The organism is Ornithinimicrobium kibberense, from assembly GCF_006519705.1.
In the GTDB taxonomy this organism is placed as follows: Bacteria; Actinomycetota; Actinomycetes; order Actinomycetales; family Dermatophilaceae; genus Ornithinicoccus; species Ornithinicoccus kibberensis.
In genome coordinates, this window is the sequence record NZ_VFXM01000011.1 from 57,672 (window position 1) to 115,342 (window position 57,671).

Genomic DNA, 57,671 nt, shown 5'->3' on the forward strand with positions numbered 1-57,671 from the left:
AGGAGGAGTACACCCAGCGGCTGATCGCCGCCGCACCGGTGCCCGACCCGATCGAGCAGGCCCGCCGGCGCCGCGAGCGGCACGAGCTGCTGCGCGAGCAGGGGGAGGAGATCGCCGAGCTGCGCCTCGACGACGCCCAGGAGTTCCGGGCGACGATCTCCGACGAGAAGGACCAGTTCTGACCCCGGACAGGAGGACCGTCGCCGTCCCGGCGTCGCCCGCGGGGCGGCCGGGGCGTCGCCTGCGCCGAGGGGTGGCCCGGTGAGGGTTGTCTTCGCCGGAACGCCCGAGGTGGCCGTCCCCACGCTCGAGGCGCTCCTGGGCTCGCCGCACGAGGTGGTCGGGTGCCTGACCCGACCCGACGCCCGGGCCGGGCGCGGGCGTCGGTCGCGGCCCTCCCCGGTGCGGGCCGCCGCGGAGGCCGCCGGGGTCCCGGTCCTCGCCCCGCAGCGGCTGGCCGAGGAGGGGGTGGCCGAGCAGCTGAGGGACTGGGCCCCGGACGTCGGCGTGGTCGTCGCCTACGGGGCGCTCGTGCCGCCGGACCTGCTGGGGCTGCCGGTCCACGGGTGGGTCAACCTGCACTTCTCCCTCCTGCCCCAGTGGCGGGGTGCCGCGCCCGTCCAGCACGCCGTCCTGGCCGGGGACGAGATCACCGGGGCGGTGACCTTCCTCCTCGAGGAGGGGCTGGACACCGGACCGGTGCTGGGTCGCCTGACCGAGCGTATCCGGGCCCGGGACACCAGCGGCGACCTCCTGGCCCGGCTGGCCGGGGCCGGGTCCCACCTGGTCGTCGCGACCCTGGACGGGCTGGAGAGGGCAGAGCTGGTGCCCGAGCCGCAGGCCCCCGACGGGGTGAGCCTGGCGCCCAAGCTCACGCCCGGGGACGCCAGGGTCGACTGGACGGTGCCCGCGTTCGCCGTCGACCGTCGGATCCGCGCCTGCACCCCGGCCCCCGGCGCCTGGACCACCTGGCGCGGCGAGCGGCTGCGGCTGCAGCCGGTCGAGCCGGCGGACGCTCCGGGGGAGGGGGAGCCGCTGGGCCCGGGCGAGCTGCGCGTGGAGCGCCACCAGGTGCTCGTCGGCACCGCCACCGTGGCGGTGCGGCTCGGGGACGTCCAGCCGCAGGGCAGGAGGGCCATGTCCGCCGCCGACTGGGCACGCGGCGTCCGACCGCGGCCGGGGGAGCGTTTCGATGGCTGACCAGCCGCCGGCCGGGCGCCGGGGACCGCGGCGCCGGTCGGCCCAGGCACCGGCGCAGCGGCAGCGTCGCAGCGACCCGGCCAGGGAGTCGGCCTACCTGCTGCTGCGCGCGGTGGCCCTCCAGGACGCCTACGCCAACCTCGAGCTCCCACGGATCCTGCGGGCCGCCGGGCTCCGCGGCCGTGACGCCGCCTTCGCCACGGAGCTGGCCTACGGCGCCCTGCGGATGCAGGGCCTCTACGATGCGGTCGCGGCCCGGGCCGCCGACCGGCCGGCGAGCTCGATCGACCCCCCGGTCCTGGACGTCCTGCGGCTGGGGATCCACCAGCTCCTGGCCATGCGCGTGCCCGACCACGCCGCCGTCAGCGCCACGGTCGCCCTCGCCCGCCAGCACGTCGGCCAGGGGGCGGCCGGGTTCGTCAACGCCGTGCTGCGCCGGGTCGGCGAGCGCGACCGGGACGACTGGGTCGCGCTGCTGACCGCCGACGAGCCCGACGAGGTGGCTCGGCTGGCGGTGGAGCACTCCCACCCGGCGTGGGTCGTCCGCGCCCTGCGCGCCTCCCTGCTCGCCAGCACGGGCAGCGACGAGGAGCTGGCGGCGCTGCTGGCCGCGCAGAACACCCCCGGCCCCCTCTCGCTGGCGGCCCGGCCCGGCCTCGTCGACGACGCCGAGCTGACGGCGGCCGGCGCACGCCCCTCACCCACGGCCCCCACGGCCTGGACCCTCCCCGCAGGAGACCCCGGTGACCTGGCCGCGGTCCGGGAGGGGCGCGCCGCCGTGCAGGACGCAGGCTCCCAGCTCATCCCGCTCGCCCTCGTGGACGCGCCGCTCGAGGGACCCGACGCCCGCTGGCTCGACCTGTGCGCCGGGCCCGGCGGCAAGGCCGGCCTGCTCGCGGCTCTCGCGCTGGAACGGGGCGCCGAGCTGCGGGCCAACGAGGTCAGCCCGCACCGGGCGGAGCTGGTCCGGCAGAGCCTGCGGGCCGCCGTGGACGCGGGTGCCCGCGCGGAGGTGACCGTCGGCGACGGCCGGGACGTCGGGGCGGAGGAGCCGGGGCGCTACGACCGCGTCCTCGTCGACGCCCCGTGCACGGGTCTGGGCGCGCTGCGCCGTCGCCCCGAGGCCCGGTGGCGACGCAGTCCCCGGGACATCCCGGCACTGGCCCCCCTGCAGCGCGCCCCGCTGGACTCCGCGCTGGAGGCCACCCGACCCGGGGGCCTGGTGGCCTACGCCACCTGCTCGCCGCACCTGGCCGAGACGCACCTCGTCGTGCGCGACGTGCTCAAGGGCCGTCCCGACCAGGACACCGAGCTCGTCGACGTCCGGCCGTACCTGCGCGACCGGGCGGGTCTCCCGCTTCCCGCCGTCGGCCGGCCCGACGAGTCGTGGGCCCAGCTGTGGCCGCACCGGCACGGTACGGACGGCATGTTCCTGGCCCTGCTGCGGCGCCGCTGAGCCGGCGTCGCCGGGCACGACGGCCCCGCACCCGTCGGCGGGCGCGCTCGCACTAGGGTGTGCGCCATGCCCGCCCCGCTGCAGATCAGCCCGTCCATCCTGGCCGCCGACTTCGCCAACCTCGAGGACGAGCTGAGGCGCATCGAGACGGCCGACTGGGCCCACGTGGACGTCATGGACAACCACTTCGTGCCCAACCTCACGCTCGGGCTGCCGGTCGTCGAGGCGCTGGCCAGGGTGACCCCGGTCCCGCTCGACTGCCACCTCATGATCGAGGACCCCGACCGCTGGGCGGCCGGCTACGCCGAGGCGGGCGCGGGGTCGGTGACCTTCCACGTCGAGGCGGCGGCCGACCCGGTCGCCACGGCCCGCGCGATCCGCGCCGCCGGCGCCCGGGCGGCGTTCGCCGTCAAGCCCGGGACGCCGTTCGCCCCCTACGAGGAGCTGCTCGACGAGGTGGACATGGTCCTCGTCATGACGGTCGAGCCCGGCTTCGGGGGGCAGGCGTTCATGGACGACCAGCTGCCCAAGGTCCGGGCCGTGCGCGAGGCCGCGGGCCGCCGCGGGGGCCAGATCTGGGTGCAGGTGGACGGCGGCGTCTCGGCCGACACCATCGGCCGGTGTGTCGAGGCGGGGGCCGACGTCCTCGTCGCCGGTTCGGCCGTCTACGGCGCCGACGACGTCCCCGCGCGCATCGGCGAGCTGCGGGCCCTGGCCCGGCGCCACGCCTGCGGCTGAGGATGCCGCCTTGGACGTCTGGAACGACCTCTTCAACGCCCAGCTGAGCATTGCCGGCCACACCATCGCCTGGCGCGAGGTCGTCGGCAACGCCTTCGGCCTGGCCTCCGCCGTCCTCGGGATGCGACGCACGGTGTGGGCCTGGCCGGTCGGCATCGTCGGCAACGTCCTGCTCTTCACCGTCTTCACGGGGGTCTGGTTCGCCAACCCGCAGGAGCACAGCCTCTTCGGCCAGGCCGCCCGGCAGGTCTTCTTCATCCTCACCAGCGTCTACGGCTGGTGGGCCTGGAACCGGTCCCGGCGGGGCCGTGCCCACGGCGCCCCCGCGATCACCCCCCGCTGGGCCACCGCGGCCGAGCGCACCGCATACCTCGTCGGGGCCGCGGTCCTCGTCGTCCTCGCCCAGTGGGTGTTCGCGCAGGTGGGGGCCGGCTGGCCGGCGCCCCGCTGGTACTACTGGACCGACGCCTGGATCTTCGTGGGCTCGATGCTGGCCACCTACGCCATGGCCCGGGGCTGGGTCGACTTCTGGCTGGTCTGGATCGCCGTGGACCTCGTCGGCGTGCCCCTCCTGTGGCATTCGGGCTACTACCCCTCGGCGATCCTCTTCCTGGTCTACGGGGCGTTCGTGCTCTGGGGCTTCGTCGTGTGGCGCAGGGCTGCCAGGGTCGAGGCCCCCACGGGTCTGGGACCCGCGCCCAGCGACGACGGACGTAGTCTGGTGGGATGAGCCCACCGTCCGAGCGGCGCGATCCCTACGCGACCTTCCGCCCCGTCCGCGGGGCGTGGGTGGCCCGGCTGTCCGCGGTGGCCTCCGTCGTCGTCTTCGGCATGGTCGCGATCTTCTCCCCGATGCCGCTGGGCTCCGACCCCGCCCTCATGGTGCTCAACCGGGTGGCGGTCGCGCTCATCGGCGTGGTGATGGCGGCGTTCCTGTGGAGGTATGCCCGGATCCGCGCCGTGCCGGGGCCGCGCGGGCTGCGGGTGGTCAACCTCTTCTCCACCACGGAGGTCGAGTGGGCCCAGGTGCTGCGGGTGGGCTTCTCCGGCGGGGCGTCGTGGGCGGTCCTGGAGCTGACCGACACCGACGAGCTGGCCGTCATGGCCATCCAGCGCGCCGACGGTGAGCACGCCCGACGGGAGGCCTCCCGGCTGGCGGCGCTCGTGGAGCACCACCACCGCACGGGCGGGGGAGGCGACGCGGGCTGACCGGCCCGCACCCGTCAGCGGTCCTCGTCCTCGACGTGGCCGGGGTCGTACTCCTCCCGGGTGGCCGGCACGCGACGGCGGGCCTCGGCAGGCCCCATCCCGGACAGGACCAGCAGGTCCACGACGGTGGAGCGCACCTGCGCCCGCAGGACCTCGGCGGACAGGCCGGCCTGCGGATGGCTCCAGGTCGAACGGCGGGCCAGGGTGATCAGGTCCTCCTGGACCTCGGCGAGCGGGGCCTGGTCGACCAGCTGCTCCTGGACCGTGGCGGCGGCCTGGGCCAGAGCCTCGACCATGTCGGTGTAGGTGGGGGGCACGAACTCGCCGTCCTCCACGGCGGCGACGGACCGGCGGACCAGCACCCGGACGTTGCGCACGGCCAGGCCGAGCGGGCCGATCATCTCCTGGATCTGCCGCACCTGGTCGCGGTGGACCCCGGACAGCAGCGGGGCCAGCCGGGCCGCCGCCAGGGCCTCGGCCGTGGCGTCGCGCAGCGCATCCACCTCCTCGGAGAGCCTCCGTGCCGTCGTCAGGGCCCCCCGGGCGCGGTCGAGGTCCCTGCTGCGCATCGCCTGGGTGGTGTCGGTGAGGACGGCGGCCAGGTGGCCGACGGCGGCCACGGCGCGCTCGCGGGGCCGCTGGGTGGTGGACCGGGTCGGCGCGAGCATGGCGATGACCAGCGCCACCGAGCCTCCGACGAGGGCGTCGACCCACCGGCTCAGCGCGGCCCCCTCGGGCGCCACGAGGGTGGTGACCAGCACCCCCTGGATCCCGGCCTGCATCATGAGCAGCTGCCCCGCACCGAGCAGGACCGCCAGCGACATCGCCGTGCCGGCGACGAGGAGGATCTGCCAGGTGCCCGAGCCGAACCACTGGACGAAGACGTCGGCGGTGAGGATGCCGATGGCCACGCCGACGGTCAGCTCGACGATCCGGCGGATGCGGTCGCCGTAGGTCAGCCCCAGGCAGATCATCGCGGTCACCGGGGCGAAGAACGGCAGGACGTGCCCCACGAGGTGCCGGGCGATCCACCAGGCGAGGGCGGCGCCGACGGCGATCTGGACGATCAGCCACGCCCGGGCCCGCAGCCGCACCCACCGTTCCCGGGCCGACCCGGGGGAGACCTCCAGCCGCAGCCGGTCCCAGGCCCGGGCCGGGACGAGGCTCAGCTGCTCCCGGCGGGTGCTCATGGGTCCAGTCTGTCCCACTCCGGGGCCGACCACCGGGTCCGGCCGACCACGGTGTCGACGAGCCCGTCCCACCGGGGACGGGTCGCCAGCACCGCATCCTCCTGTTCGGCCCAGTGGTCCCAGTGGGGCGCGAAGGTCTCCCCGTCCCGGGCGAGGGCACGGACCCGGCGCACCGTGGCCGGGGCCTCCAGCCACAGCCGCACGTCGAAGCTGCCCGCGCACGGGCTGGCCAGGGTCCCCACGCCCTCGACGACGACGACCGGGCGCGGTGGCACCACGACCGTGGGACCCGGTCGGCCGGCGTCCCAGTCCCAGGACCGGTAGCGACCGGGCCGCCCGGCCAGCAGGGGTGCGACCACCTCCTCGCAGAGCCTGGGCAGGGCCGGGGCCAGCCCCGACCAGCCGGGGTAGAGCGCATCCAGGTGGACCACGTGCGCCGGGTGCCCGGCGGCCGACAGCAGCTCGGCGGCGGCGAGCGCCAGGTCGGTCTTGCCGGCGCCGCTTCGCCCGTCCACGCCGACGAGAACGGGTCGCCCGCCGACCAACGGCCCGACGCGTCCGAGCAGGCCGGGCCACCAGGTGGGCTCGGCGCCGGCCGGCCGGTCGGCCATGCGGGTCAGACGGACCGGCGGTGCCGGTCGAGGGCGGCCAGGTCGGCGTCCTCGCCCGTGGCCTCGACCCGGGCGACGGCGTCCCGGCCGAAGGCGTGCAGGGTCAGCTCCAGCGGGGTGCCCCGGAGGACCACCGTTCCGGCACGACCGGGCGGCCGCCTCAACGACGCCCGCCCGTGCCCCTCGGCGACCACGACCACGCCGACCGGCGCCCGCCCGTAGAGCATCCGGCCGCTGCGCCGCAACGAGGTCCACAGCGCACGCTGCACCTCCTCGGGCAGCCGGGTGGGCTCCCAGTCCGGCTGGGCCCGCACCATGTCCTCCAGGTGCACGGCGAGCTCGGGGACGTTGACCAGGTCGTCCACCGCCCCCACCGAGGTCGGCCACCAGCGGGCCGGTCCGCGACGCACGGCCTCGGCCAGCTGCGGCAGGTCCCGCCGCCCGGCGACGCGGTCCTGGACCTGGTCGGTGTGCCGACGCAGCGGGCCCACGTCGAGGCCGATGCCGGGCAGCACGTCGGGGCGGGACTCCCGCACGACCAGGTGGGCCATAAGGTCGCGGACCCGCCAGGGGTCGCACAGTGTCGGGGCCTGCGGGCCCAGGTCCAGGGCGGTGGAGGCGATGAGGTCGCGCAGCAGCGGTGTGGACGTCATCCCCCCATCCCACCACGACCGGGACGGCGGGCGGTCCCGGACGTGAGAGGATGGCCGGTCGTTCCCTGCTGCCCGCTCCTGACGGAGGTCGACCCACCATGTCCGCGGCCAGTCCACCGGTCCCCCGCCCCGCGCCCAGCCGTGCGGTGCTGCGCCGCGGCCTGAAGGTCGTCTGGTCCGGCATCCGGCAGCAGCCGCGCCCGTTCGCGGTCGCCGTCGTCGGAGCCGTGCTCTGGGCGGGCGCCACCGTCGGCACCGCCGGCGCGATCGGCTGGGTCACGCGGACCGTGATCACCCCTGCGGTGGACTCGGGCAGGGTGACCGCCGTCGGGCTCTGGACGATCTTCGGCGTGCTGGTCGCCGTCCTCCTCGTCAACGTGGTCGGCGTGATCCTGCGGCGGGTGTGGGCCACGGTCGCCGGCTTCAACCTGCAGGCCGCCTACCGGCGCCGGGTGACCCGGCAGTACCTGCGCCTGCCGCTGTCCTGGCACCACGCCCACCCCTCCGGCCAGCTGCTGTCCAACGCGCACGCCGACATCGAGGCCACCTGGCAGGTGTTCAACCCCCTGCCGATGGCCATCGGCGTGCTCTTCATGCTCGTCATCGCCGGGACGATGATGGTCGTCGTCGACCCCCTCCTGGCGTTCGTGGGGCTGCTCGTCTTCCCCGGCCTGTTCGCCGCCAACCTCGTCTTCCAGCGGTTCATGTCCCCCCGGATCACCCGCGCCCAGCAGCTGCGGGCCGAGGTGGCCGAGGTCGCCCACGAGTCGTTCGAGGCCGGCCTGGTCGTGAAGTCCATGGGCCGGGAGGAGGAGGAGACCGCCCGCTTCACCGCCGCCACCCACGAGCTGCGCGACTCCCTCATCGAGGTCGGGCGCACCCGGGGCACCTTCGAACCGGTCATCGAGGCCATCCCCACGCTGGGCACCCTCGCGGTGCTGGGGGTGGGCACCTGGCAGGTCTCGCAGGGCGACCTCGTCGCCGGGGACGTGGTCCAGATGGCCTACCTGTTCTCCATCCTGGCCTTCCCGGTCCGCGCCCTGGGATGGGTGCTCGCCGAGCTGCCTCGCTCGGTGGTCGGCCACGACCGGGTCCAGCACGTCCTGCAGGCCCAGGGGGGTATGGAGTACGGCGACGCCCACCTCACCCGGGAGGGGGGTGCCGTGGAGTCGGAGCTGCGGGGCGTGAGCTACACCCACGCGGGCGAGGAGGAGCCGACGGTCCACGACGTCGACCTCGTCGTGCCCGCCGGCAGCACCACCGCCCTCGTCGGCCCGACCGGGTCCGGCAAGAGCACGCTGACCAACCTCGCCCTGCGGCTCGTCGACGCCGGCGGCGGCACGGTGCGCCTGGCCGGCCGGGACGTCCGCGAGCTGGCCCACGGGGTGCTGCCCTCGGTGGCCACCCTCGTGGCCCAGCAGACGTTCATGTTCGACGACACGGTGCGGGGCAACATCACGCTGGGGGAGGAGTCCGACGACGAGGCCGTGTGGGAGTCGCTGCGGATCGCCCAGGGCGACGGGTTCGTCCGGGCCCTCCCCGAGGGGCTGGACACCGTGGTCGGCGAGCGGGGCGGCACCCTCTCCGGGGGGCAGCGCCAGCGCATCGCGCTGGCCCGGGCGATCTGGCGCCGGCCCCGGTTGCTCGTCCTCGACGACGCGACGAGCGCGGTGGACCCCTCCGTCGAGCAGGCCATCCTGGCCGGGCTGCGCGAGGCGCGGGACGGCATGACGGTGCTGGTCGTGGCCTACCGGATGGCCACGATCACCCTCGCCGACCAGGTCGTCTACCTCGAGCACGGTCGCGTCGTCGACCAGGGCCCCCACGACGAGCTGCTCGAGCGCTGCGACGGCTACGCCGACCTGGTGCACGCCTACGCCCGGGAGGCGGCCGAGCGGGCCGCCGTCGCCGCCGCCGAGGAACCGCAGGAGGAGCACGCGTGAGCACCACCCCGTTCAGCTCCAGCCGGATCGAGGCGCAGAGCGACCTGGGCACCATGGCGACCCTGCGCCGCGGGCTGGAGCTCTCGCCCGAGCTGCGCCGGGGGATCGGCCTGACCGTCGTGCTGGCGGTCGTCGCCACCCTCGGCCGGGTCCTCATCCCGTTCGTCGTCCAGCAGACCACCGACCACGGGATCCTCGCCGACGGAGGCCCGGACACCGCGTTCGTGACCCGGGCGATCCTGCTGGCCGCCGGGGTGGTCGCCGTCACGAGCGTGGCGCAGTACCTCGTCAACGTCCGGCTGTTCACCTCGGCCGAGTCCGGGCTGGCCACCCTGCGCCGCAGGGCCTTCCGGCACATCCACGACCTGTCGGTGCTCACGCAGAGCACCGAACGTCGCGGCTCGCTCGTCTCCCGCGTCACCAGCGATGTCGACACGATCTCGATGTTCGTGCAGTTCGGCGGCCTGATGCTGCTGATCTCCACGGCCCAGATCATGATGGCCACCCTGCTCATGCTGTTCTACAGCCCGCTGCTGGCGCTCGTGGTCTACCTGTGCTTCGTGCCGCTGGCCCTCCTCGTGCGCCGGCTGCAGCCGGTGCTCGGCCGGGCCTACGGTGCGGTCCGCACCCGGGTCGGCGACATGCTCGGCGCGATCAGCGAGTCGATCGTCGGGGCGGTGACCATCCGCGCCTACGGCGTGGAGGAACGCACCGCCGTCCGGATCGACACCGCCATCGAGGAGCACCGGCGCTCGGCCATCCGCGCCCAGGTCCGCTCGGTGATGGCCTTCGTCTCCGGGCAGGCCTTCGCCGGCCTGACCACCGCGGTCGTCCTCGTCGTCGGCACCATGCTGGCGGTCCGCGGCCAGGTCACCCTCGGCGAGCTGCTCGCGTTCCTCTTCCTCGTCAACCTCTTCACCCAGCCGGTCCTCATGGCCACCGAGATCCTCAACGAGCTCCAGAACGCCGTCGCCGGGTGGCGGCGCGTCATCGGGGTCATCGACACCCCCGCCGACGTGTCCGACCCGGGGGAGGACGGCGTGGTTCTGGAGCGCGGACCGATCACCGTCGAGTTCGACGGGGTCTCCTACGCCTACCCCGGCGGGGAGCGCGTGCTGCACGACGTCCACCTGCGGATCGAGCCGCATACCCGGGTCGCCGTCGTGGGGGAGACGGGGTCGGGCAAGACCACCCTGGCCAAGCTGCTCACCCGGCTGATGGACCCCACCGAGGGAGCGGTCCGGCTCGACGGGGTCGACCTGCGCACCGTCTCCTTCGACTCCCTGCGCAGCCGGGTGGTGCTCGTGCCCCAGGAGGGCTTCCTCTTCGACGACGACCTGCTCGGCAACATCAGGTTCGGTCGCCCGGGCGCCGACGACGAGGACGTCGCGCTCGCGGTCACCGAGCTGGGCCTCGACAGCTGGGTGGCGGGCCTGCCCCACGGCCTGGCCACCCGCGTGGGCCAGCGGGGCGAGTCCCTGTCGGCCGGCGAGCGCCAGCTCGTCGCCATCGCCCGCGCCGACCTGGCCGACCCCGACCTCCTGGTCCTCGACGAGGCGACCAGCGCGGTCGACCCCTCCACCGAGGTCCGGGTGCAGCGGGCGCTCGAGGGCCTGACCCGGGGCCGCACCTCGGTGGCGATCGCGCACCGGCTCTCGACCGCCGAGGCGGCCGACCTCGTCGTCGTGGTCGACCAGGGCCGGATCGTCGAGCTCGGCTCCCACCGCGAGCTCGTGGACCGCGGCGGCGTCTACACCCGCATGCACGCCTCATGGGCGGCTCAGCAGGGCGCCGGGCAGGCCTGAGCGGTATGCCGCGTCCCGCCGCCGGCGCCGCCCTGGCCCTCCTGGGGCTGCTGGTGCTGACGACGACGCAGCCGTGGACCACCGGGGTCGTCGAGCCCGCGCCCGGCTCGGTCCGGACCCCCTGGTCGCGCACCGGCGGGGAGCTCGTGCCCTGGGGACCGGCCGCGGCGCTGGCCGCGGCGGCCGCCACGCTCGTCCTCCTCGGACGCGGCGGGGACGGCGTGCCCGGACGGGGCCTCGGCGCGGTCGCCCTCGTGGGCTCCCTGGCCGCGACGGCCGGTGCCGTGCTCGTCGTGTCGGGGCGCACCGCGGTGCCGGGAGACGTGGTGACGGCCGGGCCGGCGGGCTGGGCGTGGGCGGGCCTGGTCGTCGGAGCAGCAGCCGTGCTGGCGGTCCTCTCGGGCCTGCTGGTCCGCGTCGTCGGCCGGGCCGACCCGGCCACGGCATCCGGCCGGAGCCGCGGCCGACGACCGCCGGACCCGCTGCCGCCGGACCCGCTGCCGGCGGAGCGGCGTCGGCGGCAGGAGGCGAGGGTCTGGGCCGAGCTCGACGCGGGTCGCGACCCCACCGACGATCCAGGGGCTGGCACAATGGCCCCGGGCACGACCGACCCACCACCGACCCTCATCCCGACCCCGGAGCAGGAGCACCCCATGGAGCACGAGAACCACTACCACAGCAAGGCCGCCTGGGTCGGGGTGAGCATCATGCTGGTCGCCACCGTCCTGGGCTCCTGGGCCGCCGTCTTCGGCCCGGCGTGGCTGCTGTGGGCCGGGCTCGGACTCTTCGCCGTCGGCGCCCTCGTGTGGTTCGGCATGAGCAAGGCCGGCTACGGTGCGGAGGCCTACGAGGCGCCCCGCCCCCGGCAGTCGACCGGCCACCGCGGCTGAGGCGACCTCCCGGCCCTGGACCGGGCGCCGTGGGCGGGGACGTGCGACCGGCCCCTCCGGGGTCGGAGCACCTCGCGCGGACGACTAGGCTGGGCACGTGCCGACCGTCCTGGACCAGATCCTCGACGGCGTGCGCGAGGACCTCGCCCGCCGTCGCACCGCCACCCCGCTGGACGCCCTCCGGGAGCGGGCCGAGAACGCTGCGCCCGCGCTGGACGCCCGGGCGCGGCTCGCCTCCGGCCAGGGGGTGCACGTCATCGCCGAGGTCAAGCGCAGCAGCCCCAGCAAGGGAGCCCTGGCCGCCATCGCCGACCCGGCCGCCCTGGCCGCGGACTACGCCGCCGGGGGCGCCAGCGTCATCAGCGTGCTCACCGAGGAACGTCGGTTCGGCGGGTCCCTGGCCGACCTGGACGCCGTCCGGGCCAGGGTCGAGGTCCCGGTGCTGCGCAAGGACTTCGTGGTGGACCCCTACCAGGTCTGGGAGGCGCGGGCCCACGGGGCCGACCTCGTGCTGCTCATCGTGGCCGCCCTCGAGCAGGACGTCCTCGTCGGGCTGCTGGAGCGCACCGAGTCCCTCGGCATGCACGCCCTCGTCGAGGTCCACGACGAGGAGGAGGTGCAGCGGGCGGTCGACGCCGGCGCCCGCATCCTCGGCGTGAACAACCGGGACCTGCGGACCCTCGAGGTCGACCGCGGCACCTTCGCCCGGCTCGCGCCGGCGGTCCCGGCGGGTCTGGTGCGCGTGGCCGAGTCCGGCGTCCGCGGGCCGCTCGACGTGATGGACCTCGCCGAGGCGGGCGCCGACGCCGTGCTCGTGGGGGAGGCCCTGGTGACCGGCCGCACGCCCCGCGACGCCGTCGCCGAGCTGGTCGCCGCCGGGTCCCACCCGGCCGTGCACGCCGCCCACGGGGGACGGCGATGAGCGGCCGGCCGGCGGAGTCCCGCGCGGGACGGTTCGGAGCCTTCGGCGGACGCTACGTCCCTGAGGCGCTCGTCGCCGCCCTCGAGGAGCTCGAGGAGGCCTGGCACGAGGCCATGGCCGACCCCGACTTCGTCGCGGAGCTGGACCGGCTGCAGCGCGACTACACCGGGCGGCCCAACCCCCTCACCGAGGTGCCCCGGTTCGCCGAGCACGCCGGCGGCGCCCGCGTCTTCCTCAAGCGGGAGGACCTCAACCACACCGGGTCGCACAAGATCAACAACGTCCTCGGCCAGGCCCTGCTCACCGTGCGCATGGGCAAGACGCGGGTGATCGCCGAGACCGGTGCCGGCCAGCACGGGGTGGCGACCGCGACCGCGGCGGCCCTCCTCGGCCTGGACTGCACCGTCTACATGGGGGAGGTCGACACCCGACGGCAGGCGCTCAACGTCGCCCGGATGCGGCTCCTCGGGGCGGAGGTCGTGCCCGTGGCCACCGGGAGCGCGACGCTCAAGGACGCCATCAACGAGGCCATGCGCGACTGGGTCACCACCGTGGAACGGACCCACTACCTGCTGGGGACGGTCACCGGCCCGCACCCGTTCCCCACGATGGTGCGCGACTTCCACGCCGTCATCGGCCGTGAGGCCCGCGAGCAGCTGCTCGAGCGCACCGGTCGGCTGCCCGACGCCGTCTGCGCCTGCGTCGGCGGGGGGTCCAACGCGATGGGCATCTTCCACCCCTTCCGCGACGACGAGCAGGTCCGGCTGCTGGGCTTCGAGGCCGGTGGCGACGGGGTCGCCAGCGGGCGGCACGCCTCCCGGTTCTCCGGGGGCGAGCCGGGGGTGCTCCACGGAGCCGCCAGCTACGTCCTGCAGGACGAGGACGGGCAGACGCTGCCGACGCACTCGATCTCCGCGGGCCTGGACTACCCCTCCGTCGGCCCGGAGCACGCCTTCCTGCACGACTCCGGCCGGGCGACCTACGCGCCGGTCACCGACACCGAGGCGATGGAGGCCTTCGCCCTGCTGAGCCGCACCGAGGGGATCATCCCGGCCATCGAGAGCGCGCACGCCCTGGCCGGTGCCGTCCGCGTGGGCCGCGAGCTGGCCGAGGCGGCCGGCGGAGCCTTCGCGGCCGACGACCCGGACCGGCCGGTGATCCTGGTCAACCTCTCCGGCCGGGGTGACAAGGACGTCGACACCGCCGCCCGGTGGTTCGGCCTCGTGGACGGCGAGGACCTCGTCGAGGCGGAAGCGCTCAAGGCCGCCGAACCCGTGGCCGAGGCGGAGGGGAGCGGTTGGTGAGCGCGCTGTCCGAGGTCTTCGACCGGTGCCGCGCCGGGGGCCGGGCGGCCCTGGTCGGCTACCTGCCCGCCGGGTTCCCCGACCTGGAGACCTCCCTGGCCGCGGTCCGGGTGCTGGCGGAGGCGGGGGCCGACGTCGTCGAGGTGGGCGTGCCCTACACCGACCCGCTCATGGACGGACCGGTCATCGAGCGGGCCGCCAGCCGGGCGCTGGCCGGCGGGTTCCGCCTGCCCCAGGTCTTCGACCTCGTGCGGGCCATCCGCGAGGCGGGCGCGGTGCCGGTGGTGATGTCCTACTGGAACCCCGTCCTGCACTACGGTCCGGAGCGGTTCGCGGCGGACCTGGCCGCGGCGGGCGGGGCCGGCATGATCACGCCCGACCTCGTGCCGGACGAGGCCGGCGCGTGGCTCGAGGCCGCCCGGGCGCACGACCTGGACCCGGTGTTCCTCGTGGCCCCCAGCTCGACCGACGCCCGGCTGCGGTCCACGACGCAGGCCTGCCGCGGGTTCGTCTACGTCGCCTCGACGATGGGGGTGACCGGCACCCGCGCCACCGTGGGCGGGTCCGCCGCGACCCTCGTCGAGCGGGTCCGCGCCGTCACCGACCTGCCGCTGTGCGTGGGCCTGGGCGTCAGCGACGGCGCCCAGGCCGCAGAGGTGGCCGCCTTCGCCGACGGCGTCATCGTCGGGTCGGCCCTCGTCCGGGCCGTCGACGAGGACCCCACCCTGGAGGGTCTGCGCGCGGTGACGGCCGACCTGGCCGCCGGGGTCCGCCGGTGACCGGCCCCGCGGCGACCGGGACCGGCACCGGTCCCGCCCAGGAGGACGACCGGCCCACGACCGCCCACCGCCCCTGGGCCGGCTACGTGGGGCTGGGCGCGCGGCTCGCGGTGGGTGGGGTCCTGCTCGTCGCCGGGCTGCTGAAGATCACCGACCTCACCGGGTCCGTCCAGAGCGTGATGGCCTACGAGCTCTTCCCCTACCCGGTGGCCCGGCTGATCGGCTCGATGCTGCCGGTCGTCGAGATCGCCGTGGGCCTCCTGCTGGTCGTCGGCCTGCTGACGCGCGGAGCCGCCGCGGTCGGCGGGCTGCTCATGCTCCTCTTCGTCGCCGGCATCGTCTCGGCCTGGTCCCGCGGGCTGGCGATCGACTGCGGCTGCTTCGGGACCGGGGGGCCGGTGGACCCGGAGGACACCGCATACCTGCCCGACATCCTGCGCGACCTCGGGCTCCTGGCGCTCTCCGCCTGGCTCGTGGTCCGTCCGCGCACCCCGCTGGCCCTCGACTCCCTGCTGAAAGGTCGCTGAAGTCCCATGCCCCGCCCCCCTGCCCCCGAGGTCAAGCCCGTCGCCGCCCGGGGCCCGTCCGCCGGGCTCATCGCCGGCGTGGTCGTCCTCGTCGTCGCCCTCCTGGGCGTCCTCGTGTGGGCCGCCACCCGCGGCGGCGACCTCGAGGCCGTCGGCAGCTCCAGCACCCTGCCCGACGGCGGCGGCGTCAGCGTCGGCCCGGGCGTGGACGCCGACGTCACCCAGGTGCGCATCTACGAGGACCCGCAGTGCCCGTGGTGCGCCCGGCTGGAGAACTCGATCGGCGAGGACCTCGCCGAGATGGTCGAGGCCGGCGAGGTCAACGTCACCTTCCAGATCATGTCCTTCCTCGACGGCAACATCGGCAACGACTCCTCCAAGCGGTCCGCCAACGCGATGCTCTGCGCCGACGACGCCGGCGTCTTCCTGCCCTACCACCAGGCCCTGTTCGCCGAGCAGCCGGCCGAGGGGGCCGGGTGGACCGACGAGCAGCTCGTGGGCTACGCCGAGCAGGCGGGCGTCGACGGGGACGCGCTCACCGACTTCCAGGCCTGCGTGGCGGAGCAGCCGCACGCCGACTACGTCCAGGACATGCAGCAGCGGGCCAACGAGGACGGCGTCAACAGCACCCCCACCGTGTTCGTCGACGGCGAGGAGCTGCCCCAGGAGGACCTGAGCAGGCTCATCCAGGAGCCCGGCGTCCTGCGCGAGGTGCTCGAGGCCCAGGGGCGATGACCCTCCTCCCCGTCGGGGCCGCCCCGGCCCTGCTGACCGCCATCCCCAGCCCCGAGCAGTCGGTCTGGTGGCTGGGGCCGTTCCCGCTGCGGGGCTACGCGCTGTCGATCCTCGTCGGCATCTTCGCCGCCATGTGGATCACCTCCCTGCGGATGCGGGCCAGGGGAGGCACCGGCCAGGAGATCTACGACATCGCGGTGCCGACCATCGTGCTCGGCATCGTCGGCGGGCGGATCTACCACGTGGTCTCCAGCCCGTGGCCCTACTTCGGGCCGGAGGGCAACCTGGCCGACGCCGTGAAGATCTGGGAGGGCGGCCTGGGCATCTGGGGCGCGGTGGCCCTCGGCGCCGTCGGCGCCTGGTGGGGTGCGCGGCGGCACGGCTACTCCTTCCTCGACATCGCCGACGCGCTCATGCCCGGCCTCCTCGTGGCGCAGGCGCTGGGCCGGTGGGGCAACTGGTTCAACAACGAGCTCTACGGAGGCCCCTCGGACGCCCCGTGGGCCGTGCAGATCCACGAGATGTCCGGCGGCGAGGCCGTCCGGGACGCCGCCGGGGACGCGGTGGTCCTGGGCACCTTCCAGCCGACCTTCCTCTACGAGGCGCTGTGGTGCCTGCTCGTGGCCGTGGCCATCCTCCTGGTCGACCGCCGGTTCCGGCTGGCCCGCGGCCAGGTGGTCGGGCTCTACCTCATGGGCTACACCCTGGGCCGCTTCTTCATCGAGATCATGCGCACCGACCCCGCGCAGATGGTCCTCGGGCAGCGCATCAACGTCTGGGTCTCCATCGCCGTGTTCCTCCTCGGAGCGGCGATCTGGTGGTGGCGGGGCCGGGTGGGCGACCTGCCCGCCCGGGGTGCCGCGGAACGGCATACCCCCGCAACCGCGGCCTGACGTCCCACGGCACCCCGGCACCGGCACTAGGCTGGTGCCCATGCGCCGCGCCAAGATCGTCTGCACGCTGGGCCCCGCCACCGACTCCTACGAGCAGATCCTCGCGCTCGTGGAGGCCGGGATGGACGTCGCCCGGCTGAACCTGTCCCACGGCTCCTACGAGGAGCACTACGAGCGCTACCTGCGGGTGCGGCGGGCCAGCGACGAGGCCGGGCACGCCGTCGCGGTCCTGGTCGACCTGCAGGGTCCCAAGATCCGCACCGGCACCTTCGCCGCCGGACCGGTGACCCTGGCCCGGGGGGACGCGTTCACCATCACCACCCGCGTGGTGCCCGGGGACCAGGGCAGCGTGGGGACCACCTACGAGGGGCTGCCCGGGGACGTGCACGCCGGGGACGACCTGCTCATCGACGACGGCAAGGTCATGCTGCGTGCCACGGAGGTCTCCGGCACCGACGTGGTCACCGAGGTCGTCGTCGGCGGCGTGGTGTCCAACAACAAGGGGATCAACCTGCCGGGCACGGCGGTCAGCGTGCCGGCCATGTCGGACAAGGACGAGGAGGACCTGCGCTGGGCGGTGCGCTCGGGCGCCGACTTCGTGGCGCTGTCGTTCGTGCGCAGCGCCGAGGACTACGAGGACGTGCGCCGGGTGATGGAGGACGAGGGACGGATCCTGCCCGTCATCGCCAAGATCGAGAAGCCGCAGGCGGTCGACAAGCTGACCGAGATCGTCGACGCCTTCGACGGGGTCATGGTGGCCCGCGGCGACCTCGGGGTGGAGATGCCCCTGGAGCAGGTCCCGCTCGTGCAGAAGGACGCCATCCAGCTGTGCCGGGAGAAGGCCAAGCCGGTCATCGTGGCCACCCAGGTGCTGGAGTCGATGATCGAGAACCCCCGCCCGACCCGGGCCGAGGCCAGCGACTGCGCCAACGCGGTGCTCGACGGGGCCGACGCCATCATGCTGTCGGGGGAGACGTCGGTGGGTGCCTGGCCGGTCCGGGCCGTGGAGACCATGGCCGACATCATCTCGGCCACCGAGCAGCACGGGCTGCACCGCATCTCCCCGATCCTCACCAAGCCGCGGACCCCGGGAGGTGCGGTCACCCGGGCGGCGATCAGCATCGCCGAGTCGCTCGAGGACATCAAGTACCTCGTGACGTTCACCCAGAGCGGCGACACCACGACCCGGATGGCCCGGGTCCGCCCCGAGGTCCCCATGCTGGCCTTCACCACCGAGCAGCACACCCGCTCCCGGCTGGCACTGACCTGGGGCGTGGAGACCTTCCTCGTGCCGTTCGTGTGGCACACCGACCAGATGGTCTCCCAGGTCGAGGAGGTGCTCCTGCGGGAGGAGCGGTGCCAGCAGGGCGACCTCGTGGTCATCGTCGCCGGCTCCCCGCCCGGGGTCTCCGGCACGACGAACGCGCTGCGGCTGCACCGGGTCGGCGACGCCATCTTCGGTCGGGCCCCCGCCTACCAGGACGACCCGCCGCTGGTCTGAGCATCGTCGGCCTCCGTGGACGCACGCACGCAGGGCCCTGGGGCACGGCGGGTATGCTGTGCCCGTCGACGACGCGCCCGCCGGGGTGGTGGAACGGCAGACACGGGGCACTCAAAATGCTCTGCCCGCAAGGGCGTGCGGGTTCAAGTCCCGCTCCCGGCACCAGCAGGATCCCATCCTGGCGCCCTCACGCCGGACCGGTGGTCCAGGATCACGCGGGCCAGATAGGCTGACCCCCGTGACCAAGGACAGCACCCCCTCCGGCGCGGACGCCGCGCACGACGCCCCCGTGACCCCGGCCGACGACGCCCAGACCTCCGCGACGGAGGACACCCCCACCTCTGCCACCCCCGACGAGGCTGGCACGGCTGGCGAGGAGGAGCCCGGCGCCGGTGCGGAGGAGGCCGGCACGACGGGTCTGCGCATCGTGCTGGCCGAGGACGAGGCCCTCATCCGGATGGACCTCGCCGAGATGCTGACCGAGTCCGGCCACCAGATCGTGGGGCAGGCGGCCGACGGCGAGCAGGCCGTCGACATGGTCCGCGAGACCTCCCCGGACCTGGTCGTCATGGACATCAAGATGCCCGGCATGGACGGGATCTCGGCGGCCGAGCAGATCGGCCGCGAGGGCCTGGCGCCGGTGGTCATGCTCACGGCGTTCAGCGACAAGAACCTCGTCGAGCGGGCCCGCGACGCGGGCGTGATGTCCTACGTCGTCAAGCCGTTCAGCGCCGCCGACGTGCTGCCGGCCATCGACATCGCGCGAGCCCGGTGGGCCGAGCGCAAGGCGCTGGAGTCCGAGGTCGCCGACCTGGGCGAGCGGTTCGAGACCCGCAAGCGGGTCGACCGGGCCAAGGGTCTGCTCATGGCCCAGCTCAAGCTCTCCGAGCCGGAGGCCTTCCGGTGGATCCAGAAGGCGGCCATGGACCGGCGCCTCTCGATGCGCGAGGTCGCCGACGCGGTGATCTCGGGGATGCCCGGCTCCTCCTAGACCTCAGCCCAGTCCTGCCACGACCGACACCAGGACCGGGGCCACCAGGAGGGCGGGCAGCAGGTCGCCCACGGGGACCTGCCGGATGTTGAGCAGGCGGAAGGCGATGCCCACGAGCAGCAGCCCGCCGACGGAGGTCAGGGCGGCGATGTGCGCCTCCGGCACGACCGCGCCGAGCGTGACCCCGACGACCGTCAGCCCGCCCTGGACGACGGCCACCGACACCGCCGAGACGAGCACGCCGATCCCGAACGTCGACGCGAAGGCGATCGAGGCGAAGAAGTCGAGTGCCGACTTGAGGACGAGCTGGTCGATGCCGCGGCCCAGGCCGTCCGAGAGCGAGCCGAGGATGGTCAGCGGTCCGACGCAGAAGAGCAGGGAGGCGGTCAGCCAGCCCTCGATGAAGCGTTCCCGCTCGGCGTGGCCCCGCTCGCCGGGCACGGACCGGCGGTGCACCCACCGCTGCACGACCCCGGCGAGGGACTCCAGGCGCTGCTCGATCCGCAGCATCGAACCGACGATCCCGCCGACCAGCAGACTGCCCAGGACCACGAGCACGGGCACACCGTCCCCCACCGCCGCCGCGAGGGCCGGGGCGGTGACGTCCAGCGCCGAGAGCACGGCCACCAGGAGGGTCACCAGCCCCAGGCAGTCGGTGACCACCGAGCGCACCCGGTCGGGGAGCCGGTTGCCGGCCACCATGCCCACGGTCGCTCCCAGCAGCACCGCCACGACGTTGATCACGGTCCCGAGCCCGGGGAAGGCGCCATCCATGCGGGACAGCCTAGGTGCGCCGCCTCAGCCGGCCGGAGGGCGCTCCCGCAGGGCGCAGGTGAGCCGGGCGGTGCACACCCGCCGCCCCTCGTCGTCGGTCACGACGATCTCGTAGGACGCCACCGACCGCCCCAGGGACAGCGGGGTCGCCACCCCCGTGACCCACCCGGAACGGACGGCCCGGTGGTGGGTGGCGTTGAGGTCCACGCCCACCGCGATCCGCCCGGGTGCGGCGTGCGTGGCGGCGGCCAGCGAGCCCACCGTCTCGGCCAGGGCCGCCGACGCACCGCCGTGGAGCAGCCCGTACGGCTGGGTGTTCCCCCGGACCGGCATCCGCGCCACGGTGCGCTCCGCGGACACCTCGACCAGCTCCATCCCCATCCGTTCCACGAGCGTCCCCCCGAGGGTCCCCTCCAGACCGGGCAGGGCGGAGCAGGGGACGGACTGGGTGCTGTCGGTCATGGGACATAGGCTGCCATGCGTGAGTCGACTGCTGCTGCTGGACGGACACTCGCTGGCCTACCGCGCGTTCTACGCGCTGCCGGTGGAGAACTTCTCGACGACGACGGGTCAGAGCACCAACGCCGTCTACGGGTTCACCTCGATGCTCATCAACGTGCTGCGCGACGAGGCCCCCACCCACGTGGCGGTGGCCTTCGACCGGTCCCGGCAGACCTTCCGGACCCAGGAGTATGCCGAGTACAAGGCCGGGCGCGCGTCCACGCCGGGGGAGTTCGTCGGCCAGGTCGACCTCATCAAGCAGGTGCTGGACGCCCTGCGGATCACCCACGTCGAGGTCGACGGCTACGAGGCGGACGACATCATCGCGACCCTCACCGCCCAGGCCCGGGCCGAGGGGCTGGAGGTGGTCATCCTCTCCGGCGACCGGGACGCCTTCCAGCTCGTCGACGAGCGCACCCTCCTGCTCTACCCCGTCCGCGGTGTGTCCGAGACCTGGCGGCTGACGCCGGAGAAGATCGAGGAGAAGTACCTCGTCCGGCCCGAGCGCTACAGCGACCTCGCGGCGATGGTGGGGGAGAGCTCGGACAACCTCCCGGGCGTGCCCGGGGTGGGCCCCAAGACCGCCGCGAAGTGGCTCGCCCAGTTCGGCGACCTGACCGGGATCGTCGGGGCGGCCGACCAGCTCAAGGGCAAGGCGGGCCAGGCGTTGCGCGACCACCTGGACCAGGTGCTGCGCAACCGACGCCTCAACCAGCTGGTCGGGGACGTCCCGCTGCCGGTCGGCGTGGCCGACCTGCAGGCGCGCGGCTGGGACCGCGAGGAGGTCCACCGGGTCTTCGACGGCCTGGAGTTCCGGGTCCTGCGCGAGCGGCTGTTCGCCACCCTGGAGTCCGCCGAGACCGAGGCCGAGGAGGGCATCGAGGTCGCCGGCAGCCTGCTGGGGCCCGGTGAGCTCGCGAGCTGGCTCGGTGAGCACGCCGGGCCGGGGGAGCGCCTCGCCCTGGTCGTGCAGGCCTCCCCGCGGACCGCCGCCGGCGCAGGGGAGGCCACCGGCCTCGGCCTCGCCGGGGCCGAGCACGCGGCATACCTGTCCCTCGACCGGGCCGACGTCGACGACGAGCGCGCCCTGCGCGACTGGCTCGCCGACCCGGCCTGCCCCAAGGTGCTGCACGACGCCAAGGGGCAGACCGCATCCCTGGAGACCGTCGGGCTGCCGGTCGAGGGGGTCGTCAGCGACACCGCGCTGGCCGCCTACCTGGTCCGCCCCGACCAGCGGTCCTACGACCTGGCCGACCTGGCCCTGCGCTACCTGCACCGGGAGCTGCGGCTGGACGAGGGCACGGACGACGGCGGGGACGACGGGCAGCTGGCGCTGGGGTGGGACGACGGGGAGCAGGAGCAGGCCGACGAGGTGGACGCGGCCGCCGGGCGCGCCGCGATGGTGCACGCCCGGGCCGTGCACGACCTGTCCGTCACGCTGGACGAGGAGCTGTCCGACGAGCCGGAGCAGCATCTGCTCCGCGACGTGGAGCTCCCGCTCGTGGGCGTGCTGCGCAGGATGGAGCAGGCCGGCATCGCCGTGGACCTGCCCATGCTCGAGGCGCTCGAGGGCGAGTTCGCCGCCGCGATGGCCCAGGCGCAGCAGGACGCCTGGGACGCCCTCGGCGACGACACCGTCAACCTCGGCTCGCCCAAGCAGCTGCAGGTGGTGCTCTTCGAGACGCTCGGCCTGCCCAAGACCCGACGTACCAAGACCGGCTACACCACCGACGCCGACGCCCTGGCCGGCCTCTACGCCCAGACCGAGCACCCCTTCCTCGAGGCCCTGCTGCGCCACCGGGACAAGGCCCGCCTGCGGGTGACGGCCGAGGGGCTGGTGAAGTCGGTCGCCGACGACGGCCGGATCCACACCACCTACCAGCAGACGATCGCGGCCACCGGCCGGCTGAGCTCGACCGAGCCGAACCTGCAGAACATCCCCATCCGCACCGAGGAGGGGCGGCGGATCCGGGAGATCTTCGTCGTCGGCCGGGACGCCTCGACCGGCACCGGCTACGAGTCGCTCATGTCCGCCGACTACAGCCAGATCGAGATGCGGATCATGGCGCACCTGTCCGGCGACGAGGGCCTCATCGAGGCCTTCCGCACCGGTGAGGACCTGCACCGCTTCGTCGGCTCGCGCGTCTTCGGCGTGCAGCCGGAGGAGGTGACCCTGGAGATGCGGTCCAAGGTCAAGGCGATGAGCTACGGGCTGGCCTACGGGCTGTCGGCCTTCGGGCTGTCCAAGCAGCTGACCATCTCCACCGGTGAGGCCAAGCAGCTCATGGAGGAGTACTTCGAACGGTTCGGCGGCGTGCGCGACTACCTGCGCGACGTGGTGGCCGAGGCGCGTCGCAGCGGGTTCACCGAGACCATCCTGGGCCGCCGTCGTCACCTGCCCGACCTGCTCAGCGACAACCGGCAGCGCCGCGAGATGGCCGAGCGGATGGCCCTCAACGCGCCCATCCAGGGGTCGGCCGCCGACATCATCAAGGTGGCGATGCTGCGGACCGAGCGGGCGCTGCGGGAGCAGGGACTGGCCTCCCGCATGCTGCTCCAGGTGCACGACGAGCTGGTGCTGGAGATCGCACCGGGGGAGCGGGAGCAGGTGGAGACGTTGCTGCGCGCCGAGATGGGCGGTGCGGCGGACCTGTCCGTGCCCCTCGACGTCAGCGTGGGCGTGGGGCGCAGCTGGCACGAGGCAGCCCACTGACACCCTTGCGGCACCAGCGGCGTGACCTGCACGTCCGCGGGTAACGATGTGAGAACGATCGTCCCCACGCACGGGCCGCCCCCTTGTGCTCGCAGATGTCCGCCTCTACGTTCAGGGCACCGGGCGGCGCAGTGGTCGCCCCATCGACACGAGGAGCACCATGAAGCCCACCTCTCTTCGCTCTCGGGCGTCCGTGACCGCCCGTGGAGTCGCCGCCGTCGCCGCCGCCACACTCGTGCTGGCGGCGTGCGGGAACGGGGGCGACGACCCCGACCCGGCCGCCGACGACGACACCGCCTCCGAGGAGACCCAGGACGACGACACGGAGGCCACCGGCGCCGCCGGTGAACGCGACCTGACCCTCGAGGTCGGCACCGTCCTGCCGCAGACCGGGGCGCTGGCCTTCCTGGGCCCGCCCGAGGAGGCCGGTGTCCTCCTCGCCGAGAAGCACATCAACGACGCCGACATGGGCATCACGGTCAACGTGACCCTGGGCGACTCCGGCGACCCGGACAACCGGGCCTACGCCACCACGGTCCCGCAGCTGCTCAACGCCGGCGTCAACGTCATCGTGGGGGCGGCGTCCTCGGGCGTGTCCAAGCTGTTCATCGACGAGGTCGTGGCCGCCGACACCCTGATGATCTCCCCGGCCAACACGGCCCCGGAGTTCACCGACTGGGAGGACAACGACCTCTACTGGCGCACGGCCCCCTCGGACCTGCTCCAGGGCGAGGTGCTCGGCAACCTCATCGCCTCCGACGGCGTGGTCAACCTGGGGATCATCTACCTCAACGACGCCTACGGCACCGGCCTGGAGGCCCAGCTCACCGAGACCTTCGAGGCCGCCAACGGCACGATCGTGGCGAGCGAGTCCTACAACGCCGGCGACACCACCTTCGACGCGCAGATCAGCTCGGTCATGGCCCAGAACCCGGACGCCATCGCGCTGATCACCTTCGAGGAGGCCACGACGATCATCCCGGCGCTGGACGCGGCGGGCTTCGACACCGGCAGCCTCTACTTCGTCGACGGCAACCTGTCCAACTACGGCGACGAGTTCGACGCCGGTCTGCTCGAGGGTTCCAAGGGCACCCAGCCCGGACCGGACCTGGGCGACGACTTCCGCGGCGAGCTCAACGACGTCTGGACCGCTGCCGGCAACGACGAGCTGGAGGACTGGAACTACGCGGCCGAGTCCTACGACGCCGTGATGCTCAGCGCGCTGGCGGCCCTGGCGGCCGACTCGGTCGAGGGCCCCGACATGGCGGCCAAGATGCAGGAGGTCTCCGGTGGCACCGGCGGCGGCGAGAAGGTGAGCGACTTCGCCGAGGCCGCCCAGATCATCGTGGACGGCGGCGTGGTCGACTACGACGGCCCGTCCGGCCCGATCACCTTCGACGAGAACGGTGACCCGACCGAGGCCACCATCGGCATCTTCGAGTACGACGGCAACAACGAGCTGGTCCGGCAGAACTGACGGCACGGCACAAGGAAGGGCCCCCGGGACGCGTCCCGGGGGCCCTTCTCCGCGTTGGGCGTGGGGGGTCAGGAGGGGGAGGCGTCCTGGCCCAGGGTGCCCAGGTAGAGGCCGATCACCCGCTCGTCGTTGAGCAGCTCCCGCCCCGTCCCGGTGTGGGCGTCCTTGCCCTGGTCGAGCACGTAGGCGCGGTCGCAGATCTGCAGGCAGCGGCGGGCGTTCTGCTCGACCATGATGGTTGTCACGCCAGCCTCGTTGATGGAGGAGACCCGGATGAAGGCGTCGTCCTGACGCACGGGGGACAGACCCGCCGACGGCTCGTCCAGCAGCAGCACGTCCGGGCGCATCATCAGCGCCCGGGACATCGCCACCATCTGCCGCTCGCCGCCGCTCAACGAGCCGGCCACCTGGTTGAGGCGGTCCTTGAGCGCAGGGAAGATGTCCAGCACGAAGGCCAGGTTCTCCTTGACGACCGTGGGTCGCTGGTAGGCGCCCATCTCCAGGTTCTCCTGGATGGTGAGGGTGGGGAAGACGTTCTCGGTCTGGGGGACCAGGCCCACGCCCTTGCCCACGAGCTTGTTGGCCTTGAGGTTGGTGATCTCCTCGCCGCGCAGGCTGATGGTGCCGCTGCGCACGTTGACCAGGCCGAAGATCGCCTTCAGCAGGGTCGACTTGCCGGCCCCGTTGGGGCCGATGATGCCGATGAGCTCTCCGTCGTAGGCCTGCAGGTTGGTGTCCGTGAGGATGTCCACGCCCGGCAGGTAGCCGGCGGTGACGTCCCGGACGTCGATCACGAGCTCCCGTCCGGGGGCGGTGGTGGACGTGGCGACGCCGGGGGAGGGGTGCTCGGTGTGCTCGCTCATGGGATGCGGTTGCCCTCCTCGTCGTACCGGCCGGTGATGACACCGATGTCCTGGTCGAGGTGGCTGCCCAGGTAGGCGTCCACCACGGCCTCGTCCTTCATGACCTCCTGCGGCGGACCCTCGGCCACGACCCGGCCCTCGGCCATGACGACCACCCAGTCGGCGATGTGCCGGACCATGTGCATGTCGTGCTCGACGAACAGCACCGTCATCCCCTCGCGCTTGAGGTTGACCACGTGGTCGAGGAGTGACTGGACCAGCGCCGGGTTCACGCCGGCCATCGGCTCGTCCAGCAGCACGAACTCCGGGTCGGTCATCAGGGCCCGGGCCATCTCGAGCAGCTTGCGCTGCCCGCCCGACAGCGCGGCGGCGTAGTCGTCCTTCTTGTCCAGCAGCCTGAACTTCTCGAGCAGGACCAGGGCCCGCTCCTCGATCTGCTTCTCCTGGGCGCGCCAGGTGAACGGCAGGACGGAGAAGAGCAGGCTCTCCCCCTTCTGCTTGCTGGCGCCGAGCTTCATGCTGTCGAGCACGGTGAGCCGGTTGAGGACCTTGGTGAGCTGGAAGGTGCGGACCTGACCGCGCCGCGCGGCCTTCCACGCGGGGATCCCGGCGAGGGAGCGCCCGTTGAACTCCCACTCGCCGGTGTCCGGCCGGTCGAACCCGCTGAGCAGGTTGAACAGGGTGGTCTTGCCCGCCCCGTTGGGTCCGATCAGCGCCGTGATGGCGTGGCGCGGGATCTCCACGTGGTCGACGTCCACCGCGTGCACACCGCCGAAGGACCGCGTGATGTGGTCGGCCACGAGGATGGGATCCTTCTTGGGCACCCCGGGTCGCGCCGGGCCGGTGGCCAGGTCGACGGCCTTCTCGCCGTGCACGGTGGGCGCCAGGTCCTCGGTGGCCACGAGGTGGTCGTCGTCGTGACTGGGCTGGTTACTTGACAAAGGTCATCTCCTTCTTGTTCCCCAGCAGTCCTTGCGGGCGGAACGCGACGAGCAGCATGAGGGCCAGACCCACGAGGACGTAGCGCAGGTAGCCGGCCTGCGTCTCGGTCATCGGCAGCCAGCCCTCGCCGGCCATGGCGGGCAGGACGCCGGACAGGAAGGCCATCAGCGCCCAGTAGATGACCGCGCCCAGGACGGGCCCGAAGATGGTGGCCGCACCGCCCAGCAGCAGCGCCGTCCAGACGAAGAAGGTCAGGCTGGGCAGGTAGTACTGCGGGATCACCGCCGAGGGGAGGGCGATGACGACCCCGCCGAGGGATCCCAGCACCCCGCCCAGGACGAGCGCCTGCATCTTGTAGGCGAAGACGTTCTTGCCGAGCGAGCGGACCGCGTCCTCGTCCTCCCGGATGCCCTTGAGCACGCGCCCCCAGGGGCTGCGCATGATGAGCCAGACCAGCAGGACGGCCACCGCCACCAGGACGAGGCCGAACAGCCGCGCCCACCACTGGTCGGAGGTGTAGGACCAGGGGCCGAGGGTGAACGAACCGGCCGGCAACGGGTTGGCGTCACGGAAGCTGGCGTGGTAGCCGCCCAGGCCGTCGGCCGAGTTGGTCCACTCGTCGAACAGCTGCGTCTGGAAGAGCAGCCGGACGATCTCGGCCGCCGCGATCGTCACGATCGCCAGGTAGTCCGCACGCAGCCGCAGGGTGGGGATCCCCAGCAGCACGGCGAAGACGACCGCGCCGGCGATGCTGACCCCCATCGCCGCCCACCAGGGGAGGCCGAAGCTGAGGATGGAGATCGCGTAGCCGTAGGCGCCGATCGCCATGAAACCGGCCATGCCGAAGTTCAGCAGCCCCGCGTAGCCGAAGTGGATCGCGAGCCCCAGCGCGGCGAGCATGAACCCGATCGTCTCGGTGGAGAGCATGAAGCTCAGCGTGTTGTTGAGGATCTGGCCCCAGTCCATCGCAGTTCTCCCTTGCCGCTATCCGATGCGCGCCGTTCGACCCAGAAGTCCCTGGGGCCGCACGAGCAGGATGATGATGAGGACGCCGAGGGCCCCGACGTACTTGATGTCCGAGGGGATCCACAGGGTGGAGACCTCCACGAGGATCCCGATGATCAGGGCCCCGAGCAACGCCCCGAAGGCGGTGCCCAGACCGCCGAGCACCACCGCGGCGAAGATGAGCAGCAGGATCTGCATCCCCATGTCCCACTTGATGCCCGGGCGGAAGTAGGCCCACAGCACGCCCGAGAGGCCGGCGAGCGCGGCCCCGGCGACCCACACGATCCGGGTGACCCCCTCGACGTCGATGCCGCTGGCGGCGGCCAGCGGCCGGTTGTCCGCGACGGCGCGGGTGGCCTTGCCGGTCCTGGTCCGCAGCAACCAGTAGGCCACCGCGAGCAGGACGACCAGGCTCAAGCCCATGCTCACCATGTCGATGGTCGACAGCCTGATCGGACCCAGGATCTGGTGCTTGGTGCCCCCGGCCCCCGGGAGCTGGCTGGTGCCGCCGCCGATGAAGAACTGGAAGACGTAGCGCAGGGCCAGCGAGAAGCCGATGGTGAGGATCATCATCTGCACCAGCCCGATGCCCCGGCGGCGCAGCGGCCGCCAGATCCCGGCGTCGATCAGCCAGCCGAAGGCCCCGCTGAGCACCACGGCGAGCAGGATGGCCAGCCAGATCGGCCAGCCGAGGTCCACCCCGAAGACCAGCGCCACGATGGCCCCCAGCGTCACCATCTCCGCGTGCGCGAAGTTGGTCAGCCCCGTCGTGCCGAAGATGAGGGACAGGCCGATCGAGGCCAGGGCCAGCATGAGCCCGAAGTTGAGCCCGTTGATGAGCCGCTCGACGAACTGGTCCAGGAAGCTGGTGGTCTCCCGTTCCCCCTCGCCGAGGAAGAAGTTGGCCGGCTGGAAGAACTGCGAGCCGTAGCTGACCGTCAACGGGTTGTCACCGGTGACGGTCACCCCCTCGGGCAACGACTCCTCGTCGACGAGCACCTCGTAGGGGTCGGTCGTGGGAACCCCGATCCGGGCCTGCCCGCGGTCGCTGGTCACGGCCTCCGCCTCGAACCCGCCACCGCTGAGCACGACGCGGGCCCCCTCGACCGGCTCGTTGTTGTAGCGGATGTTGACGGTCACGACGTCGTCGTACTCGTCGATCCCCACCTGCGAGGGGTCCGCCCCCCCCTGTGCCAGCGCGGCGACGGGCGAGAGGGCGACGAGCAGCATCGCGAGCAGCACGCCCAGCAGGTGCCAGGGCCTGCGGGCGCGCGGGCGCTCCGGGGATGAGGTGGTGGGGGGCACTGCTCCTCCAACCTGGGAAGGTCACGGGTCACGGTATGACGTGACGCACCCGCAGCGGGTGCGTCACGTGGGCAGAGCATAGGGGAGCGACGTCGAGCCCGACAGGCTCCGGACGCGGCCGTGTCCGGATCGTGACCTAGGCGGTCTCCTGAGGTCCCCGGGGCCGGCGGCAGACGAGGATCGCCGTCCCCGGCAGCAGCCGGCCCCGGGTGGCGCTCCACCCGCCCCACACGTGGTCGGCGTCCTCGGGCCACTCCGGCTCGAGGAGATCGGTGAGCACCAGGCCGGCACGCACCACGGCGCGGACGAGGTCGCCGAGGGTGCGGTGGTGCTCGCTGTAGGTCGCGGTCCCACCGGCCGTCTCCTCCACGTAGGGACGACGGTCGAAGTAGGAGTGCGTCGCGCGCAGGCCCTCGGGGCCCGGGACGTCGGGAAAGGCCCACCGCACCGGGTGGGGCAGGGAGAAGACGCACCGCCCGCCCGGCCGCAACACCCTGGCCCACTCGCGGAGGGCGGCTCCCGCGTCCGGCACGAAGGGCAGCACGCCGTGGGCCGTGAGCACGACGTCGAAGGAGCCGTCGGCGAAGGGGAGGCTGGTGCCGTCGCACTGGACGAGGGCCGGACGGTGGGAAGCAGGCAGGTCGGCCTGCAGCCTGGCGCCGACCGCGAGCATCGAGCCGGAGAGGTCCGAGGCCACGGCGCGCGCACCGCGGCGGGCGCACCACCGGGCCCCCTGGCCGGCCCCCGCCCCGACCTCGAGCACCCGGGCGCCGGCCAGGTCTCCCAGCAGGCCCAGCTCGGACTCCGTCCAGCCCTCCGGGCACCACGTCAGCTCGTGGTCGCCGAGGAACTCACCGTGCTCGGCGTGGTAGGCCTCCGCCTCCGCGTCCCACCAGGTGCGGCCGGCCCGGACGGCCTCGGGGTGAGTCAGCGGGCGACGCACCACCCGGTCCGGCGTAGGCTCGGTGTCCACCGTCCCAGTGTGCCAGCGGCCGCGCCGCCGTGGCCGCTTTGACCTGCGTCCGTGCCGCGGATAGGCTGGTCCGGCGCGTCGCGTGCGCTTGTGCATGCTCGTCGGCGGCCGACGCGGACCACCGTCCATCTGAATTCCCGTCCACAATCGGAGCCCCTACTACATGACTGCAACCACGGCCGAGAAGGCCATCTCCCAGATCGCTGTCAACGACATCGGGTCTGAGGAGGAGCTGCTCGCAGCGATCGACGCGACCATCAAGAACTTCAACGACGGCGACATCGTCGAGGGAGTCATCGTCAAGGTCGACCGTGACGAGGTCCTGCTCGACATCGGCTACAAGACCGAGGGCGTCATCCCGTCCCGCGAGCTGGCCATCAAGCACGACGTCGACCCGTCCGAGGTCGTCGCCGTCGGCGACGAGGTCGAGGCCCTGGTCCTCCAGAAGGAGGACAAGGAGGGCCGCCTGATCCTGTCGAAGAAGCGCGCCCAGTACGAGCGCGCGTGGGGCTCGATCGAGAAGGTCAAGGAGGAGGACGGCGTCGTCACCGGCACCGTCATCGAGGTCGTCAAGGGCGGCCTGATCCTCGACATCGGTCTGCGCGGCTTCCTGCCGGCCTCGCTCGTGGAGATGCGTCGCGTCCGCGACCTGCAGCCCTACGTCGGCAAGCAGATCGAGGCCAAGATCATCGAGCTGGACAAGAACCGCAACAACGTGGTGCTGTCCCGGCGGGCGTGGCTGGAGCAGACGCAGTCGGAGGTGCGCACCACCTTCCTCAAGGAGCTGCAGAAGGGCCAGGTCCGCTCCGGGGTCGTCAGCAGCATCGTCAACTTCGGTGCCTTCGTGGACCTGGGCGGCGGCGTCGACGGGCTCGTCCACGTCTCCGAGCTGTCCTGGAAGCACATCGACCACCCGGGCGAGGTCGTGGAGGTCGGTGACGAGGTCACCGTGGAGGTCCTCGACGTCGACATGGACCGCGAGCGGGTCTCCCTGTCGCTCAAGGCCACCCTCGAGGACCCGTGGCAGACCTTCGCCCGCACGCACGCCATCGGGCAGGTCGTGCCGGGCAAGGTCACCAAGCTCGTCCCCTTCGGCGCCTTCGTGCGCGTCGAGGACGGCATCGAGGGCCTGGTGCACATCTCCGAGCTGGCCGAGCGTCACGTGGAGCTGCCGGAGCAGATCGTCAGCGTCGGCGCCGAGGTCTTCGTCAAGGTCATCGACATCGACCTGGAGCGTCGTCGCATCTCGCTGTCGCTGAAGCAGGCCAACGACGCGCTGACCACCGAGTTCGACCCGACGCTCTACGGCATGGCCGCCGAGTACGACGAGCAGGGGAACTACAAGTACCCCGAGGGCTTCGACCCCGAGACCAACGAGTGGCTCGAGGGCTTCGAGGCCCAGCGGGAGAAGTGGGAGAAGGAGTACGCCGACGCCCACGCCCGCTGGGAGGCCCACAAGGCCCAGGTCGAGGCGGCCGCCGAGGCTGCCGCCTCCGACGACCGGGTGGAGTCGGCCCCGGCGAGCAGCAGCTCGTCCTACTCCTCCACGCCGGCAGCCGCTGAGGAGGCGACGGGCACCCTCGCCTCGGACGAGGCGCTGGCGGCCCTTCGCGAGAAGCTCACCGGCAACTGAACGACCGGACCGGGTCGGCCGTCGCCGTCCCGGTCCCGGGGGAGCCCGACCCGTGCTGGGTCGGGCTCCTCCTGCGTCCGCACCCGATCCGATCCGAGGAGAGCAGATGAGCACCACCACCCGGCCCGACGGGCCGGCGGGACCGCCGCCCCCGACGGTGACCCCTGGACTGGCCCCCCGCGTCTTCTGGCCGGCCGCCGTCCTGATCACCGCCTTCGTGCTGGCGGCCGCGATCTTCCCCGAACCGATGAACCGGGGGCTGGCCACGGTCAACGAGGTCGTCGTCAACACGATCGGCTGGTACTACGTCCTGCTGACCTTCGCCTTCGTCGTCTTCACGGTCTGGCTGGCCATCAGCCGCTACGGCGAGATCCGCCTCGGCCAGGACGACGAGGAGCCCGAGTTCAGCTACCTGTCCTGGTTCGCGATGCTGTTCAGCGCGGGCATGGGCATCGGCCTGATGTTCTGGGGGGTGGCCGAGCCGCTGTTCCACTTCGCCGGGCCGCCGCCCGGATCGGCGGAGGACACCCCGGCGGGGCTGGCGAACGCCGCCATGGGCCGGACCTTCCTCCACTGGGGGCTGCACGCCTGGGCGATCTACATCATCGTCGGCCTCGGCGTGGCCTACGCCGTCCACCGCAAGAAGCTGCCGGTCTCCATCCGCTGGGCCCTGCGCCCTCTGCTGGGCCGTCGGGTCGAGGGCTGGCTGGGTGACGTCATCGACGTCGTCGCGGTCGTGGGCACCCTGTTCGGCGTGGCGACCTCGCTGGGCTTCGGCGTGAGCCAGGTGGCCGCGGGGCTGGACTTCGTCGGGCTGACCGACGGTGTGGGGGCCTGGGGCCAGGTCGCCCTCATCGCGGGCATCACGCTCATCGCGACCGCGTCGGTGATGACCGGCATCGGCAAGGGCATCAAGTGGCTGAGCAACATCAACCTGGCCCTCGCCGGCCTGCTGCTGCTGTTCGTCCTCGTGGCCGGTCCCACCCTCTTCCTCCTGCGGGACATGGTGCAGGCCGTCGGCTTCTACCTGCAGAACTTCTTCTCCCTGAGCTTCGCCACGCTGCCCTACCAGGAGGAGGGCCCCGCCTGGCTGGGCGGCTGGACGACCTACTACTGGGGCTGGTGGATCAGCTGGTCCCCGTTCGTGGGGATCTTCATCGCCCGCATCTCCAAGGGGCGGACCGTCCGGGAGTTCATCACCGGCGTCCTCCTCGTGCCGACCCTGCTCACCATGGCCTGGTTCACCGTCATGGGCGGGACCGCCCTCCACCGGGAGATCTTCGGGGACGGCGGCCTGGTGGGCGACGACGGGTCCGTCGCGACCAACGAGGCCCTCTTCCAGATGCTCGACGGACTGCCGGGCGGCCCCTTCCTGTCCGGCCTGGCGATCATCATGATCGTCATCTTCTTCGTGACCAGCTCCGACTCGGGCTCCTACGTGGTCGACATGATCGCCAACGGCGGCAACCCGGACCCGCCGGTGTGGAGCCGGGTCATGTGGGCCGTGCTCGAGGGGGCGATCGCGGCGGTCCTCATCGTCGCCGGCGCGGCAGCAGGCGTCGAGGGCGGCGGGCTGCAGTCCCTGCAGACGATGGCCATCATCACCGCGGCCCCGTTCACCCTCGTGATGATCGGCATCATGATCTCGCTGGTGAAGGCGTTCATCGCGGAGGAGAAGTGGCGCGACGAGGTCGAGCGGCGCATCCTGGCCCGGGAGCTGGCCCTGGAGGCGCAGGAGATGCAGATCGACCCGCAGGTCGACCTCGGAGGCGGGCGGGCCTGAGGCGACCGTCCTCGTCCGGGTCCGACGGGAACAGGAACGTCGGACCCGGACGTTAGCCTCGGTGACATGCGCCCCACCACCGACCTGCAGCGCACGGTCGCCCCGTTCCGGGTCGAGTCCGAGTTCAGCCCCGCCGGGGACCAGCCTGCTGCCATCGCCGAGCTTTCCCGACGGATCGACGCCGGCGAGCAGGACCTGGTGCTGCTGGGTGCCACCGGCACGGGCAAGTCGGCCACCACGGCCTGGCTCATCGAGCAGGTGCAGCGCCCGACGCTCGTCATGGCGCCCAACAAGACGCTGGCCGCCCAGCTGGCCAACGAGTTCCGCGAGCTGCTGCCGCACAACGCGGTGGAGTACTTCGTCTCGTACTACGACTACTACCAGCCCGAGGCCTACGTCCCCCAGACGGACACCTACATCGAGAAGGACTCCTCGATCAACGACGAGGTCGAGCGTCTCCGGCACTCGGCGACCAACTCGTTGCTGACGCGGCGGGACGTCGTCGTCGTGGCCTCGGTGTCCTGCATCTACGGGCTGGGCACGCCGCAGGAGTACGTCGACCGGATGGAGCGCCTGCGGGTGGGCGACACCGTCGACCGGGACGACCTGCTGCGACGGTTCGTCACGATGCAGTACACCCGCAACGACACGGCCTTCACCCGCGGGACCTTCCGGGTGCGCGGGGACACCGTGGAGATCATCCCCCAGTACGAGGAGCTGGCCGTCCGGATCGAGTTCTTCGGGGACGAGATCGACCGGCTGTACACCCTCCACCCGCTGACCGGTGAGGTCGTGCGCGAGGAGGAGGAGATGTACGTCTTCCCGGCCTCCCACTACGTCGCCGGTCCGGAACGGATGGAACGGGCCATCTCCTCCATCGAGGCCGAGCTGGCCGAGCAGCTGGCCCGGTTCGAGCGGGAGGGCAAGCTGCTCGAGGCCCAGCGGCTGCGGATGCGCACCACCTACGACATCGAGATGATGCGTCAGGTCGGCAGCTGCTCGGGGATCGAGAACTACTCCCGGCACATCGACGGGCGGGGCCCCGGCTCGGCGCCGAACTGCCTCCTGGACTACTTCCCCGAGGACTTCCTCCTCGTCGTCGACGAGTCGCACGTGACCGTGCCGCAGATCGGGGCGATGTACGAGGGGGACATGTCCCGCAAGCGCACCCTCGTGGACCATGGTTTCCGGCTGCCGAGCGCGATGGACAACCGTCCCCTGAAGTGGGAGGAGTTCCTCGAGCGCATCGGCCAGACCGTCTACCTGTCGGCCACGCCCGGCGACTACGAGATGGCCAAGGCCGACGGCGTCGTCGAGCAGATCATCCGTCCGACCGGTCTCGTCGACCCGCAGGTCGTCCTCAAGCCGACCAAGGGGCAGATCGACGACCTGCTGCACGAGGTCGGCGAACGGACCGCCCGCAACGAGCGGGTCCTGGTCACCACGCTCACCAAGAAGATGGCCGAGGACCTCACCGACTACCTGCTCGACAAGGGTGTCCGCGTGCGCTACCTGCACTCGGAGGTCGACACCCTGCGGCGGGTCGAGCTGCTGCGCGAGCTGCGGCTGGGGGAGTACGACGTGCTCGTCGGCATCAACCTGCTGCGCGAGGGGCTGGACCTGCCCGAAGTCTCCCTCGTCAGCATCCTCGACGCGGACAAGGAGGGGTTCCTCCGCTCGGCCCGGTCCCTGATCCAGACCATCGGGCGCGCGGCGCGCAACGTCTCGGGCGAGGTGCACATGTACGCCGACAGCATCACCCCCTCGATGGCCGAGGCCATCGAGGAGACCAACCGTCGCCGCGACAAGCAGCTGGCCTACAACGCGGCCCACGGCGTCGACCCGCAGCCCCTGCGCAAGCGGATCGCCGACATCACGGACATGCTGGAGCGGGAGGACGCCGACACCGAGACGTTGATGGGCAGCGGCCGGCGCCAGTCCCGGGGGACGGGCCGCGGGCGGGCGGCCGCGGCCGCGGTCGGCAGCTCGGTCATCGAGCGGCGCTCCACCGAGTCGCTGCCCGCGGTCGAGCTGGCCCAGCTCATCCACGAGCTGAGCGAGCAGATGCACCAGGCCGCGACCGACCTGCACTTCGAGCTGGCCGCGCGCCTGCGTGACGAGATCGGGGACCTGAAGAAGGAGCTCCGGCAGATGCGCGACGCCCAGTGAGGCCTGTGACAGAATGTGCGCGTCCATCGGTGGGGAGTGTCCCGGCGACGTCCTCGTCCGGACGGTGCCCCCGGCCTGACCGGAAGGTAGCTGCATGACCGTCCCCACGTGGGTGTGGATCGTCACCCTCGTCATCATCGCCGTGATCTTCGCCTTCGACCTGCTGGTCCTGGGACGGCGTCCGCACGAGCCCTCGCGCCGCGAGGTCTCGGTCGCCCTGTCGATCTACGTGAGCATGGCCGTCCTGTTCGGCCTCGGCGTGCTGTTCCTCGAGGGCGGCCAGCTGGCGGGGGAGTTCTTCGCGGGATGGCTCACGGAGTACTCCCTGTCGATCGACAACCTGTTCATCTTCCTCATCATCATGGCCAAGTTCGGCGTGCCGAGGAAGTACCAGCAGTACGCCCTCATGGTCGGCATCGTCATGGCCCTGGTGATGCGGGCCATCTTCATCCTCGTGGGCGCCGCCGCGATCGAGCGCTGGTCGTGGGTGTTCTACATCTTCGGCGCCTTCCTCATCTACACCGCCATCAAGCTGGCCCGGGAGAACCTCGGCCACCAGGGCCACGGCGAGGAGGAGTACGAGGAGAACGCCCTGCTCAAGGCGATCGAGCGGCGTTTCCCGGTCACCAAGTCCTGGGACGGCGGCACCAAGCTCCGCGTCATGGAGAGCGGCAAGCGGGTGCTGACCCCGATGGCGATCGTCATCATCGCGCTGGGCACCACCGACCTGCTCTTCGCCCTCGACTCGATCCCGGCGATCTTCGGGCTCACGCAGGAGCCCTACCTGGTCCTCATGGCCAACGTCTTCGCCCTCATGGGCCTGCGCCAGCTCTACTTCCTGCTGGGCGACCTGCTGAAGCGGCTGGTTTACCTGGGCCTGGGCCTGGCCGTGCTGCTGGCGTTCATCGGCGTCAAGCTGGTCCTGCACGCCCTCCACGAGAACTCGTTGTTCTTCGTCAACGACGGCGAGCCGATCCACAGCGTCCCGGAGATCCCGATCTGGCTGTCCCTGACCATGATCGTGGGCATCCTGGGCGTCACCGCGGTGGCCTCCCTGCTCAAGACGCGCAGGGACCGCCGCGACGGCCAGGACACCGCGGGCGACGACGAGCTCGACCTCGAGGAGGTCTCGCTCTTCGGCGAGCCGCACGAGCAGCCTCGCTCGGACACCCCCGACCTGCCGGGTCCGACGGACCGGCGGGACGGGGAGGACTGACCCGGCCCTCACGCGGCCGCTGGCCCCGGCCCGGCCCTACGCGCCGCTGGCCGCGGCCGGATCGCGGCGCGGCACGCCGCCTCCGCCACGGCCGAGCACGAGGATGCTCGCCAGCACCACCAGCGACATCCCGACCAGCTGCGGCGCAGAGAGCACCTGCCCCAGCACGAGCAGCCCGGCCAGCGCCGCGGCGGCGGGCTCCAGGCTGAGCAGGACCCCGAAGGTCCCCGACCGCAGGTGCCGCAGCGCCATGAGCTCCAGGCTGTAGGGGATCGCCGAGGACAGCAGGGCGATGCCCAGACCCCGCAGGAGCGCCTCGCCGGACCACAGCTCGGCACCGGCGGTCGCCAGCCCCAGGGGAAGGGTCACGACGGCGCCGATCGCCATGGCCAGCGCGATCCCGTCCAGACCGGCGAACCGTGCGCCGGTGCGCCGGCTCAGGACGATGTAGGCGGCCCAGCAGACCCCGGCCGTCGCGGCCAGCCCGATCCCGACCAGGTCCAGCTGGGCCCACGGCGTGGTCACCGCCTCGGAGATGAGGACCACCCCGGCCAGGGCTGCGGCGACCGCGGCCAGGTCACGGGGCCGGCGGGACAGCACGGCCGCCAGGGTCAGGGGACCGAGGAACTCGATCGTCACGGCGACCCCGATCGGCAGGCGCGCCAGCGACCCGTAGAAGGCCAGGTTCATGGCGGTCAGGGCGAGCGCGAACGCACCGACCACGGCCCAGTCCGCGCGGGTGCGGCCCCGCACCCGTGGTCGGACGACGGCGAGCAGGAGGAGGGCCGCCAGCACCAGGCGCAGGGCCACCGAGCCCGGCACCCCCACGAGGGGCAGGAGGGTCGCCGCGAGGGCCCCGCCGAACTGGACCGACACCACGGCCAGCAGGACGAGGCCCACCGGGTGGATCCCCCTGCGGGGGGCCGTTCCGGTCGGGGTCACCACCCGCGGTCCTGCCACTCCGGCAGGTGTGGCCGCTCCACCCCCAGCACCGTGTTGTCGCCGTGGCCCGGCAGGACGAGGGTGTCGTCGCCGTAGACGTCGAACACCCGGGTCCGGAGGTCGTCGATCAGCAGGCCGAAGTCCTCCGGCGACCAGGTCTTCCCCGGGCCGCCGGGGAACAGGCTGTCCCCGGTGAGCAGCACCACCGGGCGGCCGGGCACGGACAGCTCGAGGGCCACCGACCCGGGCGTGTGCCCCCGCAGCCCGACGACCCGGAGCACGAGCCGGCCCACCTGCACCGTGTCCCCGTGGCCCAGCCGGACGTCCACGGGGACGGGGAGCTCGTCGGCGTCGTCGTGACCGGCCAGCGTGGTGGCCCCGGTCCGCCGGACCACCTCGGCCAGGGCCCGGTGGTGGTCCCAGTGGCGGTGCGTGGTGAGCACCTGGCCCAGCCGGTCCCCGCCGCCGGACCCCGTGTCCTCCGCGAGGAGGGCCCAGATGCGCTCGGCGTCGTCGGCGGCGTCGACCAGCAGCCGGTCCCCGGTGGCTGTGCAGGTCAGCAGGTACACGTTGTTGTCCATCTCGGACACGCTGCACTTGCGGACGGTCGCGGGCCCCAGGTCGAGGACCCAGCTGGGTCCTCCTGCCTCCACGTGCCCGCGGGCCTCGGCGGACGTGCTCATCTGCTCCTCCTCCTCGTCGGCGCGGCTCGGCGGGCCTCGGCGACCCGGGCGGGAGTCTACGGTCCGTGGACCCCGGCAGCCAGGTCCGTTCAGACGACGAGCGGCCGGTCGGTGGGGCGGATGGGGGCGGGCAGCCCGGTGCTGCCGGTGAGGTGGCGGTCGACCGCCGCGGCGGCGGCCCGGCCCTCGGCGATGGCCCAGACGATGAGGGACTGGCCCCGGCCGCAGTCGCCGGCGGCGAACACCCCGGGCAGCCCCGTCTCGAACCGGTCGTCCCGGGCGTAGGTGTTCTGCGGGGTCCGGGCGAGCGCGTCGGCGGGGGCGGCCGTCTCGTCCGGCCCGACGAACCCCATGGCCAGGAGCACGAGCTGGGCGGGCAGGTCCCGCTCGGTGCCCGGCACCGGGCGGGGCCGGCCCTCCACCATCTCGACGTCGACCAGCCGCAGGCCGCGCACCCGGCCGTCCTCGTCGCCGAGCACCTCGAGGGTCGAGACCCCGAAGGCCCGGTCCCCACCCTCCTCGTGGGCCTCGCTAACCTTGAACAGCATGGGGTAGGTCGGCCACGGCTGGTGCGCGGGTCGCTCCTGCGGCGGGGTGGGCATGATCTCCAGCTGGGTCACCGACCGGGCCCCGTGCCGGTGGGCCGTGCCGAGGCAGTCGGCCCCGGTGTCGCCGCCGCCGATGATGACCACGTCCTTGCCGGCGGCGTCGATGCCCCGGTCCGCGCCGAGGGCCTCCCTGTTGGCCGGCACGAGGTACTCCATGGCCACGTGGACCCCGTCGAGGTCCGCGCCCGGCACCTCGAGCCGGCGGGGCACCGTCGACCCGGTGGCCAGGACCACCGCGTCGAACCGCTCGCGCAGCTCGTCCAGGCTCACGTCGTCGGGCCCGTCGCCGCCGACGGTGACCCCGGTGACGAAGCGCACGCCCTCGCCGCGCAGCTGCACCAACCGCCGTTCCAGGACCGACTTCTCCATCTTGAACTCCGGGATGCCGTAGCGCAGCAGCCCCCCGACGGCGTCGGACCGCTCGTAGACCACCACGGTGTGCCCGGCCCGCCCCAGCTGCTGGGCCGCGGCGAGGCCGGCCGGCCCGGACCCGACGACGGCCACCGTGCGGCCGCTGAGCCACTCGGGCTCCTGGGGTCGGACCCGCCCGTTGGAGAAGGCCCGGTCGATGATCGAGACCTCGATCTGCTTGATCGTCACCGGTGGCTGGTTGATCCCCAGCACGCAGGCCGTCTCGCAGGGCGCCGGGCAGAGGCGCCCGGTAAACTCCGGGAAGTTGTTCGTCGCGTGCAGACGCTCGATCGCGTCGGCGAAGTTCCCGCGCCGGGTGTGGTCGTTCCACTCCGGGATGAGGTTGCCCAGCGGGCAGCCGGCGTGGCAGAACGGGATGCCGCAGTCCATGCACCGGGACGCCTGCCGCTGCAGCACCCCGGTCTCCTGCTGGCCGTGGACCTCCTTCCAGTCCTGGATGCGGACCGGGACGGGACGGCTGGGCCGGTTCTCCCGCTCGCGGTGGGTCAGGAAGCCGTGCGGGTCAGCCATGCGAGTCCTCCAGGATGAGCTGCCAGGCGTGGGGGCCGTCGGGGTCGTCGCCGCGGGCCTCGACCTCGCGGCGGATGTTGAGCACGCTGGCGTACTGACGGGGGGTGACGACGGTGATCCGCGAGGCCCAGCCGTCGTCGGCGAGCAGCGCCGCGGCGACGGGGCTGCCGGTGAGGTCGAGGTGCTCCTCGACGAGGGCGCGCACCTCGGCGAGGTGGTCCGTGTCCGGCAACGGGGTCAGGTGCAGGTCGCCCTGCGCCATCGCCAGCGGGTTCATCCGCGCCGGGTCCAGGTCCAGCACGTATGCCGTGCCGCCGGACATGCCCGCACCCACGTTCCGGCCGGTGGGGCCCAGGACGAGGGCACGGCCGCCGGTCATGTACTCCAGGGCGTGGTCGCCCACGCCCTCCACGACCGCCGTCGCGCCGGAGTTGCGCACGCAGAAGCGTTCGCCCACGACACCGCGGACGTTGACCTGCCCGGACGTGGCCCCGTAGCAGAGCACGTTGCCGGCCACGACCTGACCGGCGGTGCCGGGGACGACGTCGGCCGGAGAGGGTGTCCCTTCGGGCGGGCGGACCACGATGCGTCCGCCGGAGAGTCCCTTGCCGACGAAGTCGTTGCTGTCCCCCTCCAGCCGCAGCGTGACGCCGCGGGGGAGGAAGGCTCCCAGCGACTGGCCGGCGGAGCCTGTCAGGCTCAGCTCGATGGTGCCGTCCGGCAGCCCGTCGGGACCGGCGGTCCTGGTGACGTGGTGGCCCAGGAGGGTGCCGACCGTCCGGTTGACGTTGGTCACCGGGAAGGAGGCCCGCACCGGGGTGCCGTCCGCGAGGGCCGGAGCCGCGGCCTCGACGAAGCGGTTGTCCAGCGCGGCGGCCAGGCCGTGGTCCTGGGTCGTCGTGCACCGGCGGGCCGCCCCCTCCGGGAGCTCGACGCTGTGCAGGACCGGTCCGAGGTCCAGCCCGGACGCCTTCCAGTGCTCCACTGCGGCCGACGTGTCGAGCAGGTCGCTGCGTCCGACCACCTCGTCCAGGCTGCGGTAGCCCAGGGAGGCGAGCAGCTCGCGCACCTGCTCGGCGACGAACTCGAAGAAGGTGACCACGTGCTCGGCCCGGCCCGTGTAGCGGGCCCGCAGCTCGGGGTTCTGCGTCGCGATGCCGACCGGGCAGGTGTCCAGGTGGCAGACCCGCATCATCACGCACCCGGAGACCACGAGCGGCGCGGTGGCGAAACCGAACTCCTCGGCGCCGAGCAGGGCCGCCACGAGCACGTCCCGGCCGGTCTTGAGCTGCCCGTCGCACTGCACGACGATCCGGTCGCGCAGCCCGTTGAGGAGCAGGGTCTGCTGGGTCTCGGCCAGGCCCAGCTCCCACGGGGTCCCCGCGTGCTTGAGCGAGGTGAGCGGGCTGGCGCCGGTGCCGCCGTCGTGGCCGGAGATGAGCACGACGTCGGCCTTGGCCTTGGCCACCCCCGCGGCCACGGTGCCGACGCCGACCTGGCTGACCAGCTTGACGTGGATGCGCGCCTGCGGGTTGGCGTTCTTGAGGTCGTGGATCAGCTGCTTGAGGTCCTCGATGGAGTAGATGTCGTGGTGCGGCGGCGGGGAGATCAGCCCCACCCCGGGGGTGGAGTGGCGGGTCCGCGCCACCCAGGGGTAGACCTTGCCCGGGGGCAGCTGGCCGCCCTCGCCCGGCTTGGCGCCCTGGGCCATCTTGATCTGGATGTCGTCGGCGTGGACGAGGTAGGCGGAGGTGACGCCGAAGCGACCGGAGGCGACCTGCTTGACGGCCGAGCGCCGCTCCGGGTCGAGCAGGCGGTCCACGTCCTCGCCGCCCTCGCCGGTGTTGGACTTCCCGCCCAGCCGGTTCATCGCGACCGCCAGGGTCTCGTGCGCCTCCTGGGAGATCGACCCGTAGCTCATCGCCCCGGTAGCGAACCGCCGCACGATCGAGCCGACCGGCTCGACCTCCTCCAGCGGCACCGGCTCCCGGTCCGGGACCAGCCGGAACAGTCCGCGCAGGGTCATCAGCTGCTCGGACTGGTCGTCGACGAGGTCGGAGTACCGGCGGAAGATGTCGTAGCGGCCCTCCCGGGTCGCGTGCTGCAGCCGGAAGACCGACTCGGGGTTGAACAGGTGCGGCGGGCCCTCGCGACGCCACTGGTACTCACCGCCCACCTCCAGCGCCCGGTGCGGGCTGATGCCCGAGAGGGGGTATGCCGTCGCGTGCCGGCGCTGCACCTCCTCGGCGATCACGTCGAGCCCGACGCCGTCGATCTGGCTGGTGGTGCCGGTGAACCAGCGGCCGACGAGCTCGCGGGAGAGCCCCACCGCCTCGAAGGTCTGGGCGCCGCGGTAGGAGGCGATCGTCGAGATGCCCATCTTGGACATCACCTTCAGCACGCCCTTGCCGAGGGCCTTGATGAGCTGCCGGATGGCGACCTCCGGGTCGAGCCCGTCCAGCTGCTCGCCGGCGGCGCACAGCTGCTCCACCGACTCCATGGCCAGGTAGGGGTTGACGGCCGCGGCGCCGTAGGCGACGAGCAGCGCCACGTGGTGCACCTCGCGGACGTCCCCCGCCTCGACGACCAGCCCGACCCGGGTGCGGGTGTTCTGCCGGACCAGATGGTGGTGGACGGCGCTGGTCAGCAGCAGCGAGGGGATCGGTGCGTGCTCGCGGTCGCTGTGCCGGTCCGAGAGGACCACGAAGAAGGCGCCGGCCGCGACGGCCTCGTCGACCTCCCGGCAGATCCCCTCCAGCCGCCGTTCCAGGGCCGCGGCGCCGTCGTCGACCCGGTAGAGGCCGCGGACGACGACCGCGCCCAGCTCGGGGTGGTCCTCCAGGTCGATGCGACGCAGCTTGGCCAGCTGGTCGTTGTCGATGACCGGGAAGTCGAGGACCACCTGGCGTGCGTGCTCGGGCGTCTCCTCGAGCAGGTTGGGCTCCGGTCCGGTGGAGCTGGCCAGCGAGGTGACGATCTCCTCCCGGATGGCGTCCAGCGGTGGGTTGGTGACCTGCGCGAACGCCTCGACGAAGTAGTCGAAGAGCAGGCGCGGCCGGTCGGACAGCACGGCGATGGGGGTGTCGGTGCCCATCGCACCCAGTGGCTCACCTCCCGTCTGGGCCATCGGCGCCAGGATGACGCGCAGCTCCTCCTCGGTGTAGCCGAAGATCTGCTGACGGCGCGTCACCGAGGCGCCCGTGTGCCGCACGTGCACCTGCTCGGGCAGCCCGTCGAGCCGGACGAGGTTCTCCTCCAGCCAGCGCCCGTAGGGCTGCCGCGCCGCGAGCTCCCTCTTGACCTCGCGGTCGTCCAGGACCCGGCCCTGGGCCAGGTCGACGAGGAACATCCGGCCCGGCGCGACCCGGCCCCGGGCCACGACCCGCTCCGGGGGGACGGGCAGCAGGCCGGTCTCCGAGCCGAGCACGACCAGCCCGTCGTCGGTGACCCACCAGCGTGAGGGTCGTAGGCCGTTGCGGTCGAGGACGGCCCCCACGAGCGTCCCGTCGGTGAAGACGAGGTTGGCCGGGCCGTCCCAGGGCTCCATGAGCATGGAGTGGTACTCGTAGAACGCGCGCACGTCCGGGTCCATCGTGGCGTCGTTCTCCCACGCCTCGGGGACCATCATGAGGACCGCGTGCGGCAACGACCGCCCGCCCAGGTGCAGCAGCTCGAGCACCTCGTCGAAGGTCGCCGAGTCGCTGGCGCCGGGCGTGCACACGGGCATCGCCTGCGCCAGGTCGCCGGGGAACAGGTCGCTGGCCAGGGCGGACTGGCGTGCGTTCATCCAGTTGCGGTTGCCCTTGACGGTGTTGATCTCCCCGTTGTGCGCGACGACCCGGTAGGGGTGCGCCAGCGGCCACGAGGGGAAGGTGTTGGTGGAGAAGCGGGAGTGGACCACCGCGAGCGCGCTGGCGAACCGGTCGTCGGTCAGGTCGGGGAAGTAGCGCGGGAGCTGGTCGGTGGTCAGCATCCCCTTGTAGGTCATCGTCCGGGAGGACAGCGACACCGGGTAGGCGGTGGTGGTCCGCTCGATGCGCTTGCGCAGCAGCCAGGCCCGGCGTTCCAGGGGGAGCCCCGACTCCCGGACGCCCGCCGCGTCGGGCGGTGCGGCGACGACGAGCTGACGCATCACCGGCATGACCGCCCGGGCCGTCGGCCCGACGATCTCGGGCACGACCGGGACGTCCCGCCAGGCCAGCACCTCCAGGCCGGCGTCCTCCACGAGGCGCTCCACCTGCTCCTGGACCTGCCCGTCGCTGCCGTCCGCGGGCAGGAAGAGGATGCCGGCGGCATACTCCCCCCGGGACGGGAGCTCGACGTCCAGGACCGCCCGGAGGAAGGCGTCGGGCACCTGGACGAGGATGCCCGCACCGTCGCCGGTGTCCGGCTCGGCGCCCACGGCCCCGCGGTGGTCCAGGTTGTGCAGGGCCGTCAGCCCGTGCGCCACCACGTCGTGCCGGGGTTCGTCGTCGAGGGCGGCGACGAAGGCCACGCCGCAGGCGTCGTGCTCGAAGGCGGGGTCGTACAGCCCCTGCGCGGGGGGGCCCTGGTGGGGACGCGGGACGGGCACGGGGACGGTCATGGGTCGGCCCTCTCGTCGGGCGCCGGGCGGCGCGGGGTGGAACGCCCGGGGCGACACCGGCCCGCGCGAGGAGTGGGGGAAGCATACCTATGCACTGGGCTGCATCACTACCCTTCGGGCTCGGGTGTGTCGGTGCGGAGACCTACAGTGGTGGGGTGCCGTCCTCCGTACCATCCCCGCCCGCCCCGTCCAGCACCGCCCCGTCCGACGGGCCACCCGGAGCGCCCGCTGCGCCGTTCACCCGTGCGCGGCACGACCGCATCCAGGTGCAGGGGGCGCGTGAGCACAACCTCAAGGACGTCTCCCTGGAGATCCCGCGCGACGCCCTCGTGGTGTTCACCGGCCTGTCCGGATCCGGGAAGTCGAGCCTGGCCTTCGACACGATCTTCGCGGAGGGCCAGCGGCGCTACGTCGAGTCGCTGTCCGCCTACGCCCGGATGTTCCTGGGGCAGATGGACAAGCCCGACGTCGACTTCATCGAGGGTCTCTCGCCGGCGGTCTCGATCGACCAGAAGGCGACCAACCGCAACCCACGGTCCACGGTCGGCACGATCACCGAGGTGCACGACTACCTGCGTCTCCTCTACGCCCGCGTCGGCCGGCCGCACTGCCCCGTGTGCGGCGAGCCGGTCGAGCGGCAGACCACCCAGCAGATCGTCGACCGGCTCGCCGAGCTGCCGGACGGCACCCGGTTCCAGCTGCTCGCCCCGGTCGTCCGGGGCCGCAAGGGCGAGTTCGTCGACCTGTTCGCCGAGCTGCAGGGCTCCGGCTTCGCGCGCGCCCGCGTCGACGGGGAGGTCGTGCAGCTGACCGACCCGCCGGCCCTGGAGAAGCAGCGCAAGCACACGATCGAGGTCGTCGTCGACCGGCTCGTGGCCAAGCACGAGGAGGGCGGCGCGCCGACCGCCTCGTTCGCCCGCCGGCTCACCGACTCCGTCGAGACGGCCCTGCGCCTGGCCGACGGGATCGTGCTCGTCGAGATGGTCGACGTGCCGGCCCCCGGGGAGGAGCCCCGGCCGGGACGTCCCGCGCCGATCGACGCCCAGGGCCAGCCGCTGCCGCGCGAACGCCGCTACTCCGAGCGGATGGCCTGCCCCAACGACCACCCGCTGAGCATCGACGAGCTGGAGCCGCGCAGCTTCAGCTTCAACAGCCCCTTCGGCGCCTGCGCCGAGTGCACCGGCATCGGCTCCGAGCTCGAGGTGGACCCCGAGCTGGTGATCCGGGGGGAGGAGACCTCGATCGCGGACGGGGCGATCATCCCCTGGTCCACGACCGCGGGGCTCAACGACTACTACGCCCGGGTCCTCGGCGGCCTGGCCGAGGACCTCAAGTTCAGCCTGGACGTCCCCTGGCGACAGCTCCCCGGACGGGCCCGGGACGCGATCCTGCACGGGCACAAGCACAAGGTGCACGTGCGCTACCGCAACCGGTTCGGCCGGGAGCGCAGCTACTCGACCGGCTTCGAGGGCGTGGTGCCCTACGTCAAGCGCAAGCACGCCGAGACCGAGTCGGACAGCAGCCGGGAGCGCTACGAGGCCTACATGCGCCAGGTGCCCTGCCCCGCCTGCAAGGGGGCGCGGCTCAAGCCGGAGATCCTGGCCGTCCTCGTCGGCGGGAAAAGCATCGCCGAGGTCTCCCGGATGCCGATTGAGGAGTGCGCCGACTTCCTCGCCCAGGTCGAGTACACCCCGCGGGAGCAGTCGATCGCCGCGCAGGTCAACCGGGAGATCGCCGCCCGCCTGGGCTTCCTGCTCGACGTCGGGCTCGACTACCTCTCGCTCGACCGACCGGCCGGCACCCTGTCCGGGGGCGAGGCCCAGCGGATCCGGCTGGCCACCCAGATCGGCTCGGGCCTCGTCGGGGTGCTCTACGTCCTCGACGAGCCCAGCATCGGCCTGCACCAGCGCGACAACCACCGGCTGATCGAGACGCTCACCCGGCTGCGGGACCTGGGCAACACCCTCATCGTCGTGGAGCACGACGAGGACACGATCGCCCACGCCGACTGGGTGGTCGACATCGGTCCGGGCGCGGGGGAGCACGGGGGCGAGGTCGTGCACAGCGGCCCGGTCGCCGCCCTGCGCGACCATCCGACCTCGCTCACCGGGCAGTACCTCTCCGGCCGGCGCGTCATCCCCGTCCCCACCCAGCGGCGGCCCCAGGACGGCCGCGTGGTGACCGTGCGCGGGGCGCGCGAGCACAACCTGCACGACGTCGACGTGAACTTCCCCCTGGGCAACCTCGTGGCCGTCACCGGGGTGTCCGGGTCGGGCAAGTCCACCCTGGTCAACGACATCCTCTACCACGTCATGGCCAACCAGCTCAACGGTGCGCGGCACGTGCCAGGGCGGCACCGGCGCGTCGAGGGCCTCGACCAGCTCGACAAGGTCGTCCACGTCGACCAGGGCCCCATCGGACGCACCCCCCGCTCCAACCCGGCCACCTACACGGGGGTCTTCGACCACGTCCGGCGGCTCTTCGCCGAGACCGCCGAGGCCAAGGTGCGGGGCTACCTGCCGGGCCGGTTCTCGTTCAACGTCAAGGGCGGCCGGTGCGAGGCCTGCTCCGGGGACGGCACCCTGAAGATCGAGATGAACTTCCTGCCGGACGTCTACGTGCCGTGCGAGGTCTGCCACGGTCGCCGCTACAACCGCGAGACCCTCGAGGTGCACTTCAAGGGCCGCACCATCGCCGACGTGCTCGAGATGCCGATCGAGGAGGCGGCGGAGTTCTTCGCCGCCGTGCCGGCCATCAGCCGGCACCTGACCACGCTGACCCAGGTCGGGCTGGGCTACGTCCGGCTCGGCCAGCCGGCCACCACGCTCTCGGGCGGCGAGGCCCAGCGGGTCAAGCTGGCCGCCGAGCTGCAGAAGCGGTCGACCGGCCGGACGATCTACGTGCTCGACGAGCCGACGACCGGGCTGCACTTCGAGGACATCCGCCGGCTGCTGGGCGTGCTGCAGGGCCTGGTGGACAAGGGCAACACGGTGCTCGTCATCGAGCACAACCTGGACGTGATCAAGAGCGCCGACTGGATCGTCGACATGGGTCCGGAGGGCGGCAACGGCGGGGGTACCGTCGTGGTGGAGGGCACGCCCGAGACGGTCGCGGCCCACCCCGGCAGCCACACCGGCCGGTTCCTGCGCGACCTGCTGACGACCGCCCGCCGGTCCACCGCCTGAGGAGGAAGAACCCCATGACCTGCTCGTCCGGAGCCGTCCGCCCGCCCTGCGCCGCACCGGGCCGACGGACCGTCCTGCGGGCCGGCGGAGCCTCCGCCCTGCTGCTCGGGGCCGCCCCGCTGCTCACCGGCTGCTCGGGCGAGGACAAGGCCTCCCCGGCGGTCACCGAGGCCGACGGGACCGTGCGGGTGCCGGCGGCCGACACCCCGGTGGGCGGCTCGACCTACTACCCCGACCCGAAGGTGATCGTCAGCCGGACGGCGGAGGGGGGCTACGTGGCCTTCGACGCCGTCTGCCCGCACCAGGGCTGCGCGACCTCGGAGCGGCGCGACGACCAGCTCGTCTGCCCGTGCCACGACAGCAGGTTCGACCCCGCCACGGGGGCGGTGCTGTCCGGTCCGGCGACGACCGGCCTGCGCACGCTGACCGTCGAGGTCGACGGGGAGGAACTGCTCGTCCGTGGCTGATCCCGCGACCTACCGACCGCGGCCGGGGGAGATCCCCACCGAGCCCGGCGTCTACCGCTTCCGGGACGCCCACGGCCGGGTGATCTACGTCGGCAAGGCCCGCTCCCTGCGTTCCCGGCTGTCCTCCTACTTCCAGGACGTGCGGGCCCTGCACCCGCGGACGCGGCAGATGGTGACCACCGGTGCCAGCGTGGAGTGGACCGTCGTCCGCAACGAGGTCGAGGCCCTCCAGCTCGAGTACTCCTGGATCAAGGAGTACGACCCGCGCTTCAACGTCAAGTACCGCGACGACAAGTCCTACCCGTACCTGGCCGTGACCATGGGGGAGGAGTTCCCCCGGGCCCAGGTGATGCGCGGTCGCAAGCGCAGGGGGACCCGCTACTTCGGGCCCTACACCCACGCGTGGGCGATCAGGGAGACGCTGGACACCCTGCTGCGCGTCTTCCCGGTCCGCACCTGCTCGGCCGGCGTGTTCCGGCGGGCGGAGCAGTCGGGGCGGCCCTGCCTGCTGGGCTACATCGACAAGTGCTCCGCCCCGTGCGTGGGGCGGGTCAGCCCCGACGAGCACCGGCAGATCGCGGAGGACTTCTGCGACTTCATGGCCGGTGACAGCGCCCGGTTCGTGCGCCGGCTCGAGGACCGGATGCGGGCCGCCTCCCAGGAGCTCGACTTCGAGACGGCGGCCCGGCTGCGGGACGACGTCGGGGCGCTGCGGCGGGCGCTGGAGGGCTCGGCCGTGGTCCTGCCCGACGCCACCGACGCCGACGTCTTCGGGCTGTCCGACGACGAGCTCGAGGTGGCGGTGCAGGTCTTCCACGTCCGCGGGGGGCGCATCCGGGGCCAGCGGGGATGGGTGAGCGAGAAGGGTGCCGAGGACATGGGCTCGATCGTCGAGCACCTGCTCCAGCAGGTCTACGGACCCGAGCAGGGCGAGGACGTCCCCCGCGAGGTGCTCGTGCCGGTGCTGCCCACCGATCCGGAGGACATGGAGGCGTGGCTGACGGACCGCCGGGGGGCGCGGGTCCGGGTGCGGGTGCCCCAGCGGGGTGACAAGCGGACCCTCATGCAGACCGTGGCCCGCAACGCCGACCAGGCCCTGGCCCGGCACAAGGTGGCCCGGTCCGGCGACCTGACGCTGCGGTCCCAGGCCCTGCAGGAGCTGCAGGAGGCCCTGGAGCTGCCCGAGGCGCCGTTGCGCATCGAGTCCTTCGACATCAGCCACGTCCAGGGCAGCGACGTGGTGGGGTCGATGGTCGTCTTCGAGGACGGGCTGGCCCGCAAGTCCGAGTACCGCCGGTTCGTCGTGCGGGAGGGCACCGGTGACGACACGGCCGCCATGCACGAGGTGCTCGGCCGGCGGTTCCGCCACCTGGCGGCCGGACCCGCCGTCCCGGCCGAGGGGGACCCGACGGCCGACGAGGGGAGCCGCTCGACCTTCCGGTACCCGCCCAACCTCGTCGTCGTCGACGGGGGCCGCCCGCAGGTCGAGGCCGCCCGGGCGGCGCTCGCCGCCGTCGGCGTGGACGACCTGCCCGTCATCGGCCTGGCCAAGCGGCTCGAGGAGGTGTGGCTCCCCGGCGAGGACCACCCCGTCGTCCTGCCCCGCACCAGCGAGGGGCTCTACCTGCTGCAGCGGGTCCGCGACGAGGCGCACCGGTTCGCCAACACCTTCCACCGGCAGCGCCGCTCCCGGAGCATGACGAGCAGCCAGCTGGACGGGATCCCGGGTCTGGGCAAGGCACGGCAGCAGGCGCTGCTGGCCCGGTTCGGCTCCGTCAAGGCCCTGCGGCGGGCCGAGGAGGAGGACCTGCTCCAGGTCCCCGGGATCGGTCCGGCCGTGGCCCGGGCGGTGCTGGAGCGGCTGCGGGACGGCGAGCCGGGCCTGGCGGTTAACCTGAGCACAGGCGAGGTGCTCGACTGACCTGCCGGAGGCACACGACACGACGGACGAGGGCGCAGTGAATCCTGACCAGCGCACCGGGGCCGACCCGGGCACGGACCCCGCCACCGACGCCGCGGCCCCGGCGGGGGGCGAGACGCCCGGGGACGGTCCGGGGCCGGACCCGGACGGGCGCACCGGGCACCGGCACGACGTGGTCGTCGTCACCGGCATGTCGGGTGCCGGCCGGTCCACGGCGGCCGACGTGCTGGAGGACCGGGGCTGGTACGTCGTGGACAACCTGCCTCCCTCGATGATCCAGCACCTCATGCGGACGACCGCCGACGACCCCCAACGCCAGAAGGTGGCCGCCGTCGTGGACGTCCGGAGCCGGGACTTCACCACCGAGCTGTCCCGGGCGCTGCGCGAGCTCGCCGAGGACGGCTGGCGCCCCCGGGTGGTCTTCGTCGACGCCTCCGACGAGGCCCTCGTGCGTCGTTTCGACGCCGTCCGACGCCCCCACCCCCTGCAGGGCGAGGGCCTCCTGCTGGACGGGATCCGGCGGGAGCGCCGCATGCTGGCGGACCTGCGCTCCAACGCCGACGTCGTCGTCGACACGACCAGCTACAACGTCCACCAGCTCACCGCCAAGATCGACTCCCTCGTCAACGCCGACCAGCAGCTGCGGCTGCGGCTGGCCGTCATGTCCTTCGGGTTCAAGTACGGCATCCCCCTGGACGCCGACGTCGTCCTCGACCTGCGCTTCCTGCCCAACCCCTACTGGGACCCCCAGCTGCGGCCCTACACCGGCAAGGACGCCCCCGTGCGGTCCTACGTCCTGGGCCAGGAGCTGGCCGGCCGCTACCTGGACCACGCCGAGCAGCTGCTGCGCACCTCCGTCGAGGGCTACCTGGCCGAAGGCCGGCGCTACGTCACCGTCGCGGTGGGCTGCACCGGCGGCAAGCACCGGTCGGTGGCCGTCTCCGAGGACCTCGCCCTGCGTCTGGGAGACCTGGAGGACCGCGGGGTGCAGCTGACCACCTTCCACCGTGACCTGGGGCGGGAGTGAGGAGCCCGCGGGTCGTGGCCCTCGGCGGCGGGCACGGGCTGTCCGCCTCGCTGCAGGCGCTGCGGCACACCACCGAGGCCATCACGGCCGTGGTCACCGTCGCCGACGACGGGGGCTCGAGCGGACGTCTGCGGCAGCAGTTCGACATCCTGCCCCCGGGCGACCTGCGGATGGCGCTCGCGGCGTTGTGCGAGGACACCCAGTGGGGGCACCAGTGGTCGGCCGTGCTGCAGCACCGGTTCGGCGGGTACGGCGAGCTGGCCGGCCACCCCCTGGGCAACCTGCTCATCACCGCGCTGTGGGACCTGGTGCCGGGGGAGGAGGTCCGCGGCCTCGACCTCGTCGGACGGCTGCTCAACACCCGCGGGCGGGTGCTGCCCATGTCCCTGCAGCCGTTGGACATCGAGGCGACCATGGGGGTGCCGGACGACCTCGGCCAGGAGGTGCTCGTCACCGTGCGCGGGCAGTCGCGCATCGCCAAGCACCCGGGGCGCGTGGACACGATCCGGCTGGTCCCGGAGGAGCCGGCGGCCTGCCCCGAGGCGCTGGAGTCGATCAAGCTGGCCGACGTCGTGGTGCTGGGGCCGGGCTCCTGGTTCACCTCGGTCATGCCGCACCTGCTCGTGCCCGACCTGCTGCAGGCGCTGCACAGCACCCCGGCCACACGGGTGCTGACCCTCAACGTGAGTCTCACCGACGACGAGGCCGCCGGCTACACCGTGGCCGGCCACGTCGAGGCCATCCTCCAGCACGCGCCCGGCCTCACCTTCGACCACGTCATCGCCGACCCCCAGGTCGTGTCCACGGACGCCGAGCGGGCGGCCCTGGAGGATGCGGTGGCCCGGCTCGGGGCGCACCTCGTGGTGACCACCGTCGGCAAGATGCGCGCCCCCGGGGTGCACGACACCCTCCGGCTGGCCGCCGCGTACCGCGACGTGATGGCGAGCCTGCCATGACCCCCGCCGACGGGGTACCCTGCCGCACGCAGGTGGGGATCCTGCGCGCACGGTGCCAGGACCTACCAGGAGGATGAGGACTGTGGCGATGACCGCCAAGGTCAAGGACGAGCTGGCCAGGCTGCCCGTCACCCGGACGTGCTGCCGCAAGGCGGAGGTGTCCACGATGCTGCGGTTCGCCGGGGGGCTGCACATCGTCGGGGGACGGATCGTCATCGAGGCCGAGCTCGACACCGCCCAGAGCGCCCGTCGGCTGCGCGCGTCCATGGCCGAGGTCTACGGCAGCAGCAGCGAGCTTGTCGTCATGAGCCCCGGCGGGTTGCGCAAGCACACCCGGTATGTGGTGCGCGCCACCTCCGAGGGCGAGGTGCTGGCCCGCCAGACCGGGCTGATCGACCACCGGGGCCGTCCCGTGCGCGGTCTGCCGCCCCGGGTCGTGGGGGCCTCGGTGTGCGACGCGGAGGCGGCCTGGCGAGGTGCCTTCCTGGCCCACGGGTCGATCACCGAGCCGGGGCGGTCCACCGCCCTGGAGGTGACCTGCCCGGGCCCCGAGGCCGCCCTGGCGCTGGTCGGCGCCGCGCGCCGGCTCGGCATCCAGGCCAAGGCGCGGGAGGTGCGGGGGGTGGACCGGGTCGTCATCCGCGACGGCGACGCCATCGGGGCGATGCTGACCCGGCTGGGGGCCCACGACGCGGTCCTGGCCTGGGAGGAACGGCGCATGCGCCGGGAGGTGCGGGCGACCGCCAACCGGCTGGCGAACTTCGACGACGCCAACCTGCGCCGCTCGGCGCGGGCGGCGGTGGCCGCGGGGGCACGCGTGGAGCGCGCCCTGGAGATCCTGGGTGAGCAGGTCCCGGAGCACCTGCGGGTCGCCGGGGAGCTGCGGCTGCAGCACAAGCAGGCCAGCCTCGAGGAGCTCGGCCAGCTGGCCGACCCGCCGATGACCAAGGATGCCGTCGCCGGCCGGATCCGCCGGCTGCTGGCGATGGCCGACAAGCAGGCCGAGGAGCTGGGCATCGAGGGCACCGAGGCCAACCTCACCGCCGACATGCTGGACGACTGACCGACCCCCCGGGACCTGCGCCGGCCCGCCTCCCTGCGTTGGGCAGCCCTCTCGCGGGACGATAGGTTGGGACCAGGACGACGGCGTCCTTCGTCGCGGCGCGCGTCCGCGCGCCGCGCCCACCCACGAGGGAAGGTTCACTCATGACCGTTCGCGTAGGCATCAACGGCTTCGGACGCATCGGCCGCAACTTCATGCGCGCCGTGCTCGCCTCCGGCGCCGACATCGAGATCGTCGGGGTCAACGACCTCACCGACAACGCCACCCTGGCGCACCTGCTGAAGTACGACTCGATCCTCGGCCGGCTGGACGGCGAGGTCACCTCCACCGAGACCGAGATCAGCGTCGACGGCAAGGCCGTCAAGGCGTTCGCCGAGAAGGACCCCTCGGCCCTGCCCTGGGGCGACCTCGGCGCCGACATCGTCATCGAGTCCACCGGGATCTTCACCGACGCCACCAAGGCCCAGGCCCACCTGGACGCCGGGGCCAAGAAGGTCATCATCTCCGCGCCCGCCAAGAACGAGGACATCACCCTCGTGATGGGCGTCAACGACAAGGACTACGACCCCGCGGCGCACCACATCATCTCCAACGCCTCCTGCACGACCAACTGCCTCGCACCGATGGCCAAGGTCCTCAACGACGAGTTCGGCATCGTCAAGGGACTGATGACCACCATCCACGCCTACACCGCCGACCAGAACCTGCAGGACGGGCCCCACAAGGACCTGCGCCGTGCCCGTGCCGCCGCGCTGAACATCGTGCCCACCAAGACCGGTGCCGCCCAGGCGGTCGCGCTCGTGCTGCCCGAGCTGAAGGGCAAGTTCGACGGCTACGCCCTGCGGGTGCCCACCCCCACCGGCTCGGCCACCGACCTGACCTTCCAGGCCGGCCGCGAGGTCACCGTGGAGGAGGTCAACGCGGCGATGCAGAAGGCCGCCGAGGGCGAGCTCAAGGGCATCCTGGAGTACACCGAGGACCCGATCGTGTCCAAGGACATCGAGACCCACCCCGCCTCGTGCATCTTCGACTCCGGTCTCACCAAGGTCATCGGCGACCAGGTCAAGGTCGTCGGCTGGTACGACAACGAGTGGGGCTACTCCAACCGCCTCGTGGACCTCACCGTCCTGGTCGGCGAGAAGCTCTGAGCGGCATGCGCTCGATCGCAGAGCTGACCGAGCAGCTGGGCGGCCTGGCCGGCCGCACCGTCCTGGTCCGCAGCGACCTCAACGTCCCCCTGGACGGCGGGCGGATCACCGACGACGGCCGGGTGCGCGCCTCGGTGCCCACCATCGAGGAGCTGGCCTCGGCCGGCGCCCGGGTCGTGGTCACCGCCCACCTGGGTCGGCCCAAGGGAGCACCGGAGGCCCGGTTCTCGCTGCGGCCCGTGGCCGACCGGCTCGGCGAGCTCCTCGGACGTCCGGTGACCTTCGTCGAGGAGACGGTGGGGCCCACGGCCCGCGCGGCGGTCGAGGCCATGTCCGACGGCGACGTGGTCGTCCTCGAGAACCTCCGGTTCAACCCCGGGGAGACGGCCAAGGCGGACGAGGACCGGGCGCAGTTCGCCCAGGAGCTCGCCGCCCTGGCCGACGCCTTCGTCTCCGACGGGTTCGGGGTGGTGCACCGGGCCCAGGCATCCGTCTACGACGTCGCCCGCCTCCTGCCCCACGCGGCGGGCGGCCTGGTCCGTTCCGAGGTCGAGGTCATGCGCACGCTGCGGGAGGACCCCCAGCGTCCCTACGCCGTGATCCTCGGCGGGGCCAAGGTCAGCGACAAGCTCGGCGTCATCGAGTCCCTCATCACGGTGGCCGACCGGCTCCTGATCGGTGGGGGCATGGTGTTCACCTTCCTCAAGGCCCAGGGCCACGAGGTCGGGACCAGCCTCCTGGAGGAGGACCAGGTCGACACCGTCAGGGGCTACCTGGAGACGGCCGCCCGGCAGGGGGTGGAGATCGTGCTGCCGACGGACGTCGTCGTCGCCGACTCCTTCTCGGCCGACGCGGCGCACGAGGTCGTGGCGGCCGACGCCATCCCCGCGGACCGGATGGGCCTGGACATCGGGCCCCGCTCCGAGGAGCTCTTCGCCGAGAAGCTCGCCGACGCCCGCACCATCTTCTGGAACGGCCCGATGGGCGCCTTCGAGATGGAGCCGTTCGCCTCCGGCACCAGGGCCGTGGCCCAGGTGCTCGTCGAACGGACCCGCGAGGGTGCCATGACGGTCGTCGGCGGCGGCGACAGCGCCGCCGCGGTGCGTGACTTCGGGCACGCCGACTCCGACTTCGGGCACATCTCCACCGGTGGTGGGGCCAGCCTGGAGTACCTCGAGGGCAGGCAGCTGCCCGGACTCACCGTGCTGGAGGACTGATGGCTGGATCGACGGGCACACCCCGCACGCCCCTGATGGCGGGCAACTGGAAGATGAACCTGGACCACCTCCAGGCCACCCACCTGGTGCAGAAGCTGGACTGGACGCTGCGCGACGCCAAGCACGACTTCTCGGCCGTCGAGGTCGTCGTGCTGCCGCCCTTCACCGACCTGCGCTCGGTGCAGACGCTGGTGCAGGGCGACAAGCTGGCCCTCGGCTACGGCGGGCAGGACCTGTCCCAGCACGACGAGGGGGCCTACACCGGTGAGATCTCCGGGGCCTTCCTGGCCAAGCTGGGCTGCACCTACGTCGTCGTCGGGCACAGCGAACGGCGGGAGCACCACGCCGAGACCGACGAGCTCGTGGGGGCGAAGGTGCGCGCCGCGCTGCGGCACGGGCTGACCCCCGTCCTGTGCGTCGGCGAGCCGCTGGAGGTCCGGCAGGCCGAGGGGCACGTGGCCCACGTGGTCACCCAGCTGCGTGCCGCCCTGGAGGGCCTGGACGGCGAGCAGGTCGCTCGGGTCGTGGTGGCCTACGAACCGGTGTGGGCCATCGGCACCGGCGAGGTGGCCACCCCCGCCGACGCCCAGGAGGTCTGCGCCGCCGTCCGGGCCACCGTGGGCGAGCTGGCGGGCGCGGACGTGGCTGCCGGCCTCCGGGTGCTCTACGGCGGCTCGGTCAAGCCGGGCAACGTCGCGGAGATCATGGCCCAGGAGGACGTCGACGGTGCCCTCGTCGGCGGCGCCTCCCTGTCGGTCGAGGACTTCGCGGCGATCTGCCGCTACCGCGACCACGTCGGCACCGCCTGACCGCTGCGGCGCCCGGCGGCTTCGTCCGGCGGGCCCCCGCTGGGTTAGGCTGTCGGACGCCCGGGACCCGTGGTCCCGGGCGTCCGTCCCCTTCCGTCCCAACGTCTGTCGAGGTGTGCACCGCGTGGAGTACGTGCGCTGGTTCCTGAACGGGCTGCTGGTCGTCACCAGCGCCTTCCTGGTCCTGCTCATCCTCATGCACAAGGGGCGCGGCGGCGGGATGTCCGACATGTTCGGCGGCGGGATGAGCAGCAGCCTCGGCGGGTCGTCGGTCGCCGAGCGCAACCTCAACCGCATCACGATCGCGGTCGCCGTCGTGTGGACGGCCGTCGTCGTGGCCATCGGCCTGCTCATCAGCTACGGCTGAGCCGCCACCCTGGTGTCGCACCGGCACCGCAGGTTACTCTCTACCCCCGGGCCGCACGCGTCCCACTCGGGTGTTCCGGCCGCTCGCCCCGAGCCGCCGGCCCGGTCCGGCACGGCACGGCACGGCACGAGGAGAGGCACCCGATGGTCGGCAACAACGCGATCCGTGGCAGCAGGGTCGGTTCCGGTCCGATGGGGGAGAGCGAGCGCGGCGACGCCGCCCCCCGGACCGTCGTCAGCTACTGGTGCGCGCGGGGTCATGAGACCCGGCCCAGCTTCGCGCGGGACGGTGAGGTCGACGTCCCGGAGACGTGGGACTGCCCCCGCTGCGGGCTGCCCGCCGGCACCGATCGGGAGAACCCGCCCCAGGCCCCACGCAACGAGCCCTACAAGACCCACCTGGCCTACGTCAAGGAACGGCGCAGCGACCAGGACGGCGCCACGCTGCTGGAGGAGGCCCTCCGGGCCATGCGCGAGCGGGGGGTCGGCGGGGGCTCCTGAGGTCGGCCGCGGGCCCGACGTCGGCCGCGGGCCGGTGGGGGCCCCTCAGCCCCGGGCGGGCGGGTCGTCGACCCGGGCGGCCGCGGCCTCGTCGAGCCACCAGACGGTCTCCTGGCGGCCGTGCACGCACGAGGCGGGCAGGTCGCGGTCGTCGGTCGCCGCCACGGACGCGGCGACCGCCTCCGCCTTGTCCTCGCCGGCCACGACCAGCCAGACGGCCTGGGCGGCGTTGATCACCGGCAGGGTCAGGCTCACCCGGAGCGGCGGCGGCTTGGGGGAGTCGTGCACCGCGGTGGTGGCGGGGACGAGCAGGTCCAGCTCGCTGCGCCCCGGGAAGAGCGAGGCCACGTGGGCGTCGGGTCCGACCCCCAGGAGCAGCACGTCCAGCGAGGGGGCCGGGTCCGGTGCCTGCGCCCACCGGGCCAGCTCTGCGGCATACCGGGCGACCGCGGTCTCCAGCCGGGCCGGGTCGCTGCCGCCGGGCACCCGGTGGGTGTGCTTGACGAGCACGGGAAGGTCCCCCAGGCCGGCCTCGTCGGCCTGGGCGTCG

General features: G+C 72.9%; 49 protein-coding genes and 1 tRNA gene (2 of these 50 cut by a window edge). 35 read left to right on the forward strand and 15 right to left on the reverse strand.

Translation table 11 applies throughout. The features are described from left to right. The 6 genes from FJR00_RS10640 to FJR00_RS10665 form a co-directional block, all read left to right on the forward strand. A protein-coding gene (locus tag FJR00_RS10640; RefSeq protein WP_141338714.1) for an ABC transporter ATP-binding protein crosses the window boundary here: on the forward strand, positions 1–182 show its final stretch. 1,621 nt of this gene lie to the left of the window's left edge; only the last 182 of its 1,803 coding nucleotides appear in the window; the start codon falls outside the window, past its left edge; the stop codon is at positions 180–182. Positions 183–261: 79 nt separating this feature from the next. Next, a complete protein-coding gene (gene fmt / locus FJR00_RS10645; protein WP_141338715.1) occupies positions 262–1,200 on the forward strand; it encodes a methionyl-tRNA formyltransferase in 939 nt (312 codons plus the stop codon). Continuing rightward, a complete protein-coding gene (locus FJR00_RS10650) occupies positions 1,193–2,656 on the forward strand; it encodes an RsmB/NOP family class I SAM-dependent RNA methyltransferase (RefSeq protein ID WP_141338716.1) in 1,464 nt (487 codons plus the stop codon). Before fmt ends, FJR00_RS10650 begins: the two co-directional genes overlap by 8 nt. A gap of 66 nt (positions 2,657–2,722) precedes the next feature. Beyond that, positions 2,723–3,394 carry a ribulose-phosphate 3-epimerase gene (gene rpe / locus FJR00_RS10655; RefSeq protein ID WP_141338717.1) on the forward strand — a complete coding sequence of 224 codons (672 nt, stop codon included), beginning with the start codon at positions 2,723–2,725 and terminating at the stop codon, positions 3,392–3,394. Positions 3,395–3,404: 10 nt separating this feature from the next. Next, positions 3,405–4,124 (forward strand): nicotinamide riboside transporter PnuC, encoded by a 720-nt coding sequence (gene pnuC, locus FJR00_RS10660; protein ID WP_141338718.1) that lies wholly within the window; start codon positions 3,405–3,407, stop codon positions 4,122–4,124. Further along, the gene (locus FJR00_RS10665) at positions 4,121–4,603 is read left to right on the forward strand and encodes a PH domain-containing protein (RefSeq protein ID WP_141338719.1); all 483 of its coding nucleotides are present in this window, start codon (positions 4,121–4,123) and stop codon (positions 4,601–4,603) included. Before pnuC ends, FJR00_RS10665 begins: the two co-directional genes overlap by 4 nt. 14 nt (positions 4,604–4,617) lie before the next feature. On the opposite strand, the gene FJR00_RS10670 is transcribed toward FJR00_RS10665, so the two are convergent. Genes FJR00_RS10670 through FJR00_RS10680 form a run of 3 tightly spaced genes read right to left on the reverse strand, consistent with a single transcriptional unit; the run spans position 4,618 to position 7,057 of the window. After that, the gene (locus FJR00_RS10670) at positions 4,618–5,793 is read right to left on the reverse strand and encodes an FUSC family protein (protein ID WP_141338720.1); all 1,176 of its coding nucleotides are present in this window, start codon (positions 5,791–5,793) and stop codon (positions 4,618–4,620) included. Next, a complete protein-coding gene (locus tag FJR00_RS10675; RefSeq protein ID WP_141338721.1) occupies positions 5,790–6,404 on the reverse strand; it encodes a nucleoside/nucleotide kinase family protein in 615 nt (204 codons plus the stop codon). The genes FJR00_RS10670 and FJR00_RS10675 overlap by 4 nt, the downstream gene beginning before the upstream one ends. 5 nt (positions 6,405–6,409) lie before the next feature. Beyond that, entirely contained in the window at positions 6,410–7,057 is a 648-nt protein-coding gene (locus tag FJR00_RS10680) for a TIGR03085 family metal-binding protein (RefSeq protein ID WP_141338722.1), read from the reverse strand. 98 nt (positions 7,058–7,155) lie between these two features. Here FJR00_RS10680 and FJR00_RS10685 point away from each other — a divergent pair, with 98 nt between their 5' ends. The 12 genes from FJR00_RS10685 (at position 7,156) to FJR00_RS10740 (ending at position 19,347) form a co-directional block, all read left to right on the forward strand. After that, positions 7,156–9,000, forward strand: a complete 1,845-nt coding sequence (locus FJR00_RS10685) for an ABC transporter ATP-binding protein (RefSeq protein ID WP_181409595.1) — start codon at positions 7,156–7,158, stop codon at positions 8,998–9,000. Between the two features lie 53 nt (positions 9,001–9,053). Then, on the forward strand, positions 9,054–10,805 hold the full coding sequence (locus tag FJR00_RS10690) for an ABC transporter ATP-binding protein (protein ID WP_141338809.1): 1,752 nt from the start codon (positions 9,054–9,056) through the stop codon (positions 10,803–10,805). A gap of 5 nt (positions 10,806–10,810) precedes the next feature. Continuing rightward, positions 10,811–11,695: an HGxxPAAW family protein gene (locus tag FJR00_RS16330; RefSeq protein WP_181409596.1), complete on the forward strand. Its 885-nt coding sequence runs from the start codon at positions 10,811–10,813 to the stop codon at positions 11,693–11,695. Positions 11,696–11,792: 97 nt separating this feature from the next. After that, positions 11,793–12,617 (forward strand): indole-3-glycerol phosphate synthase TrpC, encoded by an 825-nt coding sequence (gene trpC / locus FJR00_RS10700; RefSeq protein WP_141338724.1) that lies wholly within the window; start codon positions 11,793–11,795, stop codon positions 12,615–12,617. Further along, positions 12,614–13,921 (forward strand): tryptophan synthase subunit beta, encoded by a 1,308-nt coding sequence (gene trpB / locus FJR00_RS10705; protein ID WP_141338725.1) that lies wholly within the window; start codon positions 12,614–12,616, stop codon positions 13,919–13,921. Before trpC ends, trpB begins: the two co-directional genes overlap by 4 nt. Then, positions 13,918–14,700, forward strand: coding sequence for a tryptophan synthase subunit alpha (trpA, locus tag FJR00_RS10710; RefSeq protein WP_141338726.1), 783 nt, complete (start codon positions 13,918–13,920; stop codon positions 14,698–14,700). Before trpB ends, trpA begins: the two co-directional genes overlap by 4 nt. Further along, positions 14,697–15,227 carry a MauE/DoxX family redox-associated membrane protein gene (locus tag FJR00_RS10715; RefSeq protein ID WP_141338727.1) on the forward strand — a complete coding sequence of 177 codons (531 nt, stop codon included), beginning with the start codon at positions 14,697–14,699 and terminating at the stop codon, positions 15,225–15,227. Before trpA ends, FJR00_RS10715 begins: the two co-directional genes overlap by 4 nt. 6 nt (positions 15,228–15,233) lie before the next feature. Next, entirely contained in the window at positions 15,234–15,962 is a 729-nt protein-coding gene (locus FJR00_RS10720) for a DsbA family protein (protein ID WP_141338728.1), read from the forward strand. Continuing rightward, positions 15,959–16,855, forward strand: a complete 897-nt coding sequence (lgt, locus tag FJR00_RS10725; protein WP_141338729.1) for a prolipoprotein diacylglyceryl transferase — start codon at positions 15,959–15,961, stop codon at positions 16,853–16,855. The genes FJR00_RS10720 and lgt overlap by 4 nt, the downstream gene beginning before the upstream one ends. Before the next feature lie 40 nt (positions 16,856–16,895). Further along, positions 16,896–18,356: a pyruvate kinase gene (pyk, locus tag FJR00_RS10730; RefSeq protein ID WP_141338730.1), complete on the forward strand. Its 1,461-nt coding sequence runs from the start codon at positions 16,896–16,898 to the stop codon at positions 18,354–18,356. A gap of 79 nt (positions 18,357–18,435) precedes the next feature. Further along, positions 18,436–18,521, forward strand: a tRNA-Leu gene (locus FJR00_RS10735). Positions 18,522–18,594: 73 nt separating this feature from the next. Continuing rightward, positions 18,595–19,347, forward strand: a complete 753-nt coding sequence (locus FJR00_RS10740) for an ANTAR domain-containing response regulator (RefSeq protein ID WP_377465384.1) — start codon at positions 18,595–18,597, stop codon at positions 19,345–19,347. 3 nt (positions 19,348–19,350) lie between these two features. Here the strand turns inward: FJR00_RS10740 and FJR00_RS10745 are convergent, their stop codons facing one another. Together FJR00_RS10745 and FJR00_RS10750 are read right to left on the reverse strand one after the other, a co-directional pair. Then, positions 19,351–20,121 carry a DUF554 domain-containing protein gene (locus FJR00_RS10745; protein WP_141338731.1) on the reverse strand — a complete coding sequence of 257 codons (771 nt, stop codon included), beginning with the start codon at positions 20,119–20,121 and terminating at the stop codon, positions 19,351–19,353. A 24-nt stretch (positions 20,122–20,145) separates the two neighbouring features. Then, the gene (locus FJR00_RS10750; protein WP_141338732.1) at positions 20,146–20,583 is read right to left on the reverse strand and encodes a hotdog fold thioesterase; all 438 of its coding nucleotides are present in this window, start codon (positions 20,581–20,583) and stop codon (positions 20,146–20,148) included. A gap of 19 nt (positions 20,584–20,602) precedes the next feature. On the opposite strand from FJR00_RS10750, the gene polA reads away from it, so the two are divergent. Together polA and FJR00_RS10760 are read left to right on the forward strand one after the other, a co-directional pair. Next, positions 20,603–23,335, forward strand: coding sequence for a DNA polymerase I (gene polA, locus FJR00_RS10755; RefSeq protein ID WP_141338733.1), 2,733 nt, complete (start codon positions 20,603–20,605; stop codon positions 23,333–23,335). A 193-nt stretch (positions 23,336–23,528) separates the two neighbouring features. Beyond that, a complete protein-coding gene (locus FJR00_RS10760) occupies positions 23,529–24,812 on the forward strand; it encodes an ABC transporter substrate-binding protein (RefSeq protein WP_238330436.1) in 1,284 nt (427 codons plus the stop codon). 68 nt (positions 24,813–24,880) lie between these two features. Here the strand turns inward: FJR00_RS10760 and FJR00_RS10765 are convergent, their stop codons facing one another. The 5 genes from FJR00_RS10765 to FJR00_RS10785 all read right to left on the reverse strand — a co-directional run bounded on the left by FJR00_RS10765 (position 24,881) and on the right by FJR00_RS10785 (position 29,900). Beyond that, positions 24,881–25,675, reverse strand: a complete 795-nt coding sequence (locus FJR00_RS10765) for an ABC transporter ATP-binding protein (protein WP_141338735.1) — start codon at positions 25,673–25,675, stop codon at positions 24,881–24,883. Further along, a complete protein-coding gene (locus FJR00_RS10770) occupies positions 25,672–26,562 on the reverse strand; it encodes an ABC transporter ATP-binding protein (protein WP_141338811.1) in 891 nt (296 codons plus the stop codon). The genes FJR00_RS10765 and FJR00_RS10770 overlap by 4 nt, the downstream gene beginning before the upstream one ends. 43 nt (positions 26,563–26,605) lie before the next feature. Continuing rightward, the gene (locus tag FJR00_RS10775) at positions 26,606–27,583 is read right to left on the reverse strand and encodes a branched-chain amino acid ABC transporter permease (RefSeq protein ID WP_141338736.1); all 978 of its coding nucleotides are present in this window, start codon (positions 27,581–27,583) and stop codon (positions 26,606–26,608) included. A gap of 18 nt (positions 27,584–27,601) precedes the next feature. After that, positions 27,602–28,927, reverse strand: a complete 1,326-nt coding sequence (locus tag FJR00_RS10780; protein ID WP_238330437.1) for a branched-chain amino acid ABC transporter permease — start codon at positions 28,925–28,927, stop codon at positions 27,602–27,604. Between the two features lie 136 nt (positions 28,928–29,063). After that, entirely contained in the window at positions 29,064–29,900 is an 837-nt protein-coding gene (locus FJR00_RS10785; protein ID WP_238330438.1) for a class I SAM-dependent methyltransferase, read from the reverse strand. 163 nt (positions 29,901–30,063) lie between these two features. Between FJR00_RS10785 and rpsA the strand changes: the two genes are divergently transcribed. From rpsA to FJR00_RS10805, 4 genes are all read left to right on the forward strand, one after another. Further along, entirely contained in the window at positions 30,064–31,533 is a 1,470-nt protein-coding gene (gene rpsA, locus FJR00_RS10790; protein WP_141338737.1) for a 30S ribosomal protein S1, read from the forward strand. A 106-nt stretch (positions 31,534–31,639) separates the two neighbouring features. Further along, entirely contained in the window at positions 31,640–33,316 is a 1,677-nt protein-coding gene (locus FJR00_RS10795) for a BCCT family transporter (RefSeq protein ID WP_141338738.1), read from the forward strand. Between the two features lie 66 nt (positions 33,317–33,382). Further along, the gene (uvrB, locus tag FJR00_RS10800) at positions 33,383–35,485 is read left to right on the forward strand and encodes an excinuclease ABC subunit UvrB (protein ID WP_141338739.1); all 2,103 of its coding nucleotides are present in this window, start codon (positions 33,383–33,385) and stop codon (positions 35,483–35,485) included. Positions 35,486–35,579: 94 nt separating this feature from the next. Further along, positions 35,580–36,701: a TerC family protein gene (locus tag FJR00_RS10805; protein ID WP_141338740.1), complete on the forward strand. Its 1,122-nt coding sequence runs from the start codon at positions 35,580–35,582 to the stop codon at positions 36,699–36,701. Positions 36,702–36,737: 36 nt separating this feature from the next. Here FJR00_RS10805 and FJR00_RS10810 read toward each other — a convergent pair whose 3' ends face one another. The 4 genes from FJR00_RS10810 to gltB form a co-directional block, all read right to left on the reverse strand. Further along, positions 36,738–37,646, reverse strand: coding sequence for an EamA family transporter (locus tag FJR00_RS10810; RefSeq protein ID WP_377465391.1), 909 nt, complete (start codon positions 37,644–37,646; stop codon positions 36,738–36,740). Beyond that, positions 37,640–38,326, reverse strand: coding sequence for an MBL fold metallo-hydrolase (locus FJR00_RS10815; RefSeq protein WP_141338742.1), 687 nt, complete (start codon positions 38,324–38,326; stop codon positions 37,640–37,642). Before FJR00_RS10815 ends, FJR00_RS10810 begins: the two co-directional genes overlap by 7 nt. An 89-nt stretch (positions 38,327–38,415) precedes the next feature. Further along, positions 38,416–39,876 (reverse strand): glutamate synthase subunit beta, encoded by a 1,461-nt coding sequence (locus FJR00_RS10820; RefSeq protein WP_141338743.1) that lies wholly within the window; start codon positions 39,874–39,876, stop codon positions 38,416–38,418. After that, complete coding sequence (gltB, locus tag FJR00_RS10825) at positions 39,869–44,461, reverse strand: glutamate synthase large subunit (RefSeq protein ID WP_181409597.1); 4,593 nt, start codon at positions 44,459–44,461, stop codon at positions 39,869–39,871. Before gltB ends, FJR00_RS10820 begins: the two co-directional genes overlap by 8 nt. Before the next feature lie 155 nt (positions 44,462–44,616). On the opposite strand from gltB, the gene uvrA reads away from it, so the two are divergent. The 11 genes from uvrA to FJR00_RS10880 all read left to right on the forward strand — a co-directional run bounded on the left by uvrA (position 44,617) and on the right by FJR00_RS10880 (position 57,121). After that, positions 44,617–47,646: an excinuclease ABC subunit UvrA gene (uvrA, locus tag FJR00_RS10830; RefSeq protein WP_377465394.1), complete on the forward strand. Its 3,030-nt coding sequence runs from the start codon at positions 44,617–44,619 to the stop codon at positions 47,644–47,646. A 14-nt stretch (positions 47,647–47,660) separates the two neighbouring features. Continuing rightward, a complete protein-coding gene (locus tag FJR00_RS10835) occupies positions 47,661–48,113 on the forward strand; it encodes a Rieske (2Fe-2S) protein (RefSeq protein ID WP_141338745.1) in 453 nt (150 codons plus the stop codon). After that, on the forward strand, positions 48,106–50,034 hold the full coding sequence (gene uvrC, locus FJR00_RS10840; protein WP_141338746.1) for an excinuclease ABC subunit UvrC: 1,929 nt from the start codon (positions 48,106–48,108) through the stop codon (positions 50,032–50,034). Before FJR00_RS10835 ends, uvrC begins: the two co-directional genes overlap by 8 nt. 37 nt (positions 50,035–50,071) lie before the next feature. Further along, complete coding sequence (gene rapZ, locus FJR00_RS10845) at positions 50,072–51,061, forward strand: RNase adapter RapZ (RefSeq protein ID WP_075959017.1); 990 nt, start codon at positions 50,072–50,074, stop codon at positions 51,059–51,061. Beyond that, positions 51,058–52,017, forward strand: coding sequence for a gluconeogenesis factor YvcK family protein (locus tag FJR00_RS10850; protein WP_075959018.1), 960 nt, complete (start codon positions 51,058–51,060; stop codon positions 52,015–52,017). The genes rapZ and FJR00_RS10850 overlap by 4 nt, the downstream gene beginning before the upstream one ends. Before the next feature lie 82 nt (positions 52,018–52,099). Then, entirely contained in the window at positions 52,100–53,080 is a 981-nt protein-coding gene (gene whiA, locus FJR00_RS10855; protein WP_141338747.1) for a DNA-binding protein WhiA, read from the forward strand. A gap of 143 nt (positions 53,081–53,223) precedes the next feature. Next, positions 53,224–54,228, forward strand: a complete 1,005-nt coding sequence (gene gap, locus FJR00_RS10860; RefSeq protein WP_141338748.1) for a type I glyceraldehyde-3-phosphate dehydrogenase — start codon at positions 53,224–53,226, stop codon at positions 54,226–54,228. Between the two features lie 5 nt (positions 54,229–54,233). Beyond that, positions 54,234–55,445: a phosphoglycerate kinase gene (locus FJR00_RS10865; protein WP_141338749.1), complete on the forward strand. Its 1,212-nt coding sequence runs from the start codon at positions 54,234–54,236 to the stop codon at positions 55,443–55,445. Further along, positions 55,445–56,254, forward strand: a complete 810-nt coding sequence (tpiA, locus tag FJR00_RS10870; RefSeq protein ID WP_141338750.1) for a triose-phosphate isomerase — start codon at positions 55,445–55,447, stop codon at positions 56,252–56,254. The genes FJR00_RS10865 and tpiA overlap by 1 nt, the downstream gene beginning before the upstream one ends. A gap of 124 nt (positions 56,255–56,378) precedes the next feature. Next, complete coding sequence (secG, locus tag FJR00_RS10875; protein WP_075959022.1) at positions 56,379–56,621, forward strand: preprotein translocase subunit SecG; 243 nt, start codon at positions 56,379–56,381, stop codon at positions 56,619–56,621. A 143-nt stretch (positions 56,622–56,764) separates the two neighbouring features. Further along, positions 56,765–57,121 (forward strand): RNA polymerase-binding protein RbpA, encoded by a 357-nt coding sequence (locus tag FJR00_RS10880; protein WP_141338751.1) that lies wholly within the window; start codon positions 56,765–56,767, stop codon positions 57,119–57,121. Between the two features lie 45 nt (positions 57,122–57,166). On the opposite strand, the gene pgl is transcribed toward FJR00_RS10880, so the two are convergent. Next, on the reverse strand, positions 57,167–57,671 hold the final stretch of the coding sequence (gene pgl, locus FJR00_RS10885; protein ID WP_141338752.1) for a 6-phosphogluconolactonase. 1,355 nt of this gene lie beyond the right edge of the window; only the last 505 of its 1,860 coding nucleotides appear in the window; its start codon lies off the right edge, out of view; its stop codon occupies positions 57,167–57,169.

Excerpts from the sequence above, each read along its gene's own strand:
- FJR00_RS10650 (WP_141338716.1), top strand. The coding sequence starts at position 1,193 with ATGGCTGACCAGCCGCCGGCCGGGCGCCGGGGACCGCGGCGCCGGTCG.
- rpe (WP_141338717.1), top strand. The coding sequence starts at position 2,723 with ATGCCCGCCCCGCTGCAGATCAGCCCGTCCATCCTGGCCGCCGACTTC.
- FJR00_RS10665 (WP_141338719.1), top strand. The coding sequence starts at position 4,121 with ATGAGCCCACCGTCCGAGCGGCGCGATCCCTACGCGACCTTCCGCCCC.
- FJR00_RS10670 (WP_141338720.1), bottom strand. The coding sequence starts at position 5,793 with ATGAGCACCCGCCGGGAGCAGCTGAGCCTCGTCCCGGCCCGGGCCTGG.
- FJR00_RS10675 (WP_141338721.1), bottom strand. The coding sequence starts at position 6,404 with ATGGCCGACCGGCCGGCCGGCGCCGAGCCCACCTGGTGGCCCGGCCTG.
- FJR00_RS10680 (WP_141338722.1), bottom strand. The coding sequence starts at position 7,057 with ATGACGTCCACACCGCTGCTGCGCGACCTCATCGCCTCCACCGCCCTG.
- FJR00_RS10685 (WP_181409595.1), top strand. The coding sequence starts at position 7,156 with ATGTCCGCGGCCAGTCCACCGGTCCCCCGCCCCGCGCCCAGCCGTGCG.
- FJR00_RS10690 (WP_141338809.1), top strand. The coding sequence starts at position 9,054 with ATGGCGACCCTGCGCCGCGGGCTGGAGCTCTCGCCCGAGCTGCGCCGG.
- FJR00_RS16330 (WP_181409596.1), top strand. The coding sequence starts at position 10,811 with ATGCCGCGTCCCGCCGCCGGCGCCGCCCTGGCCCTCCTGGGGCTGCTG.
- trpB (WP_141338725.1), top strand. The coding sequence starts at position 12,614 with ATGAGCGGCCGGCCGGCGGAGTCCCGCGCGGGACGGTTCGGAGCCTTC.
- FJR00_RS10720 (WP_141338728.1), top strand. The coding sequence starts at position 15,234 with ATGCCCCGCCCCCCTGCCCCCGAGGTCAAGCCCGTCGCCGCCCGGGGC.
- lgt (WP_141338729.1), top strand. The coding sequence starts at position 15,959 with ATGACCCTCCTCCCCGTCGGGGCCGCCCCGGCCCTGCTGACCGCCATC.
- pyk (WP_141338730.1), top strand. The coding sequence starts at position 16,896 with ATGCGCCGCGCCAAGATCGTCTGCACGCTGGGCCCCGCCACCGACTCC.
- FJR00_RS10745 (WP_141338731.1), bottom strand. The coding sequence starts at position 20,121 with ATGGATGGCGCCTTCCCCGGGCTCGGGACCGTGATCAACGTCGTGGCG.
- FJR00_RS10750 (WP_141338732.1), bottom strand. The coding sequence starts at position 20,583 with ATGACCGACAGCACCCAGTCCGTCCCCTGCTCCGCCCTGCCCGGTCTG.
- FJR00_RS10765 (WP_141338735.1), bottom strand. The coding sequence starts at position 25,675 with ATGAGCGAGCACACCGAGCACCCCTCCCCCGGCGTCGCCACGTCCACC.
- FJR00_RS10775 (WP_141338736.1), bottom strand. The coding sequence starts at position 27,583 with ATGGACTGGGGCCAGATCCTCAACAACACGCTGAGCTTCATGCTCTCC.
- rpsA (WP_141338737.1), top strand. The coding sequence starts at position 30,064 with ATGACTGCAACCACGGCCGAGAAGGCCATCTCCCAGATCGCTGTCAAC.
- FJR00_RS10795 (WP_141338738.1), top strand. The coding sequence starts at position 31,640 with ATGAGCACCACCACCCGGCCCGACGGGCCGGCGGGACCGCCGCCCCCG.
- uvrB (WP_141338739.1), top strand. The coding sequence starts at position 33,383 with ATGCGCCCCACCACCGACCTGCAGCGCACGGTCGCCCCGTTCCGGGTC.
- FJR00_RS10805 (WP_141338740.1), top strand. The coding sequence starts at position 35,580 with ATGACCGTCCCCACGTGGGTGTGGATCGTCACCCTCGTCATCATCGCC.
- FJR00_RS10815 (WP_141338742.1), bottom strand. The coding sequence starts at position 38,326 with ATGAGCACGTCCGCCGAGGCCCGCGGGCACGTGGAGGCAGGAGGACCC.
- FJR00_RS10820 (WP_141338743.1), bottom strand. The coding sequence starts at position 39,876 with ATGGCTGACCCGCACGGCTTCCTGACCCACCGCGAGCGGGAGAACCGG.
- gltB (WP_181409597.1), bottom strand. The coding sequence starts at position 44,461 with ATGACCGTCCCCGTGCCCGTCCCGCGTCCCCACCAGGGCCCCCCCGCG.
- FJR00_RS10835 (WP_141338745.1), top strand. The coding sequence starts at position 47,661 with ATGACCTGCTCGTCCGGAGCCGTCCGCCCGCCCTGCGCCGCACCGGGC.
- gap (WP_141338748.1), top strand. The coding sequence starts at position 53,224 with ATGACCGTTCGCGTAGGCATCAACGGCTTCGGACGCATCGGCCGCAAC.
- FJR00_RS10865 (WP_141338749.1), top strand. The coding sequence starts at position 54,234 with ATGCGCTCGATCGCAGAGCTGACCGAGCAGCTGGGCGGCCTGGCCGGC.
- tpiA (WP_141338750.1), top strand. The coding sequence starts at position 55,445 with ATGGCTGGATCGACGGGCACACCCCGCACGCCCCTGATGGCGGGCAAC.
- FJR00_RS10880 (WP_141338751.1), top strand. The coding sequence starts at position 56,765 with ATGGTCGGCAACAACGCGATCCGTGGCAGCAGGGTCGGTTCCGGTCCG.